Here is a 57,671-nt window from a genome sequence, read left to right on the forward strand (position 1 = left end):
AAAAGCGATAAAAGCATTAAAAGCTGTTGCCATTGAAGAGTTAGCTAACAAAAAAATTAGTCAACTTTCTGGAGGTCAACGACAAAGAGTAGCGATTGCCCGCGCTATTGTGAATGACCCGCAATTAATCCTGGCAGACGAGCCAACTGGTGCCCTAGACTCGGAAACTTCTCAACAAATTATGCAGTTATTACAGAGACTCAATCAAGAAGAGCAGATGACGGTGTTGATTATTACCCATGATGATGTGGTGGCAGATCATTGTAAAAGAAGAATCGAAATAAAAGATGGTCGCATTATAGTAGACCGTTTAAGAAATTCTGATCCTCTATTAGTCTAGGAAGGGGGGCGTATGACCAAACCGAGCGTTTTGCCAATCTGATCCTCCCCATGGTTTTGACGGTTTTCACCCGCGATCAAAAGAGCATGGCCGCAGGGAAGCGGGATGGATTGAATAACAATATGGATGTTTTTTGGCGAACACGGCAAGCAGGCCGTCTAGCTCTAACTCGTCACGAAATTCCTTATAACCGTCCTGTTTCACGAAATATCCATAAGTAGAGCAGGCTGCTCCGGGAAGAAAATTCCTTCGGGGCAGCCTTTTAGTATTCCTTTAAGCCTGGAAACGAATGATCCTATAGTCGGGTGTTTTTTTTGGACTGTTCAATTACATCATTATTGGATGTTAATAACCAATCCATGACTTGATATACTTGCATAGTGTTCTTTATCCATGCAATTTTAATTTGATGCATGAACCAAGATCGGGGATAAAGAAAGGGCGAAACGGAGCCGAAAGACGTAACAGGATCATTTACAAGCGAGGACAAGAGAGAGGGTGGGAGACATGGGGAATCAAGTTGAAGAAAATCTCAAAACGGTGAGACAGCAGATGGAATTGGCTTGCCAAGCCTCGGGGCGCAACATGGAGGACGTGCAATTATTATTGGCGACCAAAACCGTACCGCTTGAAAAGTTACAAATGGCCATGCAAGCGGGTGCAACTCTGTTTGGGGAAAACAAAGCGCAGGAACTGCGGGGCAAATTTCCACTTATGCAGCAGTATAACCAGGTGGAATGGCATTTTATCGGGCACTTGCAAACGAATAAAGTAAAGGACGTTGTCAAATATGTTACACTCATTCATTCTGTGGACCGGTTGAAATTGGGGCAGGTTTTGCACAATCAACTCGTCAAAGAGAACAAGACTATGGATATTCTGATGCAAATCAACACGTCCTACGAAGAAAGCAAATTTGGTGCTCCGCCGGAATCGGCATTGGAATTGGTGGAACAATTGTCCCAGTTTGAAACGTTAAACGTGAAAGGCTTAATGACGATTGGAAAATTGAATGCCACAAACGACGAGACCCGGCACTGCTTCCGATTACTAAAACAGATTCAAACAGAGATTAGGGAGAAGAAGCTTCCGCGGGTAGAAATGGATATCCTCTCCATGGGCATGTCTGGTGATTTCAAGGTGGCCATCGAAGAAGGAGCTACCATCATTCGCGTAGGAACAAGCGTATTCGGTCAACGTTACTTGCCGGATAGTTATTACTGGAACGAAAACGCGAGTCGGGACGATTAGGAGAGAGGCAGGAGAACGTCTATGAACACAACATCACCTTCGCTGCGCGGCCGCGATTGGATATCGCCGACCATAGCCGCTTTAATATCTGTCATTGTCAACTATGGGGGCACTTTTATTCTCGTGTTTCAAGCTGCAAAAGTAGCGGGCCTGAGTCCCGAAATGACCGCTTCATGGATTTGGTCGATCTCCATTGGTGTCGGTATAACCGGGATATGGCTAAGTTATCGATACCGGGAACCGATTATTACAGCTTGGTCAACACCAGGCGTGGCTTTTCTCGTTTCGGCCTTAGCGGTAACCCCTTATCCGGAAGCGATTGGCGCTTACATCCTCTCGGCTTTAGGATTTATTATTCTAGGGTTATCGGGCATGTTTGAACGTTTCGTCCGGCTGATTCCTTCAGGTATCGCTTCCGGGCTGCTAGCAGGCATTTTACTGCAGTTTGGCATTTCGGCCTTCGGAGGAGCGCAAGTTGACCCATTGCTTGTCGTTATACTGTTTGCCGCTTATGTCGTGCTGAGACGGTTTACATCCCGCTATGCGATTGTAGGCATACTGGCCATCGGACTGGTGTATTTGATCAGCACGGGGAAAGCGGATTTCAGCACGATCCGATTGGCGATTGCCTCACCGGTATTTGTCGTTCCGGAGTTTTCGTTACATGCTGCACTGGGCGTTGCCTTGCCGCTGTTCATTATTACCTTGACGGGACAATACATGCCTGGAATGCTCGTATTGCGGAATGATGGGTTCAAGACGAGCGCGAATCCGATTTTGACCGTAACGGGTTTGGGCTCGCTCCTTGCAGCGCCATTCGGCTCGCACGCCTTTAATGTAGCAGCCATTACAGCAGCGATTTGCACAGGGAAAGACGCGCATGAGGATTCGACAAAACGTTATATTGCAGGCATTGCCTGTGGCATTTTCTATATTGTTGTCGGCATTTTTGGCGTGACGTTGGCTGCTTTGTTTTTGATTCTTCCTGCGACCTTTATCGCAACGTTAGCGGGATTGGCATTGCTTGGCACCATTGGCGGCAGCCTTGCGGGAGCTTTAACGGATCCCAAGGGACGTGAGACCGCATTGATTACGTTTTTAGCAACAGCCGCGAATGTGACCTTGCTTGGCGTCGGCGGCGCATTTTGGGGACTTGTCGCGGGTTTGGCAGCCCATCTATTGATTCATGGAAAATTTCATAAAAAGCAATTCAGGCCGAGTGGAGTGCGACAAGCCGAACAAAAACAATAAGAGCATGAAATATTTATAAGAAAGCGGTGGTTATGCTGAAAAAGAGTTATTTATTTCCTACCTATAATAAATTCCCGCTCACACTGGCGAAAGGAAATCAAACGACACTGTGGGATGATGAAGGGAAATCCTATTTGGATTTTATGACGGGCCTCGCCGTTTGTAATTTGGGTCACGTCCCGGATCGGGTAAAAACGCGAATTCAGGAACAACTGGAGCAACTATGGCATGTATCCAATTTGTTTCATATCCCGATGCAGGAAGAACTTGCCGGGAAACTTGTGGCAATCAGCTGTGCGGATCTCGTTTTTTTCTGTAATAGCGGCGCTGAAGCAAACGAAGCAGCTATCAAATGTGCTCGCAGATATCACCAGCGTGTGCTTGGGAATGAGCGATACGAAATTATTACGTTTGAACAATCGTTCCATGGCCGTACACTTGCCACTTTGACTGCAACAGGACAAGGGAAAGTAAAGGATGGCTATCTTCCGCTTCCGGAAGGGTTTGTGCATGCGCGCTTTAATGATATCCAGAGTGTAAGAAGCAGGATTACGCAGAAAACAGCTGCTGTCATGCTGGAACTGGTACAGGGAGAAAGCGGTGTTCATCTTGCGGATCGAGAATTCGTGCTTGAACTGGCCAAGTTGTGCGAGGAAAATGGAATTCTCCTGATCGTCGATGAAGTGCAAACCGGAATAGGGAGAACGGGGAGCATGTTTGCCTATGAACATTATGGTATCGAGCCGGATATCATCACGCTGGCGAAGGGATTGGCTAGCGGTTTGCCGATCGGGGCCATGATGGGAAAGGAAAAACTTGAGGGTGCCTTTTCTGCCGGCAGTCATGCATCCACGTTTGGCGGTTCTCCTCTTCCCATGGCAGCCGGGCTGGCGACTATTGAAACGTTGATGGAGGACGGGTTGTTTGAACGGGCAAAAAAAGCGGGGGCGTATGCCTTGGACAAGCTGGGAAATGACTTAAAAGTTTATCCTGTCATTCGTGAAGTTCGGGGGTTAGGACTGCTCATTGGTATTGAGTGTGCGGAACCTGTTGCGCCAATCATTCAGAAATTACATCAGAACGGGCTGCTTGTCTTGCCGGGAGGAGCCCACGTCATCCGATTTATGCCAAGCTTATACGTAACCAGCGACGAAATAGATCAAGCGGTCGATATACTAGGTCATGTGCTGAGGGAACTGGATGGCAATACGAATGGATTATAAGAAAGAGTGAAATCGGGCGAATGATGGAAACATGAATGCTTCCCGCGGGGATGCCTGAATCATAAAAGCATCCCCGCCAGACGAAAAATGCCTTCTTCAATGGCTGTTTCATCTACTTTAGCAAAACCGAGTACCCATCCTTTTCGATTGCTTTCCAAACAATACTTGCTAAGCGGATAAACCCGGATTCCTTTTTCGAGCGCTAAGTTAGTCACGGCTTCTTCGTCAAACGATGGTTCAGCCTCAAGAAGCATATGCAATCCCGTTTCTACGCCGCTTAATGTGAAGTGTTCACTCAGACCTGACGTGATGATGGCCTTCGTCATGGTCTCGTGTCTGCGCCGATATACATTTCGAACACGTCTCATATGGCGCATGAAATGACCATGTTCGATAAAATGAGTAAGCGTTAATTGCTCCATAATCGGAAGATGACGATAGGTTAATTCATGGACCTTGGCAAGCTGTCGAATGGCCTCTTTGGGACCAATGATTGCCGATATCCGAATACCGGGAGCAACCATCTTGGAAAAACTCATCATATACAACGTGTTCTGAGGTTGCTGGCTGAACAAGGTTGGAAGCGGATCGCCGCGATATCGAAATTCGCTGTCGTAATCATCCTCCACAATCCAAAACCGCTGCTCGGCGGCCATATGCAACAATTGTTGTCTGCGAGGCTCCGACATAATGACTCCAACCGCACATTGGTGTGATGGCGTAACAAACACAAGTTTGGACCCGGGTCGAATGCGGTCTACGCAAAGCCCATATTCGTCGACCGGAACGGGAACAACTTGCATACGCCGATACTTCATCGCCATCCAGGCAGCAGGGAAGCCGGGATCTTCAATCGAAACCGTTTCTCCTTCATGTAAAAGGGCTTGGGCGATCAAATCGATGCTATGCTGTGCGCCTGACGTTAATAGGATTTGATCGATATTCACATGAACGCCCCGTTCAAGGGACAAATAACGTTGAATCTGTTCTCGGAGCGGCAGGAATCCATAGGCGTCGCCGTAAGCCCAACTGTCCAGGTTTGTTTCTGCGGAGGCTTGTAAAAAGGATTGCCTCCAATTTCTTTGAAAATGTTCATCCAAATACGGCTCATGGGGACTGAAATCGATCTCTGCTTTTTGATTTTCTTTACCTCCGAACCAACTGTGCAAATGGCCGACTGCGGCGTTTAATAAAGGCAATTCGGGAGGGACGAGTCCTTCGATTACAGCATCCTCTGAAGGACGAGCCGCATAGGTCCACTCGCTAACTCTCGTCCCGCCGCGACGAGAGGTTACGGTGTAGCCGCGGCTGAATAATTCCTCGTAAACAGTCTGTATGGTTGAACGGGAAACGCCAATCAATTGAGCGAGTTCGCGGGAAGGGAGCAGCAATTCCCCGGGAGGCCATTTCCCGGTTGTAATATTATGGATCGCTTGGTCCAGCAATTGTTGCCAAATGGGACGTTTGTCATCCCGGTTAACTTTTAGCATTCGATTTACCTCCAGTATTTCTACTGAAATTATGGATTGTTCAAATCGATTGTATATGAACGTTTTATAACAATCCATTGATTGATATACTATCATGACAATCGTTGCTTTTGCAACACATATAAGTTGAACTAAACTAATGATTGGGTAGCTCATGAAGTGGAGAAAGAAAGATGCTTCCAGGGCGAGTTTTGGCTTTGTATTCCTACCATCCGAAGGCCCATCTATATAGAAGGAATCTGTTGGAACGGGGTCCCCGAAAAGTACCTGGAATCGCTTCGAAGCCCATCTTCACTTTTTGGGGAAATAGTTTAGATGTTTGAAGCTTCGGAGGCACTTTCCTTCGGAACGGAATGAGAGCTATTCTTTAGTGCCACTTATATAGATATAACGAATTTTGCTTATCCAATCAGGAATTTTTGGAATCAAGAGAATCAACCGATCCCTTCCTTCGTAGGACGAGAATTAGAATTAGGCAACGAAATAAGCAAATAGGGAGGAACATGTTTATGAAATATTTGGACCAACAAGACAAAGCAGTGGCGAGCGCCATTCGGCAAGAGATGGCACGGCAGCGGGATAAAATAGAACTGATTGCATCGGAGAACTTTGTTAGCCCGGCAGTTATGGAAGCCACAGGTACGGTACTGACCAACAAATACGCTGAAGGATATCCGGGAAGAAGATATTATGGCGGATGTGAGTATGTTGATATTGTCGAGGACCTTGCCATTCACCGTGTCCAAGAACTTTTTGGCGCTGAACATGCCAATGTGCAGCCTCACTCCGGCGCGCAGGCGAATATGGCGGTTTATTTTGCTTCGGTCAAGCCTGGTGACACCATTTTGGGCATGAATTTATCTCATGGAGGCCATCTTACACACGGGAGCCCGGTCAATTTTTCCGGAAGATTCTACAATTTTGTGGCTTATGGCGTGGATGAACAAACAGGGTGCATTGACTTTGATCATGTGCGAAAACTTGCTCATAAGCATCGTCCGCGTATGATCGTTGCTGGCGCCAGCGCCTACCCACGAACGATCGAATTTGAGTCGTTCGCTCAAATTGCGGCCGAAGTCGGGGCCCTTTTCTTCGTGGATATGGCACATATTGCGGGAATTGTCGCGGCGGGCCTGCATCCCAACCCGGTGCCGCACGCGCATTTTGTTACGACGACAACGCATAAAACGTTACGAGGACCAAGAGGCGGTGTCATCATGTGCCGTAAACCATGGGCGCAAGCGATTGATAAAGCGATATTCCCCGGATCACAAGGCGGCCCGCTTATGCATGTCATCGCGGCCAAAGCGGTTGCGCTAGGCGAGGCATTGCAACCGGGGTTCAAATCGTATATGGAAAAAACTCTTGAAAATGCCAAAGTATTGGCGGAAACACTAATGAATGAAGGGCTAACCGTTGTATCGGGAGGAACAGATAACCATATTGTATTGCTTGATTTGCGCACGATTGGACTTACGGGTAAAGAAGCTGAAACCATACTCGATGAAGTGGGGATCACGGCTAATAAAAACGCCATTCCTCATGATACGGCAAGCCCGTTAGTGACGAGTGGTATTCGCTTCGGAACCCCTGCTATGACGACGAGGGGGTTAGGGCCCAAGGAAATGAAAGAAATTGCCCAACTTATTGGACTTGCCTTTAAAAATCCCAATAGTTCGATGGTTAAAGATCAGATATTAGGAAGTGTGCGTGAGATGACGTCTCGTTTTCCTTTATATGAAGAACTTTAATAGTCTGACAGCACGTAAATTCGGTTCATTACAGGGGGGACGATCGATGACTTACGCGTATAATTTCAATGCCGGTCCGGGAGCATTGCCTTCGGAAGTATTGCAAGAGGCACAGGAAGAATTACAAAATTTTCATGGGATCGGTACATCGATTCTGGAAATGTCCCATAGAAGCAAAGCATACGAAGCCATTCATAATGAAGCACAGCAATTGATTAAAGAACTGCTGAATCTCTCTTCTGATTATGATGTTTTATTTCTACCGGGGGGAGCAAGCGCGCAATTTTCTATGGTGCCGATCAACTTTTTGGCCAAAGGAAAAACAGCGGGGTATATAAACAGCGGAACATGGTCGGGAAAGGCGTGGAAAGAAGCGCAGAAAATAGGGAAGACCCTCGTTCTGGCAAGCGGGGAAAAAGAACGTTTCAAACGGTTGCCTGATTTAAACCACCTGGATATTCCGAGGGAATTGGCTTATGTCCACCTCACTTCAAACGAAACGATTGGCGGCATACAATACAAGAGCTTCCCTGATACCGGGGATGTTCCGCTTTTTGCGGATATGTCCAGCGACATCATGTCTCGACCCATCGAAGCATCAAAATTTACACTTATATACGCAGGCGCACAGAAAAATATGGGGCCAGCGGGCGTCACCATTGTCATTGTCCACCGTTCTTTGTTGGAGCGTATTCCTGAAGCTATCCCTGATATGTTAAGTTATAACGTACATGCCAAACATAATTCGTTGTTTAACACACCGCCAGTTTTTTCTGTCTATATGGTGAACCTTGTGTTGAAGTGGATTGTGAATCAGGGTGGATTACTGGGGATGGCCGCGCGCAATCGGCAGAAGGCGGATTTGCTTTATCATGTGATTGATACGAGTGGCGGTTTTTATAGAGGATTGGCTCATAAGGACAGCAGATCCATGATGAACATTACCTTCGGTATATCCAGCCCAGAAATCGAAAATAAGTTGCTTGTTGAACTAGAGCAAGAAGGATTCATGGGATTAAAAGGACATCGAGATGCAGGACATCTGCGTGCTTCCATTTATAATGCTGTACCTTATGAGCATTGCAAAACATTAGCGGATTTTCTTGCTGATTTCCAAAAGAGGAATGGCTGAATTTAAATAATGGGAGAAGAGACTGTAGGGTGGTTTCATTATGAAGTTGCCTTTTTATTACCAGTTTTCTATTTACCTAATGTAAGAAATAAAAGAAAGGTGGTGGCAGTAGCGGACACTGGGCAGAACGATGGATTAATGAAGCGGTTGAGAAGGATCGGCTATCTCACCCCGGCATTTCGGGATAAACAAGCCTCTGGTGACGGGTTGGTCGCTTGGAGCGCTGAAACATTCCAATGGGCGGCCAACTGTCCGGCAGTGCCATGCATTAATTTCGCAAAAGGGGGGGATTTGAATGTTCAAAATCGGGGCATTCGCCAAACTGACTGGTGTGACGGTGAAGACACTTCGCCACTATGATAAAGTCGGCTTGTTAAAGCCTGTGCGAGTGGACGAAGAAACGGGATATCGTTTTTATGCAGCGGAGCAACTGCTAACTATCCGTCGTATCGCGAGCTTCAAAGAGCAGGGCCTAACTCTTGAGATGATGCGGCCGCTGCTGACCGAAACCGCTTCTTTGACGCAAGCGGAGCACACATTGCTTGAAAAGCGAAAGGTGCTGGAGCACCAGTTACAAGAGGTCCGGCAGCAAATTGCGGAAATCGATAAGCGACTCGTGAGGATCGAACGGCTTGAGGCGGTTGAAGAGGAAGGGAAGTTCTTGCTTCGAAGTGTGGACCCCGTTCTCGTAGCCTATATTCGCGAGACATTGCCAAAAAACCAACTATGTCTGCTGCTCGATGAACTGAAGCAGTACGTCCGCTCGCATGGAGAAGAGTCGGATCACGAGATAGCAATCGTCTGGCATCGGAGAGCCGATGACGATGAAGAGCCTTCGGACATCGAGGTTGCCATTCCCATTTCCAAACCGATTCCTGATAGCTTCAGGGTGAAAATTCATCCATTGCCTGGCATGAAGAAAGCTGCTTCTTATACTCATCGATGTGATCCGTATAAGGATAATTGCAAGGCGATCGAGACGCTGCGCACTTGGATCGCTGACCATGGCCATCGGCCCCTCGAGACGATCCCGGTTCGGGAGATTTTTCTGACGTCGGACAAAGATCTCTATGGTCAGCTGCGTTTGGCAGAGGTAATCGTCCCAGTGGAACGAGTCTGAAAAAAGATAAGAATCCATTCCTTGACTCTCCCCTTATGGGGAGGGTTTATCATGGTATCAATCAATTATAAGGAGTGGATCTGCATGAACTTGAAGCGTTTGGAAGGTCGAATCGCGGTCGTTACAGGGGCCAGCAGAGGGATAGGGAGAGCGATCGCGCTGCGTCTCGCTGCCGAAGGTGCGCTAGTCGCAGTACATTATGGCACACGGCGTGATGCTGCGGCAGAGACGGTTTCTGCGATCGAAGCAGCGGGGGGTACAGCTTTTGCCATCGGCGCCGAGTTGGATTCTCTGAAAGGAGTCCATCGGCTTCTTCAGGGCTTGGATGAGGAACTTACTCGCAGGACGGGCAGCAACCAATTCGATATCTTGGTCAACAATGCCGGCATCGGCACATCCCCGTCATTGGAAGAGACGAGCGAAGAGGACTTTGATCGTCTGTTCGCCGTCAACGTCAAGGCACCGTTCTTCCTCGTCCAGCAATCGCTCGGACGTATTAGAGACGGAGGCCGCATTATCAATATCTCATCCGGAGTGACACGAATTGCCTTTCCGCACATCATGACCTACAATTTAACCAAAGGCGCACTAAATACATTCACCCTACATCTGGCCAAGCTTCTGGGTCCGCGGGGGATTACTGTGAATGCAGTTATGCCCGGCATAGTCGATACCGACGTCAACGCGTCGTGGCTGCACACTCCCGATGGCCGCAAGTCTGCCGTAGAGATGTCGGCGCTTGGACGCATTGGCGAGCCTTCGGATATCGCGGACATCGTCGCCTTCGTGGCTTCACCTGATGGCCGATGGGTAACGGGACAAATGATGGATGGAACTGGCGGATCCCATTTGTAAGAGAAAACCTCATTGATTTAACGAAGAGCCGTTCGAATAGAACGGCCATTCCCCGTTATCCTTTAACCGCGCCCGCCGTCAACCCTTGAATGAAGAAGCGTTGAAGCAACAGAAACATAATCGTTACCGGGACGGATACCGTGATCGAAGCCGCCATCATACCTCCCCAATTCTGCTGGGCTTCGCCCAAATATTGCATGATCAACCCCGGAGCCAGCGTTCTCTTCTCCGGCGAGGTAACGCATCCCGTGATCGCCAAGGCCGTTATCAACAGGACGACACAGATAAAACAATACATTTTTTTCATGCTTTCTTCTCCCCCTTGCAGGCTAGTTAATCGCTTACAAACAACAGTATAGAGCCGCCTGCTTCCGCGAAACAGATAATATACGGCTAATTTTTGAGAACAAATTAGCTGTCTTTGATCCGTTGAGCATCAAGATAACCGAATCATGCGGTTTAAACAGCGGAATATGTATATCCCGCCCGATTTGTTTTACCTATGATGAGGAAAAAGAAAGGAGTTGAAATGTCTTTTGGAGCAATATTCGTTACGCCTGTATTGGATGACCGATATCCATCTGGTAGACGAACTGACCGGCCGACCGGATGCTGCCGGCGCGATTTGGATGGAACGCCATTACTATGCCGCTTTGGATAAGCTGCGGCAAGCCGTCGATATCGTTAATCGCGAGAGGCCCGATTACGTCATCTGTACGGGAGACGTCATTGACCGGGAACAGTCATTGGATTCATTTATGAAGGAATGGGAACGGATCGAGCCGCCCAAAGCTTTCGTGCCGGGCAATCACGATCTGAGCATTGGAGGGGAAGCTTTCGAGGAGCAGTTCGGGATCGCGGGCCAGCCTCTGACGGCGGGGAGCCGGTTTAACCGTTCGATCGCCATGCGCAAAGGGGAAACGGAGGTCAGAGTGCTGTTGCTCGACAATTACATAGGCGAAGACGGAAACCGCCTGTACGACACCTGTGAAGGAACGATTACGGAAGAGGCTTTCGAATGGCTTGAGAATGAAATCCTGTTCTGTCCGGAAAGTCTTATTCTGTTATTCTCGCATAATGGGCTGGGAGGGCCGGAAGAATATTTCGACCGCAGGGCCGTTGCCCGATTCGCGGAACTTGCGGCACGCGCCGCAGACCGGGGCAAAGCGATTCTGCATCTGGCCGGACATCATCATGTCTATCCGGTTGCGGCAGTGAAAGAGATGCAGCAAGGCCTCACGTTCATCAATGGAGTCGCCATGATTTGCGAAGATACGTCGAGTTTGAACGTCATTGAGGTATACGCTGACGGTTCCTACCGGATAGATTACCGTAAGGTCGGTCTCACTAAGGCCCTTTGAATCGAGGAAAGAAGTAATGAAGAATTCCTTGCTTCCTTGCCGGGTTCCGGCGGCGCCAAGACAAACGCCGACTCCTGGAACGTTGATCACGGGTCAAATACCATAACGGGACCGCTCACGTCCGGACAGCGAGAAAATTACAGCAGTAAAGGAGAAATACGCAAACGTGCGACTATATATAATTCGTCATGCCGATCCCGATTATGAGAACGGCACGATTACACCTGAAGGTCATTTGGAGGCGAAAGCACTGGCCGAACGGCTGGAGGATGAAGGGATTGACGAAATCTTTTGCTCTCCGCTTAATCGAGCCATTCACACGATGCAGTATACTGCCCGCCGGCTTACTATCAAGCCTGCCATCGTACCATGGTTCAAGGAACTTGAAGATTGGGACGTCGAATGGCCACCCGGCAACCGTATCGCGGCATGGAACGTGCACGGCGAATGGCTCAGGCAAACCAAACCTTATCCTACCAACGACAATTGGCATCATATGGTCCCTTATCTCAACAGGGGACTGGAAGTGAAGCTGCGGCAGCTCCATCAGGAGTCCGATCAATTTATGGAAAGTCTCGGTTACCGGAGAGAAGAAGGCAAATATCGCATCCTTCGTTCCAACACGCGGAAGATCGCCATTTTTTGCCATCACGGCCTGGGGGTGACCTGGCTTTCCCATTTGCTTGAGCTTCCGCTCCCGCTCATGTGGACTGGCTTCTGGATGGCGCCCAGCTCCGTGACGACCATTCTGATGGATGAGCGATCGGCCCAATGGGCCGTCCCGCGCTGTCTCGGATTCAGCGATATTTCCCACTTGTACAAAACGGGGCTTCCGATAAGCACCCAAGGTTTGGTCGCCAACGTCGATTAAGTAAAAAACGCGTACCCTTTGTTAAGCTTAAGGGTACGCGCTTTTGTTTAAAAGGAAGAACAATTTTTGCGGTAGGACATTGGATTCTCTCCATAGTACCCGGCGAATTTACGGCTGAAGAAATTGGCGGAGTGAAATCCGACCGAGTAAGCGATTTCCACGATAGGGCGATTCGTACTTCTCAGCAGCTTGGCCGCTTGGTTGATGCGGATTTTCGTTAGCGTCTCGATGATCGACTCCCCGACCTCATGTTTGAACAGATGGGTTAAGCGTGACGGTGATAAACACACCATCCTGGCAAGCTCTTCAATCTGTATCGGCTCCGCGTAATGTTCCTCCAAGTAACCGAGAATTTCCTCGACCCTGGCGTCCAACTGTCGTCCTCTGTTCTCGGATTGCAGGTTGGAAGCGACAAGAATGATCTCTTCGACAACGGACAAAGCAAGCTCCTGCTTAAACACGTTGAACGGTCCCGTATAATAACCCAGCATTCGTTTGAAGGCGCCTTCAATTTCTTTCACCATCGGTCCTTCGAAATGCAATTGCACTACATGATCGAAAGGAAAGGCGAGCTCCAGCCAAGGTTTCCAAGTAGCCCTCGGGATGAAATGGACCCAAATTTTTTCCCAGACGCCTTCGTTCTGCTCCGTATAATAGAAATGAGGAACTCCGGGAGGGATTACGATCATATCTCCGGCTTTGCAATGATAGGTATCTTCTCCACTTTCGACGACGCCTCCACCGGACAAGGTGAATAAGAAGTGCCAGTCTTGTCGGCCTGATGGCCTTCTGCACATATAACCATATCGTTTCAAATAATAATCGGACGAGCGGACGCAAGGCATAACAGCGATGGTTAAATCATTCTCGGTCAATATTCCCATAGGTCGGTCCACCAGTTACCCCCCCTTGTAAATATACCACTATACTCACAACCGAACGCTATATTCAAACGTCAGTTATAGTTTTGTTTTTTGCTCCGATCAACAACAGCGAATATTATTTGATGTCACTTTATCATATTGCAGGCGTCAAATCCAGCCTGCATCTACCTTCCAAAAGGAAAAAAGAGAAAATAAAAAAGAGAAATTAACGATTGACAGGATACGGGTTGTGCTATAAAATATTGCTAAATTCATACTATTCCGATAGGAAATATATAAAAGGGGTCTTGCAAGGGAATACGAACGGTGGGGCACAAGGATGACAGGAGGAGTTCACTTCCCGATATGCCGGGTCAAGGAGGCCATAATGGACCGTTTTTCAATAGACGGACTGCCCGTATTCGAAGCGCTGGCCCAGACGGACATTTACAAGGGCCGGCGGGTGCCGGTTCCGGGCGTCACTCCAGAGCCGGATCAAGACACCGGACATTATGGCTGGATGGAACATACCGCTCGCAGAATGGCCCGCGGCAATGAATTCCGGCGAGATCTGGCTAAATACTTACAAGAGCGCGGATTTGTACTGGATTAGAAGGGGGCCGTCGCTGCAATGAGCAACATTTTAGGTACTTCAAGAAGCGTCCGCGATTTCCGAAGGACTGGAATACGGGATTGTCGGCTTGAACGATGGGTTGCCGGCCACCGCGCAGGCACCGTTTGGCAGGATGAAAGAGAGCGGTATTGGCCGGGAAGGCGGTCACTGGGGACTCGAAGAGTTTATTGAAATCAAATATGTTTCGATGAATTTGATATAAGCGAAGCTTCCTGCCCGGCTTGCATGGCAGGAAGCTTTTCTTTGCGCGCCCGGCATGGGACCGTAATGTAATAAAATCGAATCCCGATGATGTGAGCAGTTTAATTAACATCGACGTCGATCAGGCATTGATTAATATAATCGATAGCTTCTTCGATGGTCATAATATGGTTAATGACATTCTTGATTCCCCGTCCAATGATTCTTTCCACCATTCTGTAATTGAAAACCTCACCTGTTCGAAAGGAAGTTTCACGGATCCCGTTCAGACTGGATTCGTGAGCCGTGGCAAGCCATGGATATAAATCGAGAACCATTTGATTTTGGTAGACGGTCTCGTTAGCAGAAACTCCGCCAAGAAGAGTGATTTGTTCGGAAATTTCATCGCTGTACACCCAATTTAGAAAATGAGTGACTTCGCTTTCCTTACTGCAATATTTGGAGACCCCAAGAACCCCTCCCCCAAGTAAAGGCTTGTTACCCGGCACAGGAGCATATCCGATATGGGAAGACAAGGGACTATACTTCACCATCTTTGAAAAATGATTATTAAACAGGATCATCATGGCTGTCTTGCCTTCGGCAAAGGAAGAAATCGATTCATCCCACCAACCAGCTGACAAAGTGTCGGCAAAACCGATCATTTCAATATATTTGTGCAGAGCGGCAGCAGCCATATCTTTTGTGAGGGAAGGACGCTGGCCACTAAGGATGAGTTGTCCCCCTTCAGAATAATAACGTGTCAAGAACTCTGCGGCAATAATTTCGGTATTGCCGAATGTAACACTATTTCCATAGAGCGTAGGTGATTCCGGATTGATGGATTGAGTAAAGAATCGGGAGACCCTATTAAAACATTCAAAATCGGTCGGTACCTCCAAATCCATTTTGTACTGTTCGTAGAACATTCTTTTTATGGCAGCATCTTCGAAAAGGTCTTTTCTATAAAAAAGCATTAGAATGCTTGGATCGAACGGGAGAGCGTAGGGTACGCCGTCGACTAGCGAATATTTATCTTTTAATTGAAATTGGTTAACCAAGCTGTGGATATCGTTCTGGAAATCAGATAAGGGGCGCAGCGTGCTTTTGGCAAACCAAGGCAGGCTGGCCATGTCCATGCGAATAATGTCGTAATGTTTATTGTTATCAATGTCTGTCAGGATTTCATAAATCTCTTCAAAAGAATGAATCGCCAGAAGCACATCAATTCCCGTCAGTTTCTTGAAGTAGGGCAACAGTTTCTTCAGAGCTCGAGTCGAGGGGCTTGGGATCGTGAGTATAGTTAGTTCATTCAGAGGCTCATTCTTGGTCAAATCAGAGAATTGGAATAGGAAACCTCTATTTTGCACCGTGATCGGAGTCGCGGTTTTTTTATTGTCTTTAATCGTGTCCACAATGTGTTCGGCAATCTGTCGGCCTAATAATCTGTCATCCAAATGGTATTGATAGACAGTATTGCCTGCACGAGACGATCCGGAAGACAAACTGTAAATCAAGGGGGGTTCCTTCGCACTCCCCAAAAAAGCGGCGGTTCTTACATGTCTTGCTCTCTCCATGTCTGACGTTAAAATGACATCGGGAGAGGGGCCCTCAAAAAATTCAAATGCTTTGCTGTAAGAGTTGTAGAGGGGCTCCGAAATCTTTCTCACGATGGCGGAAGGATCGCGTTGTTTCATTCGATGAATAAAAGCGGATGAAAAATCTTTATCACACGAATAAAAGTCCGGACCTGTGAACAATCCAATATTTTTAAATCCTTGTCTGTGAATTGCCGCTGCTAATTCTTCCCCGGCTTGAATGTAGTCAAACCCTGCAAAATGAACACTGTGGCTTAAATTTCGATAGACAAAAACGATGTTTTCCGGGGGGATTTTCGTATTCTGGTAGTATTCATTTGCGTCTGTCAGACAGGAAACAGAGATGATCGCATTGACTTGGTCAGAATCGACTTCCTTGAGAATATTGATTTCGTTATGCTGTATATCTTCAGTTGTATACAGAAGAGTGCGGAACCCCAAGCTAGCGAGAGTTCTCTCGACACCAGTATATAATTCAGCATAGGGTTCCGATAAAATGTTCGGCAGAATGAGTGAAACTGTATTCGTATTTCCCGCTCTAAGGGATCTGGCCCGGGTATTGATCCGGTAGCCCAATCTTTTGGCAGTCTCTTCGATTAAACGAATCTTCTCCAGGCTAACGTTTCCTTTCCCATTTAAAACATTAGAAACGGTGCCATGTGAAACTCCGGCAGCTTTGGCTATATCTTTCATCGAGGGCAATGAACTTCATCCTTTTCTCTATAAAAAATTCGTTAAAATCGTCTAATGGAAACGGCTATTATTTATAATACCATAAAAATAATACCACAGAAATTTGAACGTTCCAATATATTTATAATATATATTAGCTGAATAATGCAATTTTTATCGTTTTTTTCTTTTTTTATGGAGATATATTATATTTAAATTTTGTAAATTGGATTGACACGTTCCAATAATGCTGATAAGTTTAACTCAGAAATTAAAACGCTAACAAAACGGAGGCGAATATTTGGAATGTTGATACAAAGCCATTTAAAAATCAATGAAAAACTTCAATCCAGGCTCCAGATGAAGAAGCCGCTCATTGCAGTACATAGAGGGAGTCCTGGCGGTATTTTCATTGAGAATACGATTCCTGCATACGTTGCGGCTTTAAGGCAGGGGGGAGACATGATCGAGGCCGATGTCATTCTTTCCACGGACGGTGTTCTCTATACTTTCCATGATGGCAACGAACAGAGATTATGCAATGAGAAAACAAACATTAAGCAAATGTCTTCCGCCAAGATCGACAGCTTGAAGTATTTTAATACCGATTACCGAATTGAACGATTTGAAGCGGTATTACAATTTTTTAAAGGAGATGTTTTGTTCAATATTGACCGGGCTTGGGATTATTGGCCGGAAGTTCTAAAATTGGTAGACCGGTTCGAAATGGCCGATCAAATCATCTTGAAGAGCAAGGTTGAAGAGAAACATTTGCGGTTTCTGGAAGCGTGCACGACGAAATATATGTATATGCCCATTGTCAAAACCGAAGAAGAGCTGGCATTGGTCAAGCAGTATAACATCAATTTAGTGGGCGTTGAGTTTCTGGCTCCCACCAAGGACAGTCTGTTTTTGCAAGAAGATTACATTCGGTCCATTCAACAACAAGGGTTGTTTTATTGGGCCAATGCAATAAATTTTGATGACCACACCGTCCTTTATGCAGGCTATGACGACCGTACATCCATTATGGAGGATCCGGACAAGGGCTGGGGGGTTCTACTCGATAAGGGGGTTGATATTATACAAACCGACTGGCCGCAACTGCTGTCCAACTACATTCAGCAGAGAAGCTGTAAGAAAATCGACGAGTTAACTTAGTCTAAATTTTGAAATGTGGGTCAATAAAGGAGCCAATATCATCAATGACCCCTGATAAATAAAAAGAACGAGAGGTATTAGATAATGAAAAAGGTTAATTATTTATTATTTGCTTTAATTATTTTATTAGCCGCTTGTAGTAAGGAAGTCAAAACAAACGAAATAACCTCCAATGAAAACTTTAACGAAACGGGCATGCCTATTGTAAATGATCCTATTACTCTGGACTTTATGGCTAGAAAAAGTGATGCCGACAATTATGATGAGGTTTTAATATGGAAGGAATACGAAAAAATGACTGGTATCCATATTAATTGGACTTTGATTCCAAAGTCAGGTTGGACTGAGAAGCGCAATTTAGCTTTATCCAGTGGAGACTATCAGGATGCTTTTTATACGGCGGCCCTTTCGAGTGCTGCTTTAAGTGAATATGGTAGTCAAGGGGTATTTTTAAAGTTAAACGACTTGATTCCCAAATACATGCCCAATCTAACAAAGATTTTAGATGAATATCCTGAAATTAAAAAGGGATTACTGGATGCTGACGGCAATATTTATTCACTTCCCGGTTTATATGAACCAAGTTTTTGGTCTGTTATTTCTGGACACAAGCTTTGGGTGAGAGAGGATTGGCTAGAAAAATTAGGAATGGATATTCCAGAAACAACTGCTGATTTTTATGATTACTTAAAAGCAGTAAAGGAAACGGATTTGATAGGAAATGGTAAAAATGAGGAAATTCCATTTGGAAGTTATAGCCTGGCGGGATTAAAGGGTTGGATGCGTGGGTCATTTGGAATTGGAAATAGAGGTAGTAGTCATAACTTTGTAGATATCGATCCAGAGACCGATAATTTGCGTTTTATACCCACAACAGACCGTTATAAGGAGATGCTTGAATATTTGCATAAGCTTTATAGTGAGGGATTAATTCAGGAGAATATATTTTCCTCAGCAAATGACAACAATGCTAGTTATGCAAACGGCTCGAAGGGATTGCATGGAAGTACAGTGTTTGTAAATACCGAAGCCATTTATGGAAAAGAAGAAGGTTCTAAATTTATTGGGATTGCTCCATTGGAGGGGCCACATGGTGATCGGATGGTTTCCACCCAACGCTTTCCTATTGCAACAAAAGGAGCGTTTGTTATTACAGATAAAAACCGGCACGTACCGGAAACTCTAAGATGGATAGATTATTTTTATAGTGATGAAGGTTCGAAGTTTTTCTTTATGGGAGTAGAAGGAGAAACATATGAGGAAAATCAAGATGGTAAGTTGGAATTTGTAGATAAGATAAAAAATAGTCCAGATGGATTAACAATGGAACAAGAACTTTCCAAATATGTTACTTACTTGGGCGGTGGATATCCGGGTATTATGAAAGAGAAATTCTTTGACGGCGCTGAGAGTGTCCCATCTTCTTTAGCGGCTGCAGAACAAATGAAACCCTATATGCTCGAGGAAGTATGGCCTGAATTTTCCTATACAAGTGAAGAATATAAGAAGAGGTCTGTTTTAGCTGCTGATATAGAGAAGTATGTAAACGAAATGGAAGATAAGTTCATAGCAGGAAGTGAATCTTTTGCGGATTGGGATAAATATGTAAAAACGATCGAAAAGATGAATTTAGAAGAGTATATGAAAATCGAAAATACTGCCTATAACAGATATAAAAGCGATAAATGATAGTGGGAGCTTCTCCATGTTGGGGAAGGGGTTGTATCAAATACATCCCCTTCCCTCTTTGAAAAAGGAGGGACTTGTATGCTAGTAAAAAACGCTGAAGTTGTACATAAAATTGTGTTACCTGAAAATCGCTTTTCTCGGATGCGAAAAAACTTTCTTAAAAGTTGGCAATTATACACATTTCTTTTACCAGCACTAACTTTTTTCGTTATTTTTCATTATATTCCCATGTATGGGGTACAAATTGCATTTAAAGACTTTATCGCGACGAAGGGGATTAACGGAAGTCCCTGGGCTGGTTTTGAGCACTTTGAACGTTTTTTCAATTCCTATTATTTTTGGAGATTATTAAAAAATACACTAATCATTAGTTTTTACCAATTATGTTTATTTCCACTCCCTATTATTTTCGCTTTGATGTTAAATGAGCTTCGAAATGGTGCGTTTAAAAAATGGACGCAAACTTTAACATATGCCCCACATTTTATTTCCGTTGTTGTAGTTGTCGGGATGATCACAGCCTTTTTAGATCCTACAACAGGTATCGTGAATCTTTTGATTGAGAAATTAGGCGGCGATTCCGTTCAGTTCCTGACCAGCCCAGGATGGTTCAGACATATTTATGTATGGTCTGGTGAATGGCAAGGTCTTGGTTGGGGATCAATTATTTATTTAGCTGCCCTTGCAGGTGTGAATCCAGAATTATTAGAAGCAGCTAAGGTAGATGGTGCTACAAGATTCCAACGGATTCTACACATTAATATCCCAGCTATTTTACCGACGATTGTGATTCTATTTATTTTGAATATCGGTAAATTTATGTCTGTCGGGTTTGAGAAAGTGTTACTTTTGCAAAACTCTTTGAACTCGGAAACATCCGATATCATTCAAACCTTCGTTTATGAAACAGGTTTATTGGAAGGACAGTATAGTTTTGCGGCAGCGGTTGGTTTATTTGACTCGGTGATTAATATTATTTTGCTCGTTACAGTAAACCAAATTGCTAAAAAGGTAAGCGATAACAGTTTGTGGTAGGAGGGATCAAAAATGATAAATTTTAGTTTGTCTGATAAAACGTTTGATTTGATTAATAAAATCTTTGTCGGGCTGATTACGTTAGTCATTGTTTATCCGCTGATATTTGTGATAAGTGCATCCATTAGTGATCCGGCCGCTGTTAGTACTGGGAGAATGTGGCTTTGGCCCGTTGATGTAACCTTTGCCGGCTATAAACGGGTCTTCCAAAATGATGCCATTTGGATGGGATATCGGAACACGATTATTTATACGATTTTAGGAACGATTATTCACTTAGTTGTGTTATTACCTTGTGCTTATGCTTTATCAAGAAAAGAGGTGATGGGAAAGAAATATATTTTATGGATCATTCTCTTTACGATGATGTTTAATGGGGGGTTAATTCCTACGTATCTAGTAATCAAAACATTAGGAATGGTAGATACCATTTGGGCAATTGTCATCCCAGGTGTGGTCGGGGCATGGTCGATTCTAGTTGCACGGACTTTCTTTCAACAGACCATCCCAGAACAGTTAGTAGAAGCCGCTAAAATCGATGGGGCTTCAGATTATTATATCTTCGGAAAAGTAGTTCTGCCACTTTCTATGCCGATTATCGCAGTTATGGCCCTCTTCCACGGTGTAAGTTTGTGGAATCAGTATTTTACCGCCTTGATTTATCTTTCCAATGAGGCTTTGTATCCATTACAACTGATCTTAAGAGAGATATTGGTTGTCGCTCAAATTGGTCAAGATGGTGGAGGCGGACCAGGGCAAATCGAGTCATTGGTTGAGCAAGTTAAAACAGCCAGTCTCGTAAAATATGCAGTCATTATGGTATCTTCCTTACCACTCTTAATCATTTATCCATTCTTACAACGTTTCTTTGTGAAGGGTGTATTGATTGGGTCTGTGAAGGAGTAAAAAACATTGTGTTTCGTAAAAGGCTCTACCTCAAAATTAGTAGTTGACAGTTTATCCAGGCAATCGATGCCGCTTGCATTCAATGAATATGCCAACCTTGTAGAGATCACGGTTGCGAATAAATTAGTGACTGCGTTGAAACGATTTGATGCGATTGTGGCATCCTTCTACGGTAGCATTAGTCCAGTGGCAGCGATGGTAGTTCACGATCTCTTTTTCCCAATTGGGGTTAAGAGTTGCAGATTATTCGATAACTATTTACTCCTCAGGACTGACTTATGTTTCATGAAAGCTACAACTCCAAGTATGCTTGCCTCATCCTGCTCGTATTATCCGCCAGCGGAGTGGCGCAACTCCAACTCCATCTTCCCCGTCAGCAGTACCGCTTGAAGTAACGGAAAATTTTAACGCTAAAGGGATGGCCGATTGTGAACGAACCGATTACGCTCATTATAGCGGGCATAGATGACCGTTATTCGAGAAAAATCCTCATTTCGCATCATTTTTTAAGGCCGCCCATTGCTTCAAATGAAGCAATGGGCGGCCGCTGTTTTCAAGTACGTTCTGGAAGCATCTTTATCGAACAACTCTTCCGTCGATGATTTTCTCCACCACATATATTTTCCTCAGTTCTACTCTGCTCAATGTCATCTTCTCCTGCATAGTGACATTATCATAGCAAAATAAAACACCTTCGATATAAGATATTGACAAACGGAATAAACAGAATTAAACTTAAAAACAAATTGGTAACGTTACCGATAACGTTGCCGGGAACCTTTCCGAAAGGAGGAATGGTACCATCGATTAAACAGTCGCCCAGTAGATGTGGTCTGATTTGGAAAACAGAATGAACTTAACAGTTTTCTGTAACCGCTTAACTTTGTAAAGGTGGATTTCCAATTTATTGATCCAATGAATAACGATTGGAGGTGAGGATGTGCCCGAAGATACCTTATCCAATGATGGGGGTTTATCTGACGCAAATTCCAAGGGGGCAGAGTTGGCAACAAGCCAGCCAAAGCTGGTTATCGATGCGGAGAATGAAGACGTTGCGCCAAAAAGATTCCGAATGACGTCCCAAACTGTGGAGCAGCCCAATGAACTGGACTGCAGAGGGCTCCATTCATTGAAAGCTTCGGCCAGTGGACAGTTTTCTCTGGGAGGCTTGCGGTACATAAAGCGGGTCATTGGCTATTCTCCTATGACAATTGTAGATTTGAGACAGGAATGCCACGGCTTCATCCATGGAGCGGCCATTAGTTGGTTTGGTGAGTATAACGGGGCGAACAAAGGCATGTCACAGGAAGATGTTGTCCGGCTCGAGCACAGGCTTCTAAGAGAAATGATTGATGCTGCCCTTCCCTTCGAACTGCCATGCGGTGCATCGGACCCTTCAACAGAGTCCATGCCAGACGCAAGATCAGTTTATAGTGAGGAAGAACTGGCAAAAAGCGAAGGAGTTGGCTATACCCGTTTTTGTGTAACCGATCATCATCGGCCTGAAGATGAGACGGTAGACAGATTTATACAATTTGTGAAAGCGGTTCCCGAAGAGATGTGGCTTCATTTTCACTGCCGGGGGGGAGTGGGAAGGGCAACGACGTTCATATTGATGTACGACATGATGAGGAATGCCGGACAGGTTGCTTTTGCCGATATCCTGCGGAGGCAGCAGTTAATTGGAGGCAGAGATATGTACAGGATGAATCCGCAGGATGCCTACAAGTATGAAGCTGCCGTTCAAAGACTGGATTTCATAGACAGATTTTATAATTACTGTGCCGACTGCCGAGATGATTACTCGGTAAGCTGGACGGAGTGGCTGGAAGAATCCGCAGGCCGATAAACCGTAATCACAGCATGGAACAGCGACTCAGATTAAGAAAGAAATTGAAACTATAAGGAGGAATAAGCCATGAGGCGAGACGGCCGGGCAGCAAGATGGCTGTCACTATTCGTATGTTTCTCAATTATGCTGGCGGGATGCGTGGGGAAGGCCAACCCTGCCGCAGGTCCCGATGGATCATCCTGGGCAGAGGAGGCCGACTTAAACAAGACGGAAACGGTTGACGAACTGTATGAGCAGGCCAAGAAGGAAGGGAAAGTGGTTGTCTATTCCCAATCTAGCCGTATCAAAGATGTCAAGGCGTCGTTTGAAGCCCAATATCCGGGAATTACGGTGGAGGGTTTTGATATGAGTACGAATGAAATTGTGGAAAAGCTGGTGCGTGAGCAGGAAGCCGGGGTGTTCAATGCGGATGTCATCTTCATTAAGGACGCCTTGGGCGTTGTATCCTCCGACCTTGTCAACAGGGGGATTTTGCATTCTTACAAGCCAACCGATATTGCGGATAGTTTGATGGAACCTTATAAAAGCTTGCCGGCCCTCGCCGCATATGTATCGATCAGGGCCGTCTTTTATAATTCGGACGTTTACGATGCCCCTCCTGTAACGAATTGGTGGCAATTGACGGAACCGCAATGGAAAACAAAAGTGCTCATTAACGATCCTCTGGATTCATCAGATATGATGGAACTGTTCCTGGCAATGGTGCGGAATGCTGACGAGATGGAAAAAGCCTACAAGGAGCTGTACGGCAAAGACCTGGAGTTGACGGAAGAAAATGCCGGTTATGAGTTTATTGCTCGCTTGATGAAGAACGATCCGGTATTAGTTAAATCCAGTGATGCAGTAGTCGAAAATGTGGGTGAAAAAGGCCAGAGCAATCCGCCAGTCGGTATTGGCGCTTCCAGCAAGCTGCGCAATATTGAGCAGAAGGGGCTTTCCATTAATGCCAGTTTTGATATGAATCCCAAGGTTTCTGTCTTAGGTCCCACTTACATTTATATGGCCAACAAGGCTCCGAATACAGCTGCAGGCAAATTGATGATCCGCTGGATGATGGGGGAGGCCGACGGACTGGGTGAAGGGCTGCGTCCTTACAACGTATTGGGCTCTTGGGTTACCAACCCGGAGGTTCCGCATAAAAATCCGATTAATCTTGATGAAATTAATGGTTGGCCTTATGATGCCGAATTTTTTTATAAAAATACCGTTAAATTCCGAGAATTCTGGATCAAGCATATCAACTGAGGTTATTCAGCCCTGGGGAACGCTCTATCTGTTCAAATCAAACCATTGGATTAGCTTTCAAAGAAGGAGTGTTTATCAATGAGCAAGCCGGAGTATACCAAGCCGGGCCCCAAATTCAATACGGTTCGCCTTGTAAATAAAATAAAGGGGATATTTACAAACCCGCTGCATGTCATCAGCATTGTCGCGATCCTGTTCCTGGTTTATACGATCGTATTCCCTTTGTGGGAAATTATTTCTCATACGGTAACTTGGCAGCATGAAGATTTGCGGGCTTATCCCGAGGCAGAGCCGGGTAAGCTTACACTGCAGCATTGGATTCATATTTTGAGCAGCGATATCAGCCAGAACGTGTTCTACAAACCGATTCTTAATTCCATAAATATTGCAATATGGGTCTCCGTCTTTTCCATGATTCTGGGAGGGTCGTTAGCCTGGCTCGTTACGCGCTCGGACATTCCGTTCAAGAAGTCGATTGCCTTCATGGCCATTATTCCTTATATGCTGCCTTCGTGGATGAAGTCAATGGCTTGGCTCGTTATTTTCAAGAACGACCGGATTGGAGGAAGTCCAGGCATTTTGCAGTCCGTACTGGGGATTGCTCCCCCCGACTGGATCTCTTACGGTTTTCTGCCTATTACCATCGTGCTGATTGGCCATTATTATACCTTCTTCTATTTATTAATAGCCGTAGCGCTAAGCTCTATTAACAGCGGCCTGGAGGAAACGGCGGATATTCTTGGGGCCAAACGTTCCACGATTCTGAGAAGGATAACTTTTCCCCTTGTGCTTCCAGCCATTTTGTCGGCTTTTATCCTTACGTTCTCCAAAGCGATGGGCACCTTTGGCGCGGCGGCATTTCTCGGCCTCCCCGTCAAATATTATACAATAGCGACTATGCTATACAGCAGCATCCGCAACCGGATGCTGTCTGAAGGCTATATTCTCAGTCTCGTGCTGATAGCGATTGCCGCACTTACGATTTATATTAACCAACGGGCGATAGGCAAGCGTAAAGGCTATACAACGGTAAGCGGCAAAGACGCCCGCAAAACCCTGACTCCGCTTGGAAGATGGAGAATTCCACTGTTTTCCGTTGTCATGCTGTTCATGTTCAGTGCCGGCATCTTTCCGCTGCTGCTGCTTTTCCTGCAATCGTTTATGCTAAAAGACGGAGTCTATGCACTGAGCAATTTCACAACACACTTCTGGGTGGGAGAGTCCAATCCAGCCATTGCATCGGGTGAAGTTGGCGTATTAATGAGCAACAACATCAGAATGGCGCTTAAAAACTCGCTTCTCATTTCCTTTGTCGCCGCCGCTGCCGCCGCCTTATTGGGTATCGTTTTTGGTTACGTTATTGCAAAAAGCAGGAAATCGATGACGGGAAGGCTCGTAGAGCAGTTGACGTTTATGCCTTACCTCATTCCCGGAATTTCATTCGCGGCCATATATTTGTCCATGTTTGCCAAGCCACAAATGTTCATTCCTGCTTTATACGGTACGTTAACCTTGATTATTCTGATCACCATCGTCAAAGATCTGCCGTTTGCTACCCGTTCCGGAACCAGCAACATGATGCAGATAAGCGGTGAACTGGAAGAAGCGGCCAAAATCCAGGGGGCGTCCTTCTTCCGAAGGTTTTACAAGATTATGCTGCCGTTAACCCGCAAAGGGGCCATTAGCGCATTTCTGCTTTGTTTTATCGGAGCGATGAAGGAGCTCGACCTCATTATATTGCTTGTCACACCTAAAACAAGCACGTTGACGACAATGACCTTCCAATATGCGGAAAGCGGGTATCAGCAGTTTTCCAACGCCATCATAGTCATCATTATCGCCATCATCATGATTACCTACTTTATAGCGACCAAGTGGGGGAAAGCAGATCTTTCCAAAGGTATAGGAGGCTAATATGAGCAGGATAGAACTGAAAAAAGTAAACAAGTATTTCGATAACATTCACATCCTCAAAAATATTGATCTGGTCATAGACGATGGAGATTTCATGACCCTGCTCGGTCCGTCGGGATGTGGAAAAACGACAACGCTTCGGGTTATTACCGGGCTGGAAAATCCGGAAGAAGGGATCATTACAATCGGCGGCAAGGAGGTGGTAAACGGCGTAAACCGGTATTACGCCCCGCCATCCAAGCGTGGATTGAATCTGGTTTTTCAAAGCTATGCATTGTGGCCACATATGACCGTATATGAAAATGTGGCGTTCGGTCTTACGATCAACAAAGTTCCCAAACATGAAATTGTTAAAAAAGTGGAGCAAGCGTTGGACAAAATGAGGATTTTACAGTACAAGGACCGTTACCCGTCCGAGCTGTCCGGAGGACAGCAGCAAAGGGTGGCCATAGCCCGCGCTATCGTAACCGAGCCCAAAATTCTGCTGCTGGACGAACCGTTGTCCAATCTGGATGCCAAGCTTAGACTGGAGATGAGAGCGGAATTGAAAAGGCTTCACCGGGAACTGAACACGACCATTATTTATGTTACTCATGATCAGGTCGAGGCGCTGACGATGTCTACCAAAATTGCGGTTTTCTTCGAAGGGGATCTGGTCCAGCTGGATACACCAAAGGGAATTTACCGTCATCCCGTCGATGTCCGGGTCGCTGATTTTATTGGCAATCCCAAAATTAACTTTGTGAATGCGACCAGTTCCTACAGTAATGGAAGTTTGGTAACGGAGTCGAGTCTGGGGACATTGCAGTTGCCTTTTCCTAAACCCCATCAGGGAGAAGTCGTGTTGGCGATTTACCCTGAAGATATCCGCATCTCGCAGGCTCCGTCGGAAGAGGCCATTCCGTGCAGCGTATATTCGATATTACCCGCAGGTTCGGAGACGCTGCTCCAACTTACCGTAAACGGGGGTACCAGCATGCTGGCCAAATATATGGGAGACGCCGATTATCCTATTGGAAGCCAGGTATGGATTACGTTTCCGAAGGAAAAAATCAATATTTACGACAAGGCGAGCCAGAAGCTGATATCTGTACCGGGTGAACAGTACATCCGCATGACAGAAAAAGTGAACATCACGTAAGTCATGTTGTTAGGATTAATAATGAAATAGGGAGGTTCGAAAGAATGAAATCATTGAAATCGGTTTTCATTTTCACTTTGCTTGCCCTATTTATGCTGCAGTTTTCTTCTCTGGCTGCCGCTGCTGACAAGGTTAAATATATTCCCCTTCGCGAAGAACTTCTGGAGCCTGCCGGCGCTGCTGTCGTGTGGGATCAACAGAGCCAATCCGCATGGTTCCAGCTCAGAAGCGGAACCGTCGGAAAAGTGACCGTGGGCAGCGGCATGTATCAGCTCGGGACTTCGACGGGATATTTCCCCGCCACCGTAAAGCTGGTCGATCACATCATTCATATACCGAAAGACAAACAATTTATGAAAGCTATTAATTTGGAGAATGCTGTTGCAAATGTATTGGATAGCGCTCATCAAAGACCTGCTAAACTGATAACGGTTACCGCCGATATGGAGACGGAGGCAGTTGAGCAGGAGGGGGATGCAGCGGACGATCCCGCCATTTGGGTTCATCCTGCCGATCCCGGGCAGAGTCTGATTATTGGAGCGAACAAGAAAGCCGACCCGGGCGGAATTGAAGTCTATGATCTCGAAGGGGCGCGTCTCGGTTCATATGGGGTCGGCAAGATGAACAATGTTGATGTCCGCTACAACTTTCCTTTTGGTAATGGAACTATAGATATAGCTGCATCGACCAATCGCACTTCCAATAGTATAAATATTTTTGCAATTGATCCGGGAACGGGAAGCCTGGCGGACATTACAGGTGATCACTTGACGGCTAACATGGAGAAAGTCTACGGATTTAGCTTGTATCACAGCAAGAGAAGCGGAAAGTTCTATGGCTTTATTACTGGCAAAGAAGGAGAAATTGAGCAGTGGGAGCTCTATGATAACGGGAACGGAAAAATAAATGGCCGACTTGTTCGTGAAATTAAGCTGGGCAGCGTATGCGAAGGTATTGTGTCTGATGATGAATACGGGACCTTTTATGTAGGGGAAGAAAATGTCGCTATCTGGAAATTCGATGCTGAACCGGACGGAGGGCTGCTCCCGCAAGCCCGCATCGATGTGGTGGACGGAATACGCCTGCATGCGGATATTGAAGGACTAGCCATTTATTATGGAACGGATGGCGAAGGTTACTTGATTGCCTCCAGCCAAGGCAGCGACCGTTACGTTATCTATGATCGCCAGAGCGGCCAGTACGTAACTACATTCATGATAGTTGACGGAGCAGTGGACGGCACCTCGGAAACAGACGGGCTGGATGTTATTTCTTTCGGGTTGGGAGACCATTATCCGAATGGAATTTTTATTGCGCAGGATGATAGCAACACGGATGCCGAAGGCAATCAGCAATATCAGAACTTCAAGATCGTCTCTTGGGACGCTATTGCTAATGGGGCGGATGCACCTTTGCTTATCGCGCCTCAGGATCCAAGGCAGCTTATAGAAAGATGAAATGTTATGCTTGGTATTGTAAGCAAGTAAGCTCTCTTCCGAAAAAGTATTGACAATGTTTCTCCCCTTGGAATACAATACTGGCAACGTTGCCGGAAACGTTACCAGTGATTTGAAAAAGCATGGTAGCAGTGATATAGCAACTTACCAATTCTATCCAATTCCTTTATTTATTCTCAGGGGGTGAGATTCATCGCAACGATTAAAGATATTGCCAAATATTTGGGCGTTTCCGTATCTACCGTATCCAGGGCCATGAATAATCATCCTGATATCCGGCAGGAGACCAAAGAAGAAGTGCTTGAGGCCATGAGGAAATTGAATTATACACCCAATGCGGTGGCCCGAAGCCTAATTCAACGCAAATCATATACAATTGGCTTAATGCTGCCGGACATTACAGATCCTTTCCTGTCAGCTGTCGCGCATGGCGTAGAAGAAGTATTGTCCGATGGCGGCTACCAGGTGGTTTATGGGAATACGTCTAAACGCCGTGAGAAAGAATATAATTTCATGATGGGCGCAGCCCAAAGAAAGATGGACGGTCTTATCGTCACCTCGGATTTCATGGACCGGGAAATGATCGATTTGATTAAGAGGCTGGATATCCCTGTCGTGTTTATGCGGAGAAGACCGCCAGAAGAGCTGGAGATGCCCTTTGTCGATGTCGATCATTATAAGGGTTCATGCCAGGCATTGGACTATTTGCTCTCGCTTAACCATACCCGTATCGGTTTTATCGGAATGCCGGAAACATCATATACAGGCAAGGAACGTTATCGGGCATATCTGGATACATTGAGCAAGAATGGATTGACTCCACCTCCTCAAAGCAGGGTTGTCGGGGAGAAGACATATGCAAGCGGATATGAATCCATGGGCAGGCTGATGAAAGCTTACCCGGAAATGACGGCAGTATTTGCTGCCAACGATATTCTGGCTATTGGCGCATTGGAATGGCTGGCTGAACAAAATATCTCTGTTCCAGGCCGAATCAGTGTTGTCGGCTTCGATAATCTTGAAGTTAGCGATCTGCATTGGATTAAATTAACGACGGTTGCCCAGCCGCGTAAGGAAATGGGAAGAAAAGCGGCAGAGCTGTTAATCAACATGGTGCAGGAGGATGGCCTGAGCCCCCCTTCGATTCTGCTTGATACGGAGCTTATCATCCGTCGGACCTGTGCTCCCGTTAGGTGAGATAGTTCTACCTATAGAGTTTGGAACGCGGAGCTATCCTGATCCTTTGCGAGGCACCCAGATTATTGCTCTACGAGAAAAAATCCAACGTCAGGAGTGAAGGCATGCTTGGTTTTTCGATTCAGGGCCCGGTGTTTCTGGGCAGATATACCAAAGAAACAGAGCGCGACCTGATTGGACACTGCGATACGGTGGAACAATTTCTGCAAATATTGAAGGATAACGGTATTCACTCAATTGAAATTCGCATCTTGCCGCGGGGTGCGGAGGAATCGGCTTACATTGGTCTTATCCAGCGTATATGGGACCATGGCTTCCGGCTAACGGTTCACGGTCATGTGGAAGGTGAGATGGAGGGCTCTTCCTTTGCCGACGTTTACCCTTCCATGACCTATATCTTAAATCATTTCGATCGCTACCAGGACGGTCTGACGATGGCTATCCATGCCTATGACGCCAAAGAAGGATCAGAACTCGAGCTTCATCATAAAACGGTAAAGCTGCTCCGAAATTGGTCGGGCAGGGTGGGACAGGAAAATCTGCCGCTCCGTTTTGCTTTAGAAAATAACCGTAAAAAATCAATTAAAGTAGATCCGGGCGATTCTATCGAAGGGGTTGTAAGGATGGTGGAGGAAATAGACAGTCCGCATGTGGGGATTACTTGGGATATGGGACATTTTTATTCCAATCTTCTCGTTGAAAGGAAATTGCAAAGTCCGCCTGAACAGCCCCTGTTGGATTTACCCGACAAATCCTTTCTGAAACGGGTGATTCATACCCATATTCATGGTCTTGGCCGCAGCGGTACTCATAATCCATTGACAGAAACCGTTAGCTTGCCGCTGGAGCATTATGTCCAAGCTTTAAAGCAACATGAGTATAAAGAGGTGTATAACCTGGAGCTTACTCTGAACAAATTTGAACAGGATCTTCCTTTGCTTGAGCATACAGCGGCTTCGATACAACGTTTGAAGCAAGCCGTGGGCGTGGGATAAATGGACTCCAGGGTTAATTCTCGATGATAGGATAGACAGGTGGTTGAATCATTGAAAAAAATAATGCTTGTAAGTGACATGGACGGGACGCTGCTAAATTCCTCCCAACAAGTCAGTGAGGAGAATATCGCCGCGATTCGCAAGTTTAAGGAATGGGGAGGCCTGTTTACGTTGGCTACGGGACGAACAGAGAAATCTGTGGATCCCTATATCCGGTTAATGAATCTGGAAACTCCTCTCATTCTTTATAATGGAGCGAAAATCTATTGTCCGGCAACCAAATCGGTATTATATGAAAAGACTTTATCGCTTCCGGAATCGTTCTGGTCCTATTTATTATCTGAACTGAATGATAATGTGGTCCTTCTAGTCTATCGGGATTGCGATGTATTCAGTTTGCAAAGCAATGAACTGCTGACGATGCATGAGCGCAAAGATGGAGTGATAAGCAAGCCGCTGCCTGAAGAGTTAGTTGGAAAGCCGGTAACCAAGCTGCTTCTGATCGCTTCCGCCCCGGCAGATCTCGCCCGAATAGAACGAAGAGCGGAAGATGTCGGACTGAGGGCGACGCTGGTCTATTCGGAAAGGAATTACTTGGAGATATTGCCTTATGGGGCAAACAAGGGCGATTCACTTCGTAAGCTGGCCAATCTGCTTGAAATTAAGGAGCTTTATACGATTGCGGTAGGGGATAACTTAAACGATTTATCGATGATGGGCCTGGCGGACTGCGGATATGCGGTAGACAATGCCCATCCGTTGCTTAAGGCCAAGGCCGATAGGATTACCGTAAATCATGAACAGCATGCGATTGCGGCCATTATTTATGAACTAATAGAAAAGCGAAGAGAGCTGGCCCAAGGGAAAATATAAAACAGGCATCTGGCAGGGATGGCGAAATGGGAAGGGGCGTGCAGATGGAATATTTGGATTTCGCGGAAACGTTGGCCAAATCAGCGGGAAGTCTTATTATGAAACGAATGGAAGAGCCGATAGCTGCTGAGGAGAAAAGCTCAAGCTTCGATGTCGTAACCGAAGTCGACAAAGAGGTGGAACAATGGATCCGGGAGAGCATTAACAATCATTTCCCCGAACATCATTTTCTTGGGGAAGAGGAGGCATATGTCAGCGGCCAATCGCTGCAATCGGTATTAAGCGAGGCAGTGAAAAAGCCTTTTCTATGGATCGTTGATCCAATAGACGGAACGAGCAATTTCGTGCAGGGCATTCCCGGTTTTACTGTCTCCATTGCCCTTGCTGTGAAAGGGGAGCTTACGGTAGGGGCCGTTTACGATCCATGTGCAGGCGAACTGTTCTCCGCTGTTAAAGGAGGGGGGGCCTTCCTTAATGGCCGGCCGCTTCACGTCTCAGTTAAAGAACGCCTGAATGAGAGCGTGGTGGCTACCGGTTTCCCCTCCGATATGCCTTCACGTATGGCGGTCTATAGCGGGCTGGGCAACCTGCTTCAACAATGCCGGACGATACGGTCCCTCGGTTCGGCAGCCCGTCATCTGGCTTATGTTGCGGCCGGAAGGCTGGACGGCTTCTGGGAGAACGGACTGAAATGTTGGGATATGGCTGCCGGCGTACTGTTGGTTCAGGAGGCCGGAGGACATGTAACGGATTGTTCCGGAGGGCAGTATCAATTGGCGGCTTCGGATATCGTCAGCAGCAATGGGCGGATTCACGACCTGCTGCTCGATTGTGTTGAATGAAATGAAGAAAAATCGGTTAAGCCAGTACGGTAGCGAATATGGCGATCTCCATGCGAATGGCCAGGACGGAGTCGAGTTTTATACTCGAAAGAAAATGGTCACTTCCCGCTGGTAGACAGCGAGCTTAAGGAGAGGAAGCATTATGGCTCTGGTTTCCATGAAACGAATGCTGGATGAGGCATTGCACGGCGGGTATGCCGTAGGGCAGTTTAATTTGAACAATCTTGAGTTTACCCAGGCGATCCTGCAGGCCGCCAAGGAAGAGAGATCGCCTGTTATCCTTGGAGTGAGCGAAGCTTATATTCCCTATATGGGCGGATTGCGCTGCATTGCGGCGATGGTGCGAGAGTTATCTGCCTATTACGATATTACGGTTCCGGTGGCGCTTCATCTCGACCATGGTTCCAATTATAGCGTATGTCTGCAGGCGATTCATGCCGGATTCACTTCGGTCATGATTGATGCATCCCATCATCCGCTGGCGCGCAATATAGAGGAAACGAAGCAGGTGGTAGAGGCGGCCCATGCGCTTGGAGCGACGGTAGAGGCAGAGCTTGGGAAGATTACCGGACGTGAAGATGATCTGGTCGTGGACGAGGCGGAGGGAATGTATGCCATCCCCGAGGAGTGCGAGGCCCTGGTCAGGGAAACCGGTATAGATTGTCTTGCCCCCGCACTTGGTTCCGTTCATGGTCCTTATCGCGGCCAGCCTTGTCTCGGATTCGAACGAATGGCTCAAATCCGTGATCTGACCGGAGTCCCGCTTGTGCTCCATGGCGGCAGCGGGATCCCGGAGATGGAAATCCGTGAGGCCATTGCTTCAGGGACTTGCAAAATTAATGTGAACACCGATAATCAGGCAGTCTTTACGATGACGATCCGCCAGTATATGGACAGCCATTCTTCCGCTTATGATCCTCGGGAATATCTCGGCCGGGCACGGGAAGCGATCAAAAAGGCGGTCCAGGCGAAGATGCGGCTGTTTAACTGCTCTGGCAGAGCGGGAGCGATACAAGAGGAAATTACGCCCCAGAGCCTTCCTTAAAGCTTGACCACTCTATCCAATAATGGAATGAAGTTGAAAATGGTGGACACTTCATAGAGTATGTAAGCACATTACCATTCCGCCGGTTAGAGACGATGAGAGGACCCCTGGAGCCTGGAATGCACCTATGATGGGCAGGTGTGGCTTTCTGCTGGGGTCCATCATCGTCTTTTTCATACAAAGTGATTATTGGGGAAGGAGTAACTGTATGGAGTTCCATCCGGAAATATGGCACATCAGTAATTTTGATTTAACAATAAGAATCATTCTAGCATTGCTATTAGGTGGATTGATCGGGTTAGAAAGAGTCCTGTGTAAAAATAGTAGAAATAATAAACTGATCGTTGACTTTCCATCAGAGGCCGAGGCTATAAGCTGCGGTCTTTTGTGTTGTGCAACGCAAGCGATTAACTAGTTGGCGGAAACCCAATGTGGAGATTTGTAGTGTTTGAACTTATTAAACGCCGACTCCCATCGATTACGTTAAAGTTTTCAGCGGCTAATGCAGTGTATAAGAGAAAGGCCTGAGAAGTCTGGATCACATTTCGGGTTATACTTTGCATTGTGCTACAATATTGTGACAAGGATTTTATTGACTGGACCAAGGGGATCAAGATTAATGAAAGCAAATCATGGGATACAGTACAATCCTATCATGCGAACGTCAAGGAGGTGATAGGTACGATGATTTTAAATATTACCAAGATTCATGATCTATTTGATCAATTTACGAGAATGGTAGAGGGACACGTTCAGCAAAGCAAGTGGGAACAAAGGCTTACCATTCCTTCGCATATAGGTAAGGGAAGCGTAACAAGGACACGAATTCGTCCTGGTATGGAGATCATGATGACGGATATTACATTCGAACAAGATATGAAACTTCAGATCCAGGAATCCTGCCAGTTATTTGAATTAAGTTATTGCGTAAGCGGCGAAATCCATTGTGAATGGAACGGTAAGAAAAGCCATACGAATTCACAAACAGGCAATGTTACTTTCCTGGAGGATGTTCAAGTCTATGAAGAGAAAAAGGCGGGTATCCGAAATCAATTGCTGGAAATAAGGCTCACCCCGGACGAACTATTGCATTATGCAGGAGATTTGACGGAGAAACAACAAATGGAAGCCTGGCTTAGACATTATCGTGGAAATATTGATCGGTACCCGGACACTCCAGCCATCCAAAGATGTGTTTCCGAAATGATCCATTGCACACATCAAGGAACGATGAAACGGCTATATATGGAAAGTAAAGCGCTTGAATTTATCGCATTGTTTGGCGAGTCGGATGGTTACGGTTCTGTGGGCGGGAGCATGCTGCTTCGCCGTGATGATATTACGAAATTGCAGCAAACCCGTGAGTTGGTGCAATATCATTTCGAACAACCGTTGTCTATCCGCGAGTTAGCCAAGCGGGTTGGAATGAATGAGTTCAAGCTGAAAAAGGGCTTCCGCGAATTGTTCGGCATGACAATCTTTGAGCTCGTGCGTCAAATACGGATGGAGAAAGCCCTTTGGTATATGGAAGCAGCACGTTTGAATGTTGGAGAGACCGCTGCTTCGGTCGGTTATAGCAACGCCAGCAATTTCACGACGGCCTTTCGCAAGCATTACGGCTGCAATCCAAGCGAATATGTAAAGCGCATCAATCAACTGGATTTGGAACGAAACAGACAGTAGAACGGTTTGAACTAGCAGAAAGCTTCAAGCGGCAGGGCATATGGTTCGGAAACGAACGATGCAACTGCATGCTTGAAGTTTTTTTTGCTCCCTTAACAAGGAGAGAATCTCCCTCGACAGGTAGAGAAAAAAATCAACGTGAATGATAATCATATTTATCGGAAGGATTGGCCCGAACGGGTGCGACAATTCTACCTTATTAAAAAGCATCTACAAAGTCATCAAGCCGAAACAAGGGAATCACCAATATTTCATTAGTTGATTTCAATTCATTTTCGGGCGATTAAAACAGTTTTCAGGAAAATTTAGCGTTCGAGGAGGAAATGCAAATGCCCAATCATCCAGCGACTTCATTACTTGCAACCGAAAAACTGGAGCAGCAGGTCGATCCGCGCCGTTGGTATGCGCTGGCGGTTATTCTTCTGCCAATATTGCTTAATTCATTGAACACCTATATGATTCAGGTCGCTCTTCCATCTATACAGAAAAGTCTGAACGCCAGTTTTTCCGATGCACAGCTTATTGTCACCGGCTTTTCTCTCAGTCTGGCCGTAGCACTCATTGTCAGCGGGAAACTTGGCGACGTATTCGGCAGAAAACGATTGCTGCTTATCGGTGTGAGCGGGTTTACGCTCATGGCCATGCTAGGTGGATTGACTTCGAATCCAACTCTTCTAATTGTCATTCGGATTGTGCAAGGGCTTGCCGCGGCGCTCATTCAACCCCAGGTGTTATCCATGATGCAGATTAATTTTCTTCCACGGGAAAAAGGCCTTGTTTTCAGTATTTACGGCGCATTGATGGGATTCGGGTTCGCATTCGGTCTCATCCTGGGAGGGATTCTTGTCAATTGGAACATGTTTGATCTTGGTTGGCGAACCGTATTTTTTTTCAATGTTCCCTTCGGTATTCTTGTTCTTCTGTGTTTGCCGCTTCTACCGGAATCGCACGGCAGGCGGACGCAGAGTATCGATTGGATCGGTACCGTCTTAATCATGAGCGGGTTGTTTCTGCTTGTTTATCCGTTGTCGGAGGGGCAAAAACAAGGATGGCCGAATTGGATATGGGGTTGTCTTATCCTATCGCTTCTGTTTCTATTTGCTTTTATCGCAGTCGAACTTCGAAAACAAAAACGGGGTGAGGCTCCGCTTGTTGATTTGACTATTTTCAAACAACGTTTATTCGGAGTGGGGATGGCTTCAGTTGTTTTGATCTATCTCAGCATGTTCTCCTTCTTTTTCATATTAACTTATTATTTGCAGTTCGGCCTGCATTTCGATGCACAAGCGACGAGTCTCGCTTTCCTGCCTCTGGGCGGGGGTTTTTTCCTGACTTCTCTGCTATCATCACGAATTGTTAGCAGATGGGGGATGGTTGTGCTGAGAATAGGCGCTTTGGTAACAGGGATTTGCTGTTTTTTATTCATTGTATTGCTGCATATTGATGCGATACATCTGCTGCATATGCAATATATTGTGCTATTACTTGTCTATGGTTTGGGACTCGGACTGGTCACAACGCCTCTCACCCGCGTCGTACTGGGTACAGTCCCAATGAAGGATGCAGGAACAGGTTCAGGCTTGTTTAATACATTCATGTATTTGGCCAATTCGTTAGGAGTAGCGTTGATCGGTATTTTGTTTGCTGCTTCACTGCGACAGTCTTTGGCAATTGCTGTCCTGTCAGACTATGTAAGGGCGTTTTCCGCCTCTTTAGCCGCGTGCGGAGGACTTGCTCTGGCTGCATTTGTTTGCCTTTGTTTCCTGAGTAATCGAACAGAAAAGCTGACCGAAAGTCAGTGAGGCAATAAAAATGATAAGGAGGCTGCCGAATATTCCATTCACCTTCCAGCCGGATAACACGATCCTCAAGCGTGAACGCGAAACGCCGGCCCCGCTTCGTGGTTGGAAGCGAGGGAAATAACGGATGACGATAAGGATAAATATAGAAAAAGCATTGAATGAATAGCCGAGAACAGGATTGACCCTCATCTCTGGCTGATATCGGAAGCGCCCGAAGCACCGAAGTCTGTGAACAGTCTGTTTGTCACTTAATGGGGGCTGGGGCTGATTTTCGGCGATTGACACAAATCCCCAATTTTTTGTATATTGATGTAATGCCCTCAACTGGTTGCAAGGTTGAATATATGAATATCGAAAAGAGGTGAACCTATGAATATCACTGTTGTGGAACACAATCCTTATTGGAAAGACGAGTATCTAAAGGAAGAACGCGATATTAAAGAAATTCTCCAAGATGAATTAGTGAATAGCTTTCACATTGGGAGTACTTCCGTTCCTGGTCTGAAAGCGAAACCCATTATTGATATCCTGCTTGTAGTTAATGATATCAACGCATTGGATAATTACTCCAAACCATTTGAGAAGCTTGGCTACGAAGTGATGGGCGAGTTCGGTATTAGTGGCAGAAGATACTTCCGTAAAGGGGGGGATAACCGAACACACCAAATTCATGCTTTTCAGTATGATAGTGTCCAAGAAATCGAGCGCCATCTATCCTTCAGAGACTATCTTTGCCATCATTCTGAAGTTTCGAAGGACTATGGTGAATTAAAAAGTGAACTAGCAAAAAAATACCCAAATGATATAGAGAGTTATGGCGACGGAAAAGACGATTTTGTGAAAAAAGTAGAAAAGCAAGCATTGATTTGGCATTGGACTGCCCGCTAATTAACGAGCTATCAGTACGGGTACGCAAGGAATTGGCCATGAGTTATTTGCAAAACAAAGAGAGTATTCCATCGGCGAGATTGCCTATTTGCTGTATTTTTCGGAGCCAAGCGCATTTCAAAGCGTTTTTAAGAGTTGGACGGGGTTAACGCCGGGACAGTATCGAACCAAAGCGCGTAACAGGATAACCCCCTAACTTTTGCATAATTGCGAAAAACATCGGACCTTGCCTAAGAAAGGAAAGATGAAAATGATTGAGACCATAAGCCATATAACATTTGTGGTTAAAGATCTAGACAAAACGACAGCATTATATAAAGAATTATTCGATGCTAATGAAGTGTATGACAGTGGAGAAAAGACGCATTCTTTGTCAAAAGAAAGGTTTTTCATCATCGGCGGACAGTGGATAGCGGTCATGGAAAATAAGGAAACCGTTAATCGTACCTATCATCACGTTGCTTTCAAAATAAGCGAGGAAGATATCGATCATTATCTCCATAAAATAAAAGGATTCCATTTGGAAATGAAGCCGCCAAGACCAAGAATACAGGGGGAGGGGTCTTCCATTTATTTTTATGATTATGATAATAATTTGTTTGAGCTGCACACGGGTACATTAGAAGAAAGATTATCTGCTTACAGCGAAACGGATTGTAATGAATAATTAAGCGAGGGAATGGCACGTCATACGGAGATGAGTGGCTGTCATAGTATTTAGCCTCAAGAGTCGGGGTTCGATTCTTGAGGCTTCTGAATGCCGGTTTCTCGGCAAGAACGCTAATTCCAAAATAGTTCCATCTAAAATCTACGCATGAGAGGTAAACGGAAATCTAAAATGCTTCGTTCCATCTATTAATAAGGGTCGAACAAACAACGTATCGTCCGACTCTGTGATCAAGGCTGACTGGATGTTCTCATTGTCGCTGTCAGGCACAAAATAAAAATGAACAAACTCCGTCTCATCGGAAATCATATGATCGACAACGGCTTCTAAATTGATTTTCCTTTTGCTTATAATATCAAAAACATGCAAATGATTCTCTTCTTGTTTAAATAGAAGAATCGCATCCTCATCTTCGTCATGATATATGGCATTACGAAAAACCACAATAAAGTAAAACATCAACAGCTGCTCGCCATCCTTTACCCCAAATGTTGACGATATGGGAATTCTTTCAGCTGCAAACTCCTTCATAAGCTCGAAGTCATCCTGATTGTCGACATCCAGCTTGCGCAGAGCGGATTTTCGTACCGCTTGTTGTTTTAAATCGGACACCGTCAGAGTGAAGCTGCTTTCCTGAACCTTCTCGAAGCCGAACTTGGGATAAAAATCCAGCACCGTGTCATTAGCAAATAAGTAGATAAAATCGTAATCCTTCTCATATTTTTCAATGATGTGGTTCATCAGCTTGGCCGCCAGCCCTTGATGACGATAATCGGGATGCGTCATCACCGTGCCCAATTGAATCGCCTTATATTCCTTGCCATTGCACATCAAGACCATTTTATTGACGGAAGCATTCGCAATAACCTGATCCCCGTCCACATAGGAATAACAGATGTAATGGTCACTCCAAAATCCTTTGTCATGCCATTCCTTAAAATCTATCTCAAATACTTGCTTTGCGAGCTCGTTAAAGCTCTCCCTATATTTTTCGATCTGCCTGTAGTCACTGATTAATGGATACTTGCTCACGGGAATTCCTCCATTCCTAACTGTTTTATATCATTTTCAAAGCAATCGACAGCTGATGTATAGGCGGTCACCTCCCTTAAAAAATACAAAAAAGACCACAAGAAGAATTCTCTTCTCATGGTCAAATTTCAGTCAATGATGAACATGCCTATCCAGAAGGAATAGGTGTCTATGATAGAACAAGAAATTTGTTTTGATAAGATACAATGTCTTCTTAATCGCTCTTTGCAAAAGGGAATTAAAAATAAAACTAAGGGAGTGCCCTTAATTCGACCTTTTACAAATATAAAATTCGTCAGAATTTTAATTAGCGATTAATAAGTTTCATCATAAACAATCAAAACCTCTTTTCCAAATCAATACATCCTAACTGTACATGGATTGACAACGAATTGTCAACGGCAAACAATTTCTATCATTTCTCGCTGAGAGGACTCCCTCTTCCGGCGACTTCCCGATTCTTCCCGCATGATGCTCTTCCCTTCCTAATTCATTAGCGATATAATCAAATTGGGAACGTATATTCGTGTTTTTGGATGGCGGAAGGAGGTGAAGTCATGGCAGATTCAACGTTCATGCCGTCTACATCCGTTCCAGTTGCCCTCACAAGAAAATCCCTTTATTCATTACAATTTTTTGGACGCCTTGTTCAAAGTGATGGATCAAACCGATTATCGGTCGTTCCCGGCGCAGAGCAGTCAGGGGATCGTGAAGGTCACGACCTGTTTGACCAAACGATGTTATGCTACTTGCTCTATTGGTTTTCAAAACAAAAACTGGGGCGAACGAGGCTAAACTTGCTATGCATCGGAGAGTTTCCCGGCATTGAACGTTTCCGCGGCTTAGGCCGACTGTCTGTCGAGCAGTTGGGAACCTTATCGGGAACATGGCATGTGGTTGAGCGGCAGGAGTTGGATTTGGGCAAAGCGTATTGGGAGGCCTTTACCTCGTCCGATCCACGCCAGCTAGCGCAACTGCTGCAGGAGGATAGTTCCGCTTTGCCATTCGCTCGGAATGCCTTTCGCTATCATTTATCGCGCTTTCCCTCTGTTCAAGATGGACTTGGGAACGTGGAACGGGCCACACTGGAGTTTATCGCTCGGGGCCTGAACCAACCGATGGAGCTATTCCGGCAAGTGAGCGATGAGCTTCATGAGTTCGGTATGGGCGACCTTCAATTTTGGCTGATTCTCAAACAAATGGCATCGGGACCGCAACCGTTAATTCATTTCGACGGCGCGGAAGCCGCTATTCCCAGTTATACCGATCGTTCAGAGGACGTTCGCCATCGTCGCATTCTATTAACGGATGCAGGCCGACGTGTTCAGGACGGAAAAGAGGACTGGGTAGCCGTCAACGGGATCGAGTGCTGGCTTGGCGGGGTTCATCTTCGGGGGAAGGAACGAGTATGGCGTTGGGACGAGAAGGAGGAATCTATCGTTAGATCGGAGTAATGGTATGAATTGGGGGAATTCGATGGAAATAACTAGGGGAAACTTGAACGATAAATGAGGCGTATTCCAATTTGCAAACAATACTTCTTACAGGGACCGGAAATTCCTTGCTGGATCGCCTGACGCACCGGGTGATGATGACTCCCACCGATTCCGTCAAAAGTTTTCAGCGGCGGATGCAGGTGGGAAACGTGTAATAAGAGAGGAACCTAGATTACTTCAGTTATTAGTATTAAGAACATGTACGAAGAAATTGGAAAAAATGAATATAGTTAATAAGCGCTGGTTTTTAGGAGGAAGCGTGCATGAATAGGAAACAAAAAATTGTAGTGATTGGTGCAGGTATTGTTGGCGCATCGATGGCCTACAACTTTTCAAAGCGGAATCAGGATGTCACTTTGATTGAGTGTAATTCAACAGCTGCCTGTGAAGCAACTGAAAAATCTTTTGCTTGGATTAATCCTTCGGGCCGGGTTTTTAAAAAAATTCGGCATTTATATGACGCAGCATTAGCCGAATATCATGAATTAGAAAAAGAACTTCCTGATTCAAAGATAAATTACCTCAAATGGTTTTTTTATAATAATATATGAATATGAAGCTCTCGAAGCAACTTTTAAATGTAGAGGTTGAAATAGCTATTTATGGGGGGATCGCCGAGGAATATCCGGATACGATTAACCTATTTACTTCCGGGCATACAAAATAACAAACTGACGCCGTTAGAGCACGGGCGCCAGCTTGTTGAGCCTTTACAATTGGAGTCTTGGGTAATCTCTAGGTATACTTTCTATTTCTGTAAGGGTCTTTCCTGTTTCTGCTTACTTCACTTATTAATGTCGATCCCAACAATAAGGCTGCGCCTATCATTTGGAGTAAAGTCATCTTTTCGCCTATAATAAGAGCTGAAATCAATAATGAAGTTAATGGATCGATATAACTTAATATAGCAATGCTCTGACCTTTAAGTCCTCCCATTCCAGAAAAGAATAGGTAGAATCCTATTCCGCCATGAAGGATCCCCAAGAGCAGCATCCAAATAACAGAATCTCCAGCTATCTGAAATAACTTAAAACCATCTGTAATAAGAACATAAGGCAGTAGCATTACAAACGATAATACTAGCTGTATAAACGTGTTCTCCAGCCCATTCATGTTTCGGATAAATTTATTAACAAGGGTCAGAACTGCATAAAAACACGCTGCTATAAGTCCATAGAAGATACCGAGCAAGTTATGTTCAGCCGCTTCCATCCCGCTGCTTTGCATAATCAAATACAATCCGAAAAGGGCTGCACCTACCCAAATCATTTTTTGGAGTGAAAGTTTTTCTTTCAATACAATAGGCGACAACATGATGACCAGAACAGGTGCAAAATAATAGCTTAAAGCTGCATTGGCAATGGTTGTTTCCTTATACGACTGAAAAAGAAAGATCCAATTGCCGCTCAAGGCAATGCTCGCGATGAACAGTGCAATGGCATTCTTTTTCATGTTTTGCCACGATATTTTATACTTGGTACAGAGGCAGATGATGAGCAAAAATAAACTGCCGATCAGACTCATAAATAAAGCTATTTCACTTGAAGTCAAATCGATATACTTGGCAAACACCCCAACTGCACCGAAAATGATCATCGATAGGATGAAATAAATTTTTTGCTTCACTTGTTATTCCCGCTTTCTACTAATATGATGGGGGGCGACAAATAGACGTCGACTGCCACATTCATACAGTAGAATCTGCGGAAAGGATCTGTAAAACTTAGTAAGTACCTTTAACAGCAGATTCTACTGTTGAGGTACTACTGGCGGGGCAATAAAGTTAACCATCGTTATCCTCCTCAAAAGTAAATTAAGAATAGGCTATATTACTTCGCAGCTCATGCTTGAAATAAACTTATTATAACAAAAATTACGCTTGCGAGCATCGAATTGGATATATAGCGAAATAAAGATCTAGACTGACTGACTGAAAGTCATTAAGCGCGATGAAGGCATGATGAAGAGTGCACGGTCAGCAAGTGATATTGAAATCAGCGCCAAGCGCATATTGCGTATACGTGACCATATAAACCAGATATTAACCCGGCAAACAGGGCGCCTATGGAGAAAGTCGAAAAAGACACCGATCGCGATAACTTTATGGATGTGACATGAAGCGAAGAATTATGGGAAAGCTTATTTATGATTGAAGATTTATAAAAAAGTGGGGATTAAAAACTACAATGAGGAATTTAACTGAGAAAGAAAAAATGGAGCTTGGGTTGATTTATGATGCTAACGGAAATGAGTCGCTCATTCAAGAACGAGAGTACGCTAAGGAGATATGTTTCAGGTATAACCAACTTCCCCCATCAAGAGCGGAAGAAAGAAAAAGCATAATCAAAAAATTATTTGGCAAAACAGGGGAAAGTTTTTTGATCGAACCCTCTTTTTATTGTGATTATGGGTATAACATTGCAATAGGCGACAATTTTTACTCCAATCATATTAGATGGGGGAGAGGTTTCCTTTGGAGATAATGTGTTTATTGCTCCTAACTGCGGGTTCTATACAGCAGGTCATCCACTGGATGTGGAACAGCGTAATATGGGGCTGGAATATGCCTATCCGATAAAAGTCGGAAATAATGTATGGATCGGGGGGCATGTTTCTGTTATGCCGGGGGTAACTATAGGTGACAATACAGTTATTGGTGGAGGGAGTGTTGTCACAAAAAATATTCCCTCAGGTGTAGTCGCTGTTGGAAACCCTTGTCGAGTACTGAGGGAAATAACGGATGACGATAAGGATAAATATAGAAAAAGCATTGAATGAATAGCCGAGAACAGGATTGACCCTCATCTCTGGCTGGTGTTGGAAGCGCCCGAAGCACCGAAATTGGAAAGACTTCTTTCGCTTCAACCCTATAGAGCGTCCAGGAAGAAGAAACCAAATCCGGAGTTTGCCTTACTCTATTCATTTGCTCCCGTAAAGCTTCGTCGAAGTCCTGCCTCTTAACTAGAATGGAGCTTTGTTTGTCGATCAAAGCAGTCGCCCGGGCTACAATGCCCCGGTTCAAAAAGTCTTTGGCGCTCAGCTCTTTCCCCATAGGAATCGCCTTGCCGCGAATTCTTAATTGTCTTCCAATTAACGACCAATAAAAAGTTAAAGCCACTTCCGGATTAGTCCCTATTTGCCTGCCTTTATTGCTCACTGAGCTCGATGCAAAATACCAGCCTTTTTCATCGATGTCCTTCAAAATTAGGACGCGTGCGTCAGGAGTCCCGTCAAGATCTACCGTGGAGAGGGTCATAGAGTGAGGTTCATGCACTCCATTTTCAAAGGCTTCTTGAAACCATTCCAGAAAAAGCTCATGAGGATACTCTCCTGCAGCATCTGTATGAAAGGGCGGAAAAGGACCGGCAAGCGTTTTACTTGATCTGATTTTTTTTCGAATCTGCTCCATATTCTCCTCCTGCTTTCTTCAAATTTCACCGTACTCATTCCGACTTGAACCGCAGTTCTTTTCTTTATGGCGTAGCTATAATTAGTCTAAGTGCCCAGGTAATATAGGCTTAGTGATGCTTTCCGGCACATGATCGCGTTAAATAATTATTGCAAAAATTTTTCCATAATTTTTTGGGCTTTCATCGAACCTTTTCGAATGAACGAGGCAATATAGATTGTAAGCTTACAAAGGAGGGCCCTCTATTCGTGAAAGACTTCAACATAAAGCATTGGATTGAACGGATGAAGGAGGGGGATCCATCGGCATTTCGAGTGATTTATGAATGGTCATTCCCCGAAATCTACCGCTCTGTCATATTCCTGATGGCGGAAAAAAATGAAATAGAAGATGTAATGAACGAGATTTATTTTCAGCTGTGGCGGTCCATCGACAATTACGATACGAATCGTCCCTTCCGATTCTGGATGCATGGCATCGTACTGAAGCAAATACAGAAGTGGAGAACCAGAAGCTGGAGGAGGTTCCGAATCTTCGAGAAGCGGCGGTTCTTGGAGGTGGAAGAGCATATTTTCTCGGATCGTCAGGTTCTTGAGGCAGAGACCCATCAGGAGATGCTGACCATCGTTCATCAGTTATCCTACAAACTTCGTACGGTAATAATTCTGCGCTATTATCACGACTATACATTCGACGAAATCGCTGAATTGCTGGCCATACCCGTAGGCACGGTCAAATCCAGACATCATGCAGCACTGGGGAAGCTTCGCGAGCTTAGCCCATACAGTGAGCCGGGAAAGGAGAAAGAACTTTATGTCCATTGAACAACATCTACGTGATAAGCTGCAGGATTGTGCGGAAGCAATGGAAATTCCATCTGAAATGCGGGAGCGCATTCAAGAAATTTCTTACGAACGTTATCGCCATGATAAATATAAAGCAAAATCAAATCTGAAAGTTCGCATGGTTGCATGTGTGCTTGCGGTTATCCTTCTCACGCCGGTTGCCATTTATACCGGGCCTGCCGTAGCGGCGCAGATTCGGTCCTTACTCAATCTATCCGGGACAGAAGATGTGCGCAGCTTCGTCACCAAGGATGTAGATTCGGATTATGTCACCACTAACTTATATGCGGATGAGATAAGCAGCAATGAGACGGCACAAGAAATTGTTGCGCGCATTTACCGTGGGTTCCCCGAGACGAAGGACTTCGACATCGTGAGCGCACAAATTACCAAAGGAATCAATGGAGGAGAGCAGATCCATCAATTTAATGTCATTCTGATGGAGAAAGGAAAGACATTCGCGGAACCGCATAAAGAGGTTGTAGCCAATGTCGATGTGGAGACAGGACAGATTCGTTTTGTTCAAACAATTGGTTTAGAGCCAATCGCTCCGCCTGCTTCGGAATTGCAGGATTCGGCAGTGATCGCTATGGCGAATGCATTCTTGAAGCAATTGGATGTTCGTACCGATGGATATCTGCCTGAAGTGGTAGGAGCCCATGCTGATGAAGCGCCAGGAAAAGGTCAATCCATTGTCATCTACAAGCGTGCAGAGGATGGCAAGGAGATGTTCCAAGTGAACCTCCAGGAAGGAAGTACGAGTGTTGCATTCTTCTCTTCGAAGAAGCCGGGAAGCCATGATGCGGAATCGTCTCAGCCGTAGAGAAAGTACGGTGGCCGTAACGTTCTTGTTGCCGAGCGCCATTGGCTTTGCATTATTCTATCTCATTCCGTTCGGGATGGGGCTTGTCTACTCGGTATTGGACCGGACTGTCGGCGGTTCATTTGTTGGACTTTCGAATTATCAGGAGCTGCTGAGCAGCGAATCTTTTCGCAAAGCCGTCTCGAATACGTTCTGGTTCACGGCGGTGAATGTTCCACTGATGCTTACGCTGTCACTCGGGATCGCGCTTGTGCTGAACCGGAATCTCTATCTGCGTCGATTTCTTCGGACGGCTTATGTCATGCCGTTGGTTGTGCCTGTAGCCTCCGTCGTGATGGTGTGGCAAGTGCTTTTTGATTGGAATGGATCACTTAACGCCTGGATGCATGCTGCCGGACTTGAACAGATAGACTGGATGAAATCAGCCTGGGCGAGAGGTGTGATCTCCGTGTTCTACCTATGGAAACATATCGGCTACAACATCATCTTATTCCTTGCAGGGCTGCAAAGCATCCCGCGAGACTACTATGAGACGGCCGATTTGGAGGGCGCGGGCAAGTGGTTCCAATGTTATGGAATTACACTTGTCTATTTGACGCCGACGATGGTCTTCGTCGTCCTGATGTCGATTATGAATACGTTCAAAATATTCCGTGAAACGTACCTGATCGCAGGAGATTATCCGCATGACAGCATCTATACGCTTCAGCATTTTATGAACAATATGTTCCTCGCGATGGATGTACAGAAGCTGTCTGCGGCTGCGACGCTTATGGCGATTGGTATCTTTATCATCGTGACTATGCTTCTTCGGTTAGAGAAGCGATATACACAATTTATGGAATGATACGGGAGGAAGAATGAAAAATAGGGGTTTCGTTCGGAACCTACCGGTCACGCTGGTGATGACGTGTATCGGGCTCATGATGCTTTTTCCTATTGTGATTACTTTCACAAATTCGCTCATGACGGAGCATGAAATTCGCGGTAATTACGAACTGGTTGGTAAGATGCCGGTCACTACGCAAGGGGAGCCTGCACAATTCGTGAATCTGAAGCTCATCCCGGATTGGCTGTCCTTCGAGCAGTACGGGAACGTGCTGCTAGATACGCCGACGTATTTGTTCATGTTATGGAATTCCGTCGCGATGGTCGTGGCGATCATTTCGGGACAGACGGTTGTAAGTGCGCTAGCAGCGTACGCTTTTGCTAAGCTCCGGTTCAAGGGGAGAGAAGGCTGGTTTCGGGTTTACTTGGTGACGATGTTAATGCCTTTCCAGGTGACCTTGGTTCCGAATTATATTATTGCCGACAAGTTGGGATTGCTGAACACGGCTAGCGCGATTATTTTACCAGGGATATTCGCGGCATTCGGTGTGTTCATGCTGAGACAATTTATGCTGTCGATTCCCTATGCGCTGGTTGAAGCGGCACAGCTCGATGGCGCCGGTCATTATCGCATTTTCTATCGGATTATGCTGCCTTTGATGAAGCCGGGGATTGCTGCGCTGATCGTCTTGCTCTTCGTTGATTATTGGAATATGGTCGAGCAGCCCTTAATTTTCTTGGAGGATGCGTTTAAGCAGCCCTTATCGCTCTATTTATCCAGAATTCATAAGGAAGCCCAAGGCATCGGCTTTGCCGCATCGCTAATCTATATGACGCCGATGGTTCTCCTGTTTTTATATGCGGAGTCTTATTTTATCGAGGGGATTCAGATGTCGGGGATCAAAGGGTAGCTCAGGAGAGGAGGGATAGGATGGCTGCAGGGTTTACAGAAGCGATGGAAGCAAGAAAAAAACGAAAACTAGTGTGGCTCTCCGGTCTGTTCTTCAGCGTGCTTCTTTTCCTTACCCTGGCGAGCAATACATTGCTGGCGTTAAATCTGCCGAAGGTGCGAACAGAATTAGCGAGGGAAGGAGCGTTAGTAACCACGTGGCGTGGCACGGCTAGGCTGATGCCTCGGCAACATGTCGATTTATCGAACCAGGCGGAATGGTCAATTAAGGAAGTTCATGTGAAAGAGGGGGATCACGTGGCGAAGGGGCAGACGTTAATCACCTATGAGAACCCTGCTGCTGAGCGGGAAATCCTGGATATACAGGCGGGCCTTGCAGGGCAGCGGCTAACGTTAGTTGACTTGCAAGATGCTTATATTGAAGCCGTACAAAATAACGATGAGATACAGGCGCGCCGCTCGCAGCGGGAATTAGAACGTGCGCGATTAGCCATTGGTGTTCAGGAGCGGAAATTGAGTACGATGCAATCGGAGGCGCTTGATCGCAAACGCATCATCGCGCCTTTTGACGGTGTCGTGACACAGGTACGTGCGACGCCGGAGCTGCCATCGGGGAGCGGCGGGCCGGATATCAGCGTAGCGAGTAGACAGCAAGGCTATCAATTCGAGATTGTCATCCCGGATGCCATGGGTCAGAAATTGCGTACCGAAGAGAAGATGAACGTTCAGATCGAGCATGAGGGGACAAGTGTTCCGGTTGAAGGAATCATTACCGACATTCGTCCGATGACAGGCGTTGATGGAGGGACTCCCCTCCAAGAGGGAGCGGGAGGGGGGGCATCTCAGACGGATTCGGGTCAACGGGTCGTTGTGAAGGTCCAACATCCGAATGTTCAAGCGAATGACCTCGTGAGCGTGGAATTGACACAATCGGAGAAGACCGATGGAGGCATGCTCGTATTGAACCAAGCGATTCATCGGGAAGGGAAGGACAGCTATGTGCTTGTTATCGAAGAGCATTCAGGTCCGCTGGGCAATACCTTTATTGTTCGTAAGGATCCCGTCCAATTAGGGGGGACGAATGGCCAAGAAACCCTGGTATTACAAGGGATATCCATGAAAGATCGCATCATTGTCGAGAGCAGTGAACCGCTAGCAGAAGGTCAACGCGTAAGGGGCTAATGCGCTTGGGCCGTATCGGTCGATCGCATAGAGAATGTAGAGGAGAGGATAGGATGAAAAAAAGTGGTGTACTTAGCTTAATCGTTGTAATAACGATGATGTTGGCAGCATGTGCCGGAGGACAGGCCGGTGAGGCGAAGCGAGAAGGGCAGCAGGAACAAAACGGGAAGAAAATCGTTGTCTTTTCCGTATTGCAAGCGGATCCTATGTATTCCCTGGCAGAGAAAAAGTATGAAGAGCAGCATCCCGATGTGGATATTCAAATTAAGGAATACGGCGGAGGGGAGGGCTCCAATCAAGAAGGTGATCTCGAGAAATATGTGAAGACCACCAATACAGAGCTATTGTCCGGCAAAGGGGCCGATTTGATCGCCCTGGATGTGAGCGGTCTGCCGGTTGAGAAATACGTAGACAAGCAGGCGCTTGTGAACTTGAGCGAGTTGATGAAGCAGGACCCTGACTTTGATTCCAACTTGTATGAGATGAATATCCTGGACGGGGCCAAGATGAGAGGGGGGCTCTATTCGTTGCCTCTGCGGTTCTTCTTGGACAGTCTGATGGGCGATAAGAAAGCAATTGAGCAATCCGGCGTGAAATTCGATGACAGCACGTGGACATGGGGGGAGTTCACAGAGGTGGGCAAACGTCTGGCGGCATCCGGCGGGCACACGTATTCGATGGGGAATACGCCACCTGAGCGGATGTTGAACATTCTGTTCGTCGACAACTATACTCGCATTGTCCATGAAGAGAAGCGCCCTGCCAGCTTCGATACCAATGCATTCGTTGGACTGATGGAGCAAGTGAAAACGATGTATGCGGAAAAGGTGGTTACGGATGCGGAAGTTAATGCAGGAGATTATTTTTTTGCACCTGTTTTGGTCCTATCGCCTGAAGATTATTTCGAAGGGCCTGCGATGTTCTATGAGCAAGGGAAGATCTATCGCAAGCCGCTCGCTGCCGGGCAACAGGCAGGAGTCACCTTCTTGATGCATAAGAACTTAGGAATAAATAGGAATTCGAATGTGCAGGCAGAGGCGTGGGATTTCTTGAAGTTCTTATTGTCGGAAGAAATGCAGACCATGCCAGGATTACAAGGGTTTTCTCTCAATAAAAAGGTAAACGAGAAGACGTTAAAGGATCTTGAAGACAAAGGCACTATCGAGTCGCCATTGGGAACCGTGATCCCGGTCCAGAAGGCAGACATCGACATGATCAGGCAGATGCTGGCCCAAGCGACCACGCTGCAAAAAAATGACTCGAAGATTCTAGCGATCATCGAAGAGGAAGCGAAGGCTTACTATAGCGGTCAAAAATCGGCACAAGCGGTTGCGGATTTGATCGCAAACCGTGTAACAACCTACTTAAATGAGTAGACGGCAAATTCAAATCCGAAAGAAAGGAATGATTCAAGGTGAAAAAATGGATAGCCGTGTGTGTGATAACCGCCGTTATAGTAGCAAGCATTTCTGCTTGCAGTTTCCCAGGCAGCAAAGAGAAGGAGACTGGGGAGAACAGGGCTGCATTGACTGTACAGCAGGAGCAACAGGAACAAGGTCAAGAAGAAAAAGATAATAACAATAAGGAAAATGAGGCTGCTGAGCAAGGAATGATCAAAGTGTTCTCGAACTTGATGTCACTGAAGCTTCCGCAGGGATTAGAGGTGCAATCGAATGAGACATCGAACGCGAAGCTTGTCTATACGGATAGCCATAAGAAAGTTAAGCTCGAGATGAAGCATGATCCAGAGCAAATGATGACCGATGCTGGAATCGATGGGGCACGATTGAAGATGAGGGGAATTATGGAACAAGATAGTGAAGGAGAAAAGCTGGAGTGGTTGAAGGATGAGACGCAGCTCATTCATGGAAAGCACATTGCGATCAATGAAGTCATCATCCCCTCCAAGAAGGGTGATGGCACTTATCATTTCGTGGCTTGGGCAGAATTAGACGGCGCACTTCTTGAGATTGATTTTACTGCCCCAGCTAATGTGAGGGATGAATGGCAGGAGGCCGTTCATGAGATGATTGAGTCGATTCAGATGTAGCGTAAATGGACCGTTTAGCAGCATGGCTAAGCGGTTTTTTTTGCTTATGGAAACCAAGAATTCAAGTAAAAAAATAACTCATGGCGACACAGTTGTCGGTTGAGCTTTATTCTACATAATGCCGGAGCAGTTAGATAACCTTTTTGTTTGTTTACAAGCTTTTCTCCCTGTCGCTGAATTCATCTCGGCGTTCCAACAACTATATGAAGGTGGACAACGAATGCTGCACATCGTAAATGGCGATATCGTAGCCGAGAAGCTGAAACAAAGTGTTGTTCCGGGGGACATCCTCGTATGAAGGGAGATATACGGAAGGCCCCGTTTTTCTTGGGGTTCATCTTCAAGGGAAGGACGAGTATGGCGTTGGGACGAGAAGGAAGTATCTATCGTTAGTTCGGTGCGATGGTATGAGTGGGAAGCCATATTGCCATAAATCGGATTATCATGTGGAGAAAATACAAGCATTTAATTCCTCATTTTATTTTACTTTGACTTATTTTAAATATAAAGAAAGGCAGATTGCTCTGCCTTTCTTTATTTTCAGGTTCTGGATAAATTTATTAACAAGAGTCAAGGGTTTGGCAGCGCGCTGCCATAGATAAATTAGTATTGATAATAAGAGCGGAGCGCTTCTTTAATGCCCAGGGGATTTCTGCGAAGATCCTTCGCACTGAAGAATACATCCCCTTTAACCTCTGCATAACGCTTGTTGTACTCCAACTGATTAATCATTTCTTGTGCGCTCTGCCAGCCGGCTTCCTTCGTCCCCAGCTTGTACGGGGCATGGCCGATATACAGATCCACTCCGGTTCCCTTCACCTCTTGCACCCACCAATCCACTAGCTTGTCATATCTGGCGGCCGGAAAGGAGAGGCTCCAGTACAGCTGTGGATTTATATAGTCGATCCACCCCTCCTTGATCCAGGTGCGAACATCGGCATACATACTGTCATATGCCGTCAACCCGGCCTTCGTATCCGAACCGGTCTTGTCCACCGACTGGTTGCGCCATACGCCGAACGGGCTGATGCCAAAGCGGACGTCCGGCTTGGCGTTGCGGACCGCTTGTCCCAGGTCATGCACAAATGCATTGATATTGCTGCGCCTCCAGTCGGCCTTCGAGGTGATTTTATCCGGATTATACGTTTGGAAAGTCAATTCATCCGCAAAGTCTGTATTGGACGGATAAAAATAATCATCCAGATGAACCCCGTCAATATTATAATGGTCTACCACTTCCATGATCGTGTCGATAATGTGCTGGCGCGCTTGCGGAATCCCCGGATTGATATACAGCTTGCCGCCGGCTTTGACGATCCAGTCCGGCTGCTGCTTCGCAATATGGCTAGAAGCAAGCTGCTCGGTGTTTGTGTCAACGCTGGCGCGGAACGGATTGAACCAGGCATGAAACTCCATATCCCGCTTGTGGGTTTCCTCTATCATGAAGGCCAGCGGATCATAATCGGGAGCAAGACCTTGAATGCCTGTCAAATATTTGGACCAGGGGACAAGCTGCGATGGATACACGGCATCTGCGGCAGGACGAACCTGCACGAATACCGCGTTCATCCCCAAGTCCTGCAGCTCGTCGAGCAACTCGCGGAATTCCTCCATCTGCTGAACGGACTTGCCGAAAGAGGCTTGCGATGGCCAGTCGAGATTATAGACTGTTGATATCCATACTCCGCGCAGTTCGCTCGTCTCGCCCTTGCCATCGCTGCCGGGGACTGCCTCCTCTGATTCTGGCAAGCTCTCCTCAGACTCGGTAACGGGGACAGGCGCCACGCTTTCGCTCGAGGTCAATGAAATACGTTGATCCTGCTCGCTCCAGCTGACCTTCAGGCCAAGCTGCTCCGCGATAAAGCGAAGCGGCACCATCGTATAACCGGATTTGTTATCCACTGGAGCATCAAGCGCGACGCTTTGCCCATTGACTATAGCATTCGACAATCCTTGCTTCATAATAATCAGCTTGTCGTCTCCTCCTCTGATCGTTGCTTGCCGCTCCTGCTGATTCCAGCTTACCTTTGCACCCAACTCCTCGCTAATGATGCGCAATGGTACCATCGTTACGTAAACCTCGGGGACGATGTAAGGGGGGACGTCGCTATCCATTCTTTTCCCGTCCAGTACTATTTCGATTTCCCGGGCACCGCTGGAAGCTGCGGCGGCTTCAACGGCCGGTGTTACCCATGCAAGAAGCATAACTGCAATCACTATCCATGCGAACCGTTTTCTTCCTCTCACCCTTCTAATTTCCTCCTGTTTTCATGAAATCTAGTAAACATTACCTTTAACATTAGACGCCAGTACGTGTTATTTGTTGCACATTGCGGTCAATTTCGTTCAGAGAGTCGTTTGGAGATTTCCTGTTTTTTTAAAAGATTCTATTTGCTTTTATTTACTTTCGGCCAACAATGGCGCGGTACATATTGAGACATGGATTTAAACACAATCCCCCATTGGTTTTCATTAAGTGCTCCGATCGGCTGTCCATTATCTATTTTTAGATTTCTTCTCAAATGCTTCATTTGAGGCGGGGTAAAGATTCCTTGTAAAGCAAGCTCAATAGGGGCGTATGGTTTTTTTAAGGCATATTCAGCAAGCCCTAAAAAAGCAATGAAATCTTTATTTGGTATTACCGTTTCTTTTTTGCGGGTTATCCTCACGATTGCTGAATCCACCCTTGGAGGAGGGGAGAACTGATCTCTGGATATTCCTTTAACAAAACGGATATCAAACCACATTTTCCAAACTAAAACATAACCATTTCTAACAAAATTGGATGTGAATCGTTTGGCTGCTCCTTTTTCCATAACGATGACGCCCCTTTGAAAGCCGCTGGAAGGATGGCTCAGAAGCATCTTCATAATGGGTGTTGTTATCGCATACGGAATATTGGAGACGACTATAAACTTTTCTTTTGGCAGACGGGTTTGCATTATATCTTGGTGAATGACAGTCGTATTTGAATGCTGTGCTGTTTTCTGTTTTAGGATATCGACAAATTTGGCATCATACTCAACAGCCAATACCTTTTTAGCCCTTTGCCCCAGTAAGGTTGTCAAAGCCCCTTTTCCGGCTCCCAACTCTAAAACCGTGTCTTCACTGCTTACCTTTGCTAGATCCACAATTTCCTGAAGCAGCTTTTTATTATGCATCAAATGCTGTCCGGAAAAATTGGGAGGCTCCCCGCGGCTTAACTTTTTCCCACTGTACTTATGAATTTTTTTGGTCATCTTCTCTCACCTTTCATAATAAAAAATCACAGGCGATCCTGCCTGTGATTGAGAGTAAAGGGAGAAGACCCATCCATATTTAATTAGAGGGTTAGCTGCAGGTAGCCGTCACCCAATAAACCTTTCTTTTGCCATGTGTAGAAGGTGAATGACCCAAATAAAAAAGAAAGGCAGAATGATCCGCCTTTCTACATATCACATATTTGTATGCGCAAATGAAGATTATTAAAAAAGGACAGACTTATCCCGTTTACTCTGCATACACAAGCAGAGCCTTTGAACGTATTCAATTACCGGTTCAAAGTTGGGAAACGAAGTCTCATAGAGTGTGTCACTTTTTAATAATCCTCCTCTTAAAATTGAAAATACACTGTAAATTCTAGAATGTATTTTAGTAAAAGTCAACTGCTGAACATGAAAGGGTTAAGGCATCTGATGCATGTTCCGCAATAGGAGTCATCGTTTTCACTAATTGTATACTATACCGCCGTCAATCATCACCGATTGTCCCGTCATATAGTCAGAGTCCGGAGATGCTAAGTAGGAAATGAAGTTAGCCACATCTTCCGGCTCTTGAGTTCGGCCTAATGCAATATCTTCTGCAAACTTTTTGAAAGCTTCCCCTTTTTGCAACCCCATGTATCCAACCATCGCCGCATCAATGCGATCCCACATGCCTGTTCCGACAATTCCGGGACAGTAGGCATTTACGGTAATTTTATCTTTAGCAAGTTCCTGCGCGGCAACCTGCGTCAGTGCACGAACTGCGAATTTGGAAGCCGAGTAGATCCCAAGCATGGCAAAGCCCCGATGTCCTGCTATACTGCATGCGTTAATAATTTTCCCGCCTGTTTCTTGTTTTTTCATTTGTTCTGTCGCTGCTTGAATGCCATATAATACACCAAACACGTTCACTTGAAAAACCTTTTCCAACTTGGCCGGCTCGACATCCGTTAGCGGCGATACTTGGTCAATCCCCGCGTTATTAACAAAAACATCGACTCTTCCAAAGTGATCGACAGCCGTCTTGACTAAAGCTTTTTGATCTTCTTGCTTGGAAACATCGCCAACGAATGATGCTACATTCGTGTTCTGTTCTTTAAATTCTTTAACAGTAGCGTTAAGCACTTCTTCGTTCATATCACTTAAGATGATCGCGAAACCGTCATTTGCTAGACGTTTAGCAATTCCTTTCCCGATCCCTTGTCCTGCACCCGTAATTACTGCTACTTTTTGGTTGCTCTCCATTTTTATCATCTCCTGACGCATGGTTCCATATTTCTTCTAGAAATAGGATGTAATGAAAGTATTATGTTCCATTTACTTAGCTTTATACTTGGAGAAATCAAGAGAGCCAGTTGTAAATTCAATTTTGAACGATTTTCATGGCCGGCAGGGTTGATCACACCAGAAATGGAAGCGTGTATAACGCTCGACGATATCGACGTCCGACAGTTCAAAGATGGCTTTAAGCAACAAATATTTAAACATACGGATGGGGTCGATGGCGTTACGACCGTTATCCAGACAGAACTTATCTTTCAGTTCCTCATAAATAAAGGTGAAGTCCACCAGTTCATTGATCTGACGCAACATATTGTCACTGGGTACCACGAGGTCATACAATTCCGCATAAGGACTTAGCATTAAGGTTTGTTGTTGCCTAATCATCCGCTCACCTGCTCTCCATGATGCCTTAATTATAAGCTGAAAAAGGTACAGCCTCCTCAACTTTCTTGAGGAACTGCACCTTTTTTTCATGAGACGGACTTTTTCAGTGGCCTCTGGTGTGAATAGGGCATTTTTTTATTGACACGTCATATTATTAATAGTAATATTATGACTATGAAAAACACGATTAAAAAATCACCCGTCGCTTTAGCCGTACTTTGTTTTCTGATTGAGGAGCCTATGCATCCTTATCGTATGCAGCAGCTTATTAAGGAGAGGGGGAAAGACGAAGTTATCAACGTTCGTCACCGAACGAGTATTTACCAGACGATCGACCGTTTGCATCGAGACGGAGCCATTGCCATCCAAGGCAAGAAGAAAAATGAAGGGAGACCGGATTTAATTGTTTATGAAATCACGGATCTGGGACGAAATGCCGCATATTCATGGATCCGGGAAATGATCTCTAAGCCGGCTCAGGAGTTTTTAGAGTTTCCCGCTGCGGTTTCATTCCTGGCCATGTTAACGCCTGAAGATGTCGCATTGCTCTTCAAACAAAGAATAAGCGCCCTTGAAAATACACTTGCCCGACTTCATGATCAGTTTGAGATAGGGGCATCACTGGGTCTGCCGCGCTTATTTTTACTTGAGGCCGAATATCAACGAACCGTGCTTGTCGCTGAGGTGGAATGGCTCCAATCCGTTATCGCCGATGTACAATCGCACAAGCTGACATGGAGCATGGAAGAGCTGCGGGAGAAAGCCGAGCAAATAGATAACCGTATGGAGTGAAAATAAACTAATTTACGAAAGGGCGTAATTAGATGAACAAGACACTGAATAACTCTTCATCATTCGATGAATCGGTTCCTGTCCTCGTAGTAGGAGGAAGTCTGGTAGGTCTATCTTTCTCCCTATTTCTGGCCCGGCAAGGAATTAAACCGTTAGTCGTCGAACGCCATCCAGGGACGGCCATTCACCCGCGCGTTTCGAGTCTGACTGCCCGCACGATGGAAATATTCCGTTCGGCCGGGATCGAGGACGAGATTCGCCGTGAAGAGCCCCCTTTCCCTCGGGAATTCGGCATCATGTTTGTAGAGAGCTTGGCCGGGCAAGTGATTGAAAATCTGATGGAAGATATGAGTGCTTACTTTACGGATGCCAGTCCTGTTGAAGGAAACGGCATCGCACAAGATCTGCTT

At 45.8% G+C, this 57,671-nt stretch carries 51 protein-coding genes and 6 pseudogenes (2 of these 57 only partly in view); 44 read left to right on the plus strand and 13 right to left on the minus strand.

Annotated features, from left to right (window positions below):
• From KJS69_RS01040 to KJS69_RS01055, 4 genes are all read left to right on the plus strand, one after another.
• A protein-coding gene (locus tag KJS69_RS01040) for an ABC transporter ATP-binding protein (RefSeq protein ID WP_213581163.1) crosses the window boundary here: on the plus strand, positions 1 to 340 show its final stretch. 359 nt of this gene lie to the left of the window's left edge; the window shows 340 of its 699 coding nt (coding positions 360-699); its start codon lies off the left edge, out of view; its stop codon occupies positions 338 to 340.
• 507 nt (positions 341 to 847) lie between these two features.
• Complete coding sequence (locus KJS69_RS01045; RefSeq protein WP_213581164.1) at positions 848 to 1,591, plus strand: YggS family pyridoxal phosphate-dependent enzyme; 744 nt, start codon at positions 848 to 850, stop codon at positions 1,589 to 1,591.
• Between the two features lie 21 nt (positions 1,592 to 1,612).
• Entirely contained in the window at positions 1,613 to 2,842 is a 1,230-nt protein-coding gene (locus KJS69_RS01050; RefSeq protein WP_213581165.1) for a benzoate/H(+) symporter BenE family transporter, read from the plus strand.
• 32 nt (positions 2,843 to 2,874) lie between these two features.
• On the plus strand, positions 2,875 to 4,065 hold the full coding sequence (locus tag KJS69_RS01055; protein WP_213581166.1) for an acetylornithine transaminase: 1,191 nt from the start codon (positions 2,875 to 2,877) through the stop codon (positions 4,063 to 4,065).
• Between the two features lie 59 nt (positions 4,066 to 4,124).
• Here the strand turns inward: KJS69_RS01055 and pdxR are convergent, their stop codons facing one another.
• The gene (pdxR, locus tag KJS69_RS01060) at positions 4,125 to 5,555 is read right to left on the minus strand and encodes a MocR-like pyridoxine biosynthesis transcription factor PdxR (RefSeq protein WP_213581167.1); all 1,431 of its coding nucleotides are present in this window, start codon (positions 5,553 to 5,555) and stop codon (positions 4,125 to 4,127) included.
• Positions 5,556 to 6,064: 509 nt separating this feature from the next.
• Here pdxR and KJS69_RS01065 point away from each other — a divergent pair.
• The 4 genes from KJS69_RS01065 to KJS69_RS01080 all read left to right on the plus strand — a co-directional run bounded on the left by KJS69_RS01065 (position 6,065) and on the right by KJS69_RS01080 (position 10,413).
• Positions 6,065 to 7,306 (plus strand): serine hydroxymethyltransferase, encoded by a 1,242-nt coding sequence (locus KJS69_RS01065; protein WP_213581168.1) that lies wholly within the window; start codon positions 6,065 to 6,067, stop codon positions 7,304 to 7,306.
• 46 nt (positions 7,307 to 7,352) lie between these two features.
• Positions 7,353 to 8,438 (plus strand): 3-phosphoserine/phosphohydroxythreonine transaminase, encoded by a 1,086-nt coding sequence (gene serC, locus KJS69_RS01070; RefSeq protein WP_213581169.1) that lies wholly within the window; start codon positions 7,353 to 7,355, stop codon positions 8,436 to 8,438.
• Positions 8,439 to 8,733: 295 nt separating this feature from the next.
• The gene (locus KJS69_RS01075; protein WP_213581170.1) at positions 8,734 to 9,558 is read left to right on the plus strand and encodes a MerR family transcriptional regulator; all 825 of its coding nucleotides are present in this window, start codon (positions 8,734 to 8,736) and stop codon (positions 9,556 to 9,558) included.
• Between the two features lie 84 nt (positions 9,559 to 9,642).
• Entirely contained in the window at positions 9,643 to 10,413 is a 771-nt protein-coding gene (locus KJS69_RS01080; protein ID WP_213581786.1) for an SDR family oxidoreductase, read from the plus strand.
• Between the two features lie 55 nt (positions 10,414 to 10,468).
• Here the strand turns inward: KJS69_RS01080 and KJS69_RS01085 are convergent, their stop codons facing one another.
• On the minus strand, positions 10,469 to 10,720 hold the full coding sequence (locus tag KJS69_RS01085; RefSeq protein WP_213581171.1) for an ABC transporter permease family protein: 252 nt from the start codon (positions 10,718 to 10,720) through the stop codon (positions 10,469 to 10,471).
• A 229-nt stretch (positions 10,721 to 10,949) separates the two neighbouring features.
• Here KJS69_RS01085 and KJS69_RS01090 point away from each other — a divergent pair, with 229 nt between their 5' ends.
• Both KJS69_RS01090 and KJS69_RS01095 read left to right on the plus strand, forming a co-directional pair.
• The gene (locus tag KJS69_RS01090) at positions 10,950 to 11,774 is read left to right on the plus strand and encodes a metallophosphoesterase family protein (protein ID WP_213581172.1); all 825 of its coding nucleotides are present in this window, start codon (positions 10,950 to 10,952) and stop codon (positions 11,772 to 11,774) included.
• Between the two features lie 166 nt (positions 11,775 to 11,940).
• Entirely contained in the window at positions 11,941 to 12,645 is a 705-nt protein-coding gene (locus KJS69_RS01095) for a histidine phosphatase family protein (RefSeq protein ID WP_213581173.1), read from the plus strand.
• Between the two features lie 47 nt (positions 12,646 to 12,692).
• Here the strand turns inward: KJS69_RS01095 and KJS69_RS01100 are convergent, their stop codons facing one another.
• Positions 12,693 to 13,541, minus strand: a complete 849-nt coding sequence (locus KJS69_RS01100) for a helix-turn-helix domain-containing protein (RefSeq protein WP_213581174.1) — start codon at positions 13,539 to 13,541, stop codon at positions 12,693 to 12,695.
• 355 nt (positions 13,542 to 13,896) lie between these two features.
• Here KJS69_RS01100 and KJS69_RS01105 point away from each other — a divergent pair, with 355 nt between their 5' ends.
• Together KJS69_RS01105 and KJS69_RS01110 are read left to right on the plus strand one after the other, a co-directional pair.
• Positions 13,897 to 14,121 carry a hypothetical protein gene (locus tag KJS69_RS01105; RefSeq protein WP_213581175.1) on the plus strand — a complete coding sequence of 75 codons (225 nt, stop codon included), beginning with the start codon at positions 13,897 to 13,899 and terminating at the stop codon, positions 14,119 to 14,121.
• Between the two features lie 46 nt (positions 14,122 to 14,167).
• Positions 14,168 to 14,344, plus strand: a pseudogene (locus tag KJS69_RS01110) (aldehyde dehydrogenase family protein); the annotation flags it as partial.
• Between the two features lie 100 nt (positions 14,345 to 14,444).
• Here KJS69_RS01110 and KJS69_RS01115 read toward each other — a convergent pair.
• Positions 14,445 to 16,613, minus strand: a complete 2,169-nt coding sequence (locus KJS69_RS01115) for an extracellular solute-binding protein (RefSeq protein ID WP_249730347.1) — start codon at positions 16,611 to 16,613, stop codon at positions 14,445 to 14,447.
• Positions 16,614 to 16,898: 285 nt separating this feature from the next.
• Between KJS69_RS01115 and KJS69_RS01120 the strand changes: the two genes are divergently transcribed.
• From KJS69_RS01120 to KJS69_RS01135, 4 genes are all read left to right on the plus strand, one after another.
• Positions 16,899 to 17,753 carry a glycerophosphodiester phosphodiesterase family protein gene (locus KJS69_RS01120; RefSeq protein WP_213581177.1) on the plus strand — a complete coding sequence of 285 codons (855 nt, stop codon included), beginning with the start codon at positions 16,899 to 16,901 and terminating at the stop codon, positions 17,751 to 17,753.
• A gap of 84 nt (positions 17,754 to 17,837) precedes the next feature.
• Positions 17,838 to 19,442 (plus strand): extracellular solute-binding protein, encoded by a 1,605-nt coding sequence (locus tag KJS69_RS01125; protein WP_213581178.1) that lies wholly within the window; start codon positions 17,838 to 17,840, stop codon positions 19,440 to 19,442.
• A gap of 141 nt (positions 19,443 to 19,583) precedes the next feature.
• A complete protein-coding gene (locus tag KJS69_RS01130) occupies positions 19,584 to 20,477 on the plus strand; it encodes an ABC transporter permease (RefSeq protein ID WP_374706604.1) in 894 nt (297 codons plus the stop codon).
• 12 nt (positions 20,478 to 20,489) lie between these two features.
• Positions 20,490 to 21,383, plus strand: coding sequence for a carbohydrate ABC transporter permease (locus tag KJS69_RS01135; RefSeq protein ID WP_213581180.1), 894 nt, complete (start codon positions 20,490 to 20,492; stop codon positions 21,381 to 21,383).
• 51 nt (positions 21,384 to 21,434) lie between these two features.
• On the opposite strand, the pseudogene KJS69_RS30465 reads toward KJS69_RS01135, so the two are convergent.
• Positions 21,435 to 21,608, minus strand: a pseudogene (locus tag KJS69_RS30465) (transposase); the annotation flags it as partial.
• A gap of 715 nt (positions 21,609 to 22,323) precedes the next feature.
• On the opposite strand from KJS69_RS30465, the gene KJS69_RS01145 reads away from it, so the two are divergent.
• From KJS69_RS01145 to fosX, 15 genes and pseudogenes are all read left to right on the plus strand, one after another.
• Complete coding sequence (locus tag KJS69_RS01145) at positions 22,324 to 23,232, plus strand: phosphatase domain-containing protein (protein WP_213581181.1); 909 nt, start codon at positions 22,324 to 22,326, stop codon at positions 23,230 to 23,232.
• 69 nt (positions 23,233 to 23,301) lie between these two features.
• Positions 23,302 to 24,480: an ABC transporter substrate-binding protein gene (locus KJS69_RS01150; RefSeq protein ID WP_213581182.1), complete on the plus strand. Its 1,179-nt coding sequence runs from the start codon at positions 23,302 to 23,304 to the stop codon at positions 24,478 to 24,480.
• A 78-nt stretch (positions 24,481 to 24,558) separates the two neighbouring features.
• On the plus strand, positions 24,559 to 26,394 hold the full coding sequence (locus KJS69_RS01155) for an ABC transporter permease (RefSeq protein WP_213581183.1): 1,836 nt from the start codon (positions 24,559 to 24,561) through the stop codon (positions 26,392 to 26,394).
• A gap of 1 nt (position 26,395) precedes the next feature.
• Entirely contained in the window at positions 26,396 to 27,535 is a 1,140-nt protein-coding gene (locus tag KJS69_RS01160; protein ID WP_213581184.1) for an ABC transporter ATP-binding protein, read from the plus strand.
• Between the two features lie 44 nt (positions 27,536 to 27,579).
• Positions 27,580 to 28,992 carry a phytase gene (locus tag KJS69_RS01165; protein ID WP_213581185.1) on the plus strand — a complete coding sequence of 471 codons (1,413 nt, stop codon included), beginning with the start codon at positions 27,580 to 27,582 and terminating at the stop codon, positions 28,990 to 28,992.
• A 183-nt stretch (positions 28,993 to 29,175) separates the two neighbouring features.
• Positions 29,176 to 30,189, plus strand: coding sequence for a LacI family DNA-binding transcriptional regulator (locus KJS69_RS01170; RefSeq protein ID WP_213581186.1), 1,014 nt, complete (start codon positions 29,176 to 29,178; stop codon positions 30,187 to 30,189).
• A 104-nt stretch (positions 30,190 to 30,293) separates the two neighbouring features.
• Positions 30,294 to 31,184 carry a sugar phosphate isomerase/epimerase family protein gene (locus KJS69_RS01175; RefSeq protein ID WP_213581187.1) on the plus strand — a complete coding sequence of 297 codons (891 nt, stop codon included), beginning with the start codon at positions 30,294 to 30,296 and terminating at the stop codon, positions 31,182 to 31,184.
• Positions 31,185 to 31,235: 51 nt separating this feature from the next.
• Positions 31,236 to 32,057 carry a Cof-type HAD-IIB family hydrolase gene (locus KJS69_RS01180; protein WP_213581188.1) on the plus strand — a complete coding sequence of 274 codons (822 nt, stop codon included), beginning with the start codon at positions 31,236 to 31,238 and terminating at the stop codon, positions 32,055 to 32,057.
• Between the two features lie 44 nt (positions 32,058 to 32,101).
• Positions 32,102 to 32,899 (plus strand): inositol monophosphatase family protein, encoded by a 798-nt coding sequence (locus KJS69_RS01185; protein ID WP_213581189.1) that lies wholly within the window; start codon positions 32,102 to 32,104, stop codon positions 32,897 to 32,899.
• Between the two features lie 142 nt (positions 32,900 to 33,041).
• The gene (gene fba, locus KJS69_RS01190) at positions 33,042 to 33,944 is read left to right on the plus strand and encodes a class II fructose-1,6-bisphosphate aldolase (protein WP_213581190.1); all 903 of its coding nucleotides are present in this window, start codon (positions 33,042 to 33,044) and stop codon (positions 33,942 to 33,944) included.
• Between the two features lie 684 nt (positions 33,945 to 34,628).
• Complete coding sequence (locus KJS69_RS01195; protein ID WP_213581191.1) at positions 34,629 to 35,627, plus strand: AraC family transcriptional regulator; 999 nt, start codon at positions 34,629 to 34,631, stop codon at positions 35,625 to 35,627.
• 329 nt (positions 35,628 to 35,956) lie between these two features.
• Complete coding sequence (locus tag KJS69_RS01200) at positions 35,957 to 37,429, plus strand: MFS transporter (RefSeq protein WP_213581192.1); 1,473 nt, start codon at positions 35,957 to 35,959, stop codon at positions 37,427 to 37,429.
• A 369-nt stretch (positions 37,430 to 37,798) separates the two neighbouring features.
• Positions 37,799 to 38,317 (plus strand): GrpB family protein, encoded by a 519-nt coding sequence (locus KJS69_RS01205; protein WP_213581193.1) that lies wholly within the window; start codon positions 37,799 to 37,801, stop codon positions 38,315 to 38,317.
• Positions 38,318 to 38,319: 2 nt separating this feature from the next.
• Positions 38,320 to 38,513 (plus strand): annotated as a pseudogene (locus tag KJS69_RS01210) (helix-turn-helix domain-containing protein); the annotation flags it as partial.
• Between the two features lie 54 nt (positions 38,514 to 38,567).
• Positions 38,568 to 38,984, plus strand: a complete 417-nt coding sequence (gene fosX, locus KJS69_RS01215; protein ID WP_213581194.1) for a FosX/FosE/FosI family fosfomycin resistance hydrolase — start codon at positions 38,568 to 38,570, stop codon at positions 38,982 to 38,984.
• 141 nt (positions 38,985 to 39,125) lie between these two features.
• Here the strand turns inward: fosX and KJS69_RS01220 are convergent, their stop codons facing one another.
• Positions 39,126 to 40,016, minus strand: coding sequence for a GNAT family N-acetyltransferase (locus tag KJS69_RS01220; RefSeq protein WP_213581195.1), 891 nt, complete (start codon positions 40,014 to 40,016; stop codon positions 39,126 to 39,128).
• 557 nt (positions 40,017 to 40,573) lie between these two features.
• Between KJS69_RS01220 and KJS69_RS01225 the strand changes: the two genes are divergently transcribed.
• Positions 40,574 to 41,470 (plus strand): RNA polymerase subunit sigma-24, encoded by an 897-nt coding sequence (locus KJS69_RS01225; protein ID WP_213581196.1) that lies wholly within the window; start codon positions 40,574 to 40,576, stop codon positions 41,468 to 41,470.
• Positions 41,471 to 41,775: 305 nt separating this feature from the next.
• Entirely contained in the window at positions 41,776 to 42,063 is a 288-nt protein-coding gene (locus tag KJS69_RS01230) for an FAD-dependent oxidoreductase (RefSeq protein WP_213581197.1), read from the plus strand.
• A gap of 184 nt (positions 42,064 to 42,247) precedes the next feature.
• Here the strand turns inward: KJS69_RS01230 and KJS69_RS01235 are convergent, their stop codons facing one another.
• Entirely contained in the window at positions 42,248 to 43,138 is an 891-nt protein-coding gene (locus KJS69_RS01235; protein WP_213581198.1) for a DMT family transporter, read from the minus strand.
• A gap of 352 nt (positions 43,139 to 43,490) precedes the next feature.
• On the opposite strand from KJS69_RS01235, the pseudogene KJS69_RS01240 reads away from it, so the two are divergent.
• Both KJS69_RS01240 and KJS69_RS01245 read left to right on the plus strand, forming a co-directional pair.
• Positions 43,491 to 43,661, plus strand: a pseudogene (locus KJS69_RS01240) (ATP-dependent Clp protease proteolytic subunit); the annotation flags it as partial.
• Between the two features lie 37 nt (positions 43,662 to 43,698).
• Positions 43,699 to 44,290 (plus strand): annotated as a pseudogene (locus tag KJS69_RS01245) (sugar O-acetyltransferase).
• Here KJS69_RS01245 and KJS69_RS01250 read toward each other — a convergent pair.
• Positions 44,184 to 44,921, minus strand: a complete 738-nt coding sequence (locus tag KJS69_RS01250; RefSeq protein ID WP_213581199.1) for a pyridoxine/pyridoxamine 5'-phosphate oxidase — start codon at positions 44,919 to 44,921, stop codon at positions 44,184 to 44,186. The pseudogene KJS69_RS01245 and the gene KJS69_RS01250 overlap by 107 nt on opposite strands.
• A 248-nt stretch (positions 44,922 to 45,169) precedes the next feature.
• Between KJS69_RS01250 and KJS69_RS01255 the strand changes: the two genes are divergently transcribed.
• From KJS69_RS01255 to KJS69_RS01285, 7 genes are read left to right on the plus strand one after another with little or no spacing between them, the layout of a single operon-like run.
• Positions 45,170 to 45,745, plus strand: coding sequence for a sigma-70 family RNA polymerase sigma factor (locus KJS69_RS01255; RefSeq protein WP_213581200.1), 576 nt, complete (start codon positions 45,170 to 45,172; stop codon positions 45,743 to 45,745).
• The gene (locus tag KJS69_RS01260; protein ID WP_213581201.1) at positions 45,735 to 46,589 is read left to right on the plus strand and encodes a hypothetical protein; all 855 of its coding nucleotides are present in this window, start codon (positions 45,735 to 45,737) and stop codon (positions 46,587 to 46,589) included. The genes KJS69_RS01255 and KJS69_RS01260 overlap by 11 nt, the downstream gene beginning before the upstream one ends.
• The gene (locus KJS69_RS01265) at positions 46,564 to 47,436 is read left to right on the plus strand and encodes a carbohydrate ABC transporter permease (protein ID WP_213581202.1); all 873 of its coding nucleotides are present in this window, start codon (positions 46,564 to 46,566) and stop codon (positions 47,434 to 47,436) included. The genes KJS69_RS01260 and KJS69_RS01265 overlap by 26 nt, the downstream gene beginning before the upstream one ends.
• Positions 47,437 to 47,449: 13 nt before the next feature.
• On the plus strand, positions 47,450 to 48,328 hold the full coding sequence (locus KJS69_RS01270; RefSeq protein ID WP_213581203.1) for a carbohydrate ABC transporter permease: 879 nt from the start codon (positions 47,450 to 47,452) through the stop codon (positions 48,326 to 48,328).
• 20 nt (positions 48,329 to 48,348) lie between these two features.
• On the plus strand, positions 48,349 to 49,509 hold the full coding sequence (locus KJS69_RS01275) for an efflux RND transporter periplasmic adaptor subunit (protein WP_213581204.1): 1,161 nt from the start codon (positions 48,349 to 48,351) through the stop codon (positions 49,507 to 49,509).
• Positions 49,510 to 49,562: 53 nt separating this feature from the next.
• The gene (locus tag KJS69_RS01280; protein WP_213581205.1) at positions 49,563 to 50,885 is read left to right on the plus strand and encodes an ABC transporter substrate-binding protein; all 1,323 of its coding nucleotides are present in this window, start codon (positions 49,563 to 49,565) and stop codon (positions 50,883 to 50,885) included.
• Positions 50,886 to 50,923: 38 nt separating this feature from the next.
• Positions 50,924 to 51,559: a hypothetical protein gene (locus KJS69_RS01285; RefSeq protein WP_213581206.1), complete on the plus strand. Its 636-nt coding sequence runs from the start codon at positions 50,924 to 50,926 to the stop codon at positions 51,557 to 51,559.
• A gap of 603 nt (positions 51,560 to 52,162) precedes the next feature.
• On the opposite strand, the gene KJS69_RS01290 is transcribed toward KJS69_RS01285, so the two are convergent.
• The 5 genes and pseudogenes from KJS69_RS01290 to KJS69_RS01310 all read right to left on the minus strand — a co-directional run.
• Complete coding sequence (locus tag KJS69_RS01290) at positions 52,163 to 53,806, minus strand: family 10 glycosylhydrolase (protein ID WP_213581207.1); 1,644 nt, start codon at positions 53,804 to 53,806, stop codon at positions 52,163 to 52,165.
• Positions 53,807 to 53,946: 140 nt separating this feature from the next.
• Positions 53,947 to 54,798 (minus strand): 23S ribosomal RNA methyltransferase Erm, encoded by an 852-nt coding sequence (erm, locus tag KJS69_RS01295; RefSeq protein WP_213581208.1) that lies wholly within the window; start codon positions 54,796 to 54,798, stop codon positions 53,947 to 53,949.
• A 290-nt stretch (positions 54,799 to 55,088) separates the two neighbouring features.
• On the minus strand, positions 55,089 to 55,133 hold the full coding sequence (locus tag KJS69_RS30180) for an erythromycin resistance leader peptide (protein ID WP_156177705.1): 45 nt from the start codon (positions 55,131 to 55,133) through the stop codon (positions 55,089 to 55,091).
• 133 nt (positions 55,134 to 55,266) lie between these two features.
• Complete coding sequence (locus KJS69_RS01305; RefSeq protein ID WP_213581209.1) at positions 55,267 to 56,046, minus strand: acetoin reductase; 780 nt, start codon at positions 56,044 to 56,046, stop codon at positions 55,267 to 55,269.
• Between the two features lie 180 nt (positions 56,047 to 56,226).
• Positions 56,227 to 56,469: pseudogene (locus tag KJS69_RS01310) on the minus strand (transposase); the annotation flags it as partial.
• Positions 56,470 to 56,607: 138 nt separating this feature from the next.
• Between KJS69_RS01310 and KJS69_RS01315 the strand changes: the two are divergent.
• On the plus strand, positions 56,608 to 57,261 hold the full coding sequence (locus KJS69_RS01315) for a PadR family transcriptional regulator (RefSeq protein WP_249730292.1): 654 nt from the start codon (positions 56,608 to 56,610) through the stop codon (positions 57,259 to 57,261).
• Between the two features lie 32 nt (positions 57,262 to 57,293).
• On the plus strand, positions 57,294 to 57,671 hold the start of the coding sequence (locus KJS69_RS01320) for an FAD-dependent monooxygenase (protein WP_213581210.1). Its footprint extends 1,260 nt past the window's final position; 378 of the gene's 1,638 nt are visible here — the first part of the coding sequence; it begins with the start codon at positions 57,294 to 57,296; the stop codon falls past the right edge of the window.

The sequence above is a fragment of the Paenibacillus sp. J2TS4 genome, assembly GCF_018403245.1.
Classification (GTDB): domain Bacteria; phylum Bacillota; class Bacilli; order Paenibacillales; family NBRC-103111; genus Paenibacillus_L.

Excerpts from the sequence above, each read along its gene's own strand:
- KJS69_RS01045 (WP_213581164.1), top strand. The coding sequence starts at position 848 with ATGGGGAATCAAGTTGAAGAAAATCTCAAAACGGTGAGACAGCAGATG.
- KJS69_RS01050 (WP_213581165.1), top strand. The coding sequence starts at position 1,613 with ATGAACACAACATCACCTTCGCTGCGCGGCCGCGATTGGATATCGCCG.
- KJS69_RS01055 (WP_213581166.1), top strand. The coding sequence starts at position 2,875 with ATGCTGAAAAAGAGTTATTTATTTCCTACCTATAATAAATTCCCGCTC.
- pdxR (WP_213581167.1), bottom strand. The coding sequence starts at position 5,555 with ATGCTAAAAGTTAACCGGGATGACAAACGTCCCATTTGGCAACAATTG.
- KJS69_RS01065 (WP_213581168.1), top strand. The coding sequence starts at position 6,065 with ATGAAATATTTGGACCAACAAGACAAAGCAGTGGCGAGCGCCATTCGG.
- serC (WP_213581169.1), top strand. The coding sequence starts at position 7,353 with ATGACTTACGCGTATAATTTCAATGCCGGTCCGGGAGCATTGCCTTCG.
- KJS69_RS01075 (WP_213581170.1), top strand. The coding sequence starts at position 8,734 with ATGTTCAAAATCGGGGCATTCGCCAAACTGACTGGTGTGACGGTGAAG.
- KJS69_RS01080 (WP_213581786.1), top strand. The coding sequence starts at position 9,643 with ATGAACTTGAAGCGTTTGGAAGGTCGAATCGCGGTCGTTACAGGGGCC.
- KJS69_RS01085 (WP_213581171.1), bottom strand. The coding sequence starts at position 10,720 with ATGAAAAAAATGTATTGTTTTATCTGTGTCGTCCTGTTGATAACGGCC.
- KJS69_RS01105 (WP_213581175.1), top strand. The coding sequence starts at position 13,897 with ATGGACCGTTTTTCAATAGACGGACTGCCCGTATTCGAAGCGCTGGCC.
- KJS69_RS01115 (WP_249730347.1), bottom strand. The coding sequence starts at position 16,613 with ATGAAAGATATAGCCAAAGCTGCCGGAGTTTCACATGGCACCGTTTCT.
- KJS69_RS01120 (WP_213581177.1), top strand. The coding sequence starts at position 16,899 with ATGTTGATACAAAGCCATTTAAAAATCAATGAAAAACTTCAATCCAGG.
- KJS69_RS01125 (WP_213581178.1), top strand. The coding sequence starts at position 17,838 with ATGAAAAAGGTTAATTATTTATTATTTGCTTTAATTATTTTATTAGCC.
- KJS69_RS01130 (WP_374706604.1), top strand. The coding sequence starts at position 19,584 with ATGCGAAAAAACTTTCTTAAAAGTTGGCAATTATACACATTTCTTTTA.
- KJS69_RS01135 (WP_213581180.1), top strand. The coding sequence starts at position 20,490 with ATGATAAATTTTAGTTTGTCTGATAAAACGTTTGATTTGATTAATAAA.
- KJS69_RS01150 (WP_213581182.1), top strand. The coding sequence starts at position 23,302 with ATGAGGCGAGACGGCCGGGCAGCAAGATGGCTGTCACTATTCGTATGT.
- KJS69_RS01155 (WP_213581183.1), top strand. The coding sequence starts at position 24,559 with ATGAGCAAGCCGGAGTATACCAAGCCGGGCCCCAAATTCAATACGGTT.
- KJS69_RS01160 (WP_213581184.1), top strand. The coding sequence starts at position 26,396 with ATGAGCAGGATAGAACTGAAAAAAGTAAACAAGTATTTCGATAACATT.
- KJS69_RS01165 (WP_213581185.1), top strand. The coding sequence starts at position 27,580 with ATGAAATCATTGAAATCGGTTTTCATTTTCACTTTGCTTGCCCTATTT.
- KJS69_RS01175 (WP_213581187.1), top strand. The coding sequence starts at position 30,294 with ATGCTTGGTTTTTCGATTCAGGGCCCGGTGTTTCTGGGCAGATATACC.
- KJS69_RS01185 (WP_213581189.1), top strand. The coding sequence starts at position 32,102 with ATGGAATATTTGGATTTCGCGGAAACGTTGGCCAAATCAGCGGGAAGT.
- fba (WP_213581190.1), top strand. The coding sequence starts at position 33,042 with ATGGCTCTGGTTTCCATGAAACGAATGCTGGATGAGGCATTGCACGGC.
- KJS69_RS01195 (WP_213581191.1), top strand. The coding sequence starts at position 34,629 with ATGATTTTAAATATTACCAAGATTCATGATCTATTTGATCAATTTACG.
- KJS69_RS01200 (WP_213581192.1), top strand. The coding sequence starts at position 35,957 with ATGCCCAATCATCCAGCGACTTCATTACTTGCAACCGAAAAACTGGAG.
- KJS69_RS01205 (WP_213581193.1), top strand. The coding sequence starts at position 37,799 with ATGAATATCACTGTTGTGGAACACAATCCTTATTGGAAAGACGAGTAT.
- fosX (WP_213581194.1), top strand. The coding sequence starts at position 38,568 with ATGATTGAGACCATAAGCCATATAACATTTGTGGTTAAAGATCTAGAC.
- KJS69_RS01225 (WP_213581196.1), top strand. The coding sequence starts at position 40,574 with ATGGCAGATTCAACGTTCATGCCGTCTACATCCGTTCCAGTTGCCCTC.
- KJS69_RS01230 (WP_213581197.1), top strand. The coding sequence starts at position 41,776 with ATGAATAGGAAACAAAAAATTGTAGTGATTGGTGCAGGTATTGTTGGC.
- KJS69_RS01250 (WP_213581199.1), bottom strand. The coding sequence starts at position 44,921 with ATGGAGCAGATTCGAAAAAAAATCAGATCAAGTAAAACGCTTGCCGGT.
- KJS69_RS01260 (WP_213581201.1), top strand. The coding sequence starts at position 45,735 with ATGTCCATTGAACAACATCTACGTGATAAGCTGCAGGATTGTGCGGAA.
- KJS69_RS01265 (WP_213581202.1), top strand. The coding sequence starts at position 46,564 with ATGATGCGGAATCGTCTCAGCCGTAGAGAAAGTACGGTGGCCGTAACG.
- KJS69_RS01270 (WP_213581203.1), top strand. The coding sequence starts at position 47,450 with ATGAAAAATAGGGGTTTCGTTCGGAACCTACCGGTCACGCTGGTGATG.
- KJS69_RS01275 (WP_213581204.1), top strand. The coding sequence starts at position 48,349 with ATGGCTGCAGGGTTTACAGAAGCGATGGAAGCAAGAAAAAAACGAAAA.
- KJS69_RS01280 (WP_213581205.1), top strand. The coding sequence starts at position 49,563 with ATGAAAAAAAGTGGTGTACTTAGCTTAATCGTTGTAATAACGATGATG.
- erm (WP_213581208.1), bottom strand. The coding sequence starts at position 54,798 with ATGACCAAAAAAATTCATAAGTACAGTGGGAAAAAGTTAAGCCGCGGG.
- KJS69_RS01305 (WP_213581209.1), bottom strand. The coding sequence starts at position 56,046 with ATGGAGAGCAACCAAAAAGTAGCAGTAATTACGGGTGCAGGACAAGGG.